This is a genomic window from Massilia arenae (assembly GCF_008014745.1).
Taxonomy (GTDB): domain Bacteria; phylum Pseudomonadota; class Gammaproteobacteria; order Burkholderiales; family Burkholderiaceae_D; genus Telluria; species Telluria arenae.
In genome coordinates this window covers 1-43,542 of sequence record NZ_VPFD01000037.1, presented here as the reverse complement: position 1 = coordinate 43,542, position 43,542 = coordinate 1, and the positions used below count along the sequence as shown (strand labels likewise).

The 43,542-nt window shown below is 63.9% G+C and carries 41 protein-coding genes; 5 read left to right on the top strand and 36 right to left on the bottom strand.

The window, feature by feature from the left end:
* Positions 1-130: 130 nt before the first annotated feature.
* The 7 genes from FVD38_RS24210 to rpsF form a co-directional block, all read right to left on the bottom strand.
* On the bottom strand, positions 131-1,141 hold the full coding sequence (locus FVD38_RS24210; protein WP_147937142.1) for an inorganic phosphate transporter: 1,011 nt from the start codon (positions 1,139-1,141) through the stop codon (positions 131-133).
* A 23-nt stretch (positions 1,142-1,164) separates the two neighbouring features.
* Positions 1,165-1,791, bottom strand: coding sequence for a DUF47 domain-containing protein (locus FVD38_RS24205; RefSeq protein ID WP_005666076.1), 627 nt, complete (start codon positions 1,789-1,791; stop codon positions 1,165-1,167).
* Positions 1,792-1,861: 70 nt separating this feature from the next.
* Positions 1,862-3,259, bottom strand: a complete 1,398-nt coding sequence (locus FVD38_RS24200; protein WP_370660656.1) for a replicative DNA helicase — start codon at positions 3,257-3,259, stop codon at positions 1,862-1,864.
* Between the two features lie 109 nt (positions 3,260-3,368).
* Complete coding sequence (gene rplI, locus FVD38_RS24195; protein ID WP_109346893.1) at positions 3,369-3,821, bottom strand: 50S ribosomal protein L9; 453 nt, start codon at positions 3,819-3,821, stop codon at positions 3,369-3,371.
* A 31-nt stretch (positions 3,822-3,852) separates the two neighbouring features.
* On the bottom strand, positions 3,853-4,143 hold the full coding sequence (gene rpsR, locus FVD38_RS24190) for a 30S ribosomal protein S18 (protein ID WP_005666071.1): 291 nt from the start codon (positions 4,141-4,143) through the stop codon (positions 3,853-3,855).
* Positions 4,144-4,172: 29 nt separating this feature from the next.
* Positions 4,173-4,463 (bottom strand): primosomal replication protein N, encoded by a 291-nt coding sequence (gene priB / locus FVD38_RS24185; protein WP_147937140.1) that lies wholly within the window; start codon positions 4,461-4,463, stop codon positions 4,173-4,175.
* A gap of 43 nt (positions 4,464-4,506) precedes the next feature.
* Positions 4,507-4,905, bottom strand: coding sequence for a 30S ribosomal protein S6 (rpsF, locus tag FVD38_RS24180; protein WP_123070735.1), 399 nt, complete (start codon positions 4,903-4,905; stop codon positions 4,507-4,509).
* A gap of 223 nt (positions 4,906-5,128) precedes the next feature.
* Between rpsF and FVD38_RS24175 the strand changes: the two genes are divergently transcribed.
* Both FVD38_RS24175 and lexA read left to right on the top strand, forming a co-directional pair.
* Positions 5,129-5,347 carry a hypothetical protein gene (locus FVD38_RS24175; RefSeq protein ID WP_147937139.1) on the top strand — a complete coding sequence of 73 codons (219 nt, stop codon included), beginning with the start codon at positions 5,129-5,131 and terminating at the stop codon, positions 5,345-5,347.
* A 185-nt stretch (positions 5,348-5,532) separates the two neighbouring features.
* The gene (lexA, locus tag FVD38_RS24170) at positions 5,533-6,162 is read left to right on the top strand and encodes a transcriptional repressor LexA (RefSeq protein ID WP_147937138.1); all 630 of its coding nucleotides are present in this window, start codon (positions 5,533-5,535) and stop codon (positions 6,160-6,162) included.
* A 170-nt stretch (positions 6,163-6,332) separates the two neighbouring features.
* Here lexA and FVD38_RS24165 read toward each other — a convergent pair whose 3' ends face one another.
* The 20 genes from FVD38_RS24165 to FVD38_RS24070 all read right to left on the bottom strand — a co-directional run bounded on the left by FVD38_RS24165 (position 6,333) and on the right by FVD38_RS24070 (position 28,985).
* Positions 6,333-7,049: a tetratricopeptide repeat protein gene (locus FVD38_RS24165; protein WP_147937137.1), complete on the bottom strand. Its 717-nt coding sequence runs from the start codon at positions 7,047-7,049 to the stop codon at positions 6,333-6,335.
* Positions 7,050-7,169: 120 nt separating this feature from the next.
* A complete protein-coding gene (locus tag FVD38_RS24160) occupies positions 7,170-8,411 on the bottom strand; it encodes a cystathionine gamma-synthase family protein (protein WP_147937136.1) in 1,242 nt (413 codons plus the stop codon).
* A gap of 14 nt (positions 8,412-8,425) precedes the next feature.
* A complete protein-coding gene (gene purF / locus FVD38_RS24155) occupies positions 8,426-9,952 on the bottom strand; it encodes an amidophosphoribosyltransferase (RefSeq protein WP_147937135.1) in 1,527 nt (508 codons plus the stop codon).
* A gap of 63 nt (positions 9,953-10,015) precedes the next feature.
* The gene (locus FVD38_RS24150) at positions 10,016-10,504 is read right to left on the bottom strand and encodes a CvpA family protein (RefSeq protein WP_147937134.1); all 489 of its coding nucleotides are present in this window, start codon (positions 10,502-10,504) and stop codon (positions 10,016-10,018) included.
* 15 nt (positions 10,505-10,519) lie between these two features.
* Positions 10,520-11,485 (bottom strand): SPOR domain-containing protein, encoded by a 966-nt coding sequence (locus FVD38_RS24145; RefSeq protein ID WP_147937133.1) that lies wholly within the window; start codon positions 11,483-11,485, stop codon positions 10,520-10,522.
* A gap of 27 nt (positions 11,486-11,512) precedes the next feature.
* Positions 11,513-12,811, bottom strand: a complete 1,299-nt coding sequence (gene folC, locus FVD38_RS24140; RefSeq protein WP_147937132.1) for a bifunctional tetrahydrofolate synthase/dihydrofolate synthase — start codon at positions 12,809-12,811, stop codon at positions 11,513-11,515.
* Positions 12,812-12,890: 79 nt separating this feature from the next.
* A complete protein-coding gene (accD, locus tag FVD38_RS24135; protein ID WP_147937131.1) occupies positions 12,891-13,763 on the bottom strand; it encodes an acetyl-CoA carboxylase, carboxyltransferase subunit beta in 873 nt (290 codons plus the stop codon).
* Between the two features lie 324 nt (positions 13,764-14,087).
* The gene (locus FVD38_RS24130; protein ID WP_147937130.1) at positions 14,088-14,360 is read right to left on the bottom strand and encodes a hypothetical protein; all 273 of its coding nucleotides are present in this window, start codon (positions 14,358-14,360) and stop codon (positions 14,088-14,090) included.
* 294 nt (positions 14,361-14,654) lie between these two features.
* A complete protein-coding gene (gene trpA, locus FVD38_RS24125; protein WP_147937129.1) occupies positions 14,655-15,455 on the bottom strand; it encodes a tryptophan synthase subunit alpha in 801 nt (266 codons plus the stop codon).
* Between the two features lie 79 nt (positions 15,456-15,534).
* Complete coding sequence (trpB, locus tag FVD38_RS24120; RefSeq protein WP_147937128.1) at positions 15,535-16,791, bottom strand: tryptophan synthase subunit beta; 1,257 nt, start codon at positions 16,789-16,791, stop codon at positions 15,535-15,537.
* On the bottom strand, positions 16,757-17,467 hold the full coding sequence (locus FVD38_RS24115) for a phosphoribosylanthranilate isomerase (RefSeq protein WP_147937127.1): 711 nt from the start codon (positions 17,465-17,467) through the stop codon (positions 16,757-16,759). The genes trpB and FVD38_RS24115 overlap by 35 nt, the downstream gene beginning before the upstream one ends.
* A gap of 19 nt (positions 17,468-17,486) precedes the next feature.
* Positions 17,487-18,287 carry a tRNA pseudouridine(38-40) synthase TruA gene (truA, locus tag FVD38_RS24110; protein ID WP_147937126.1) on the bottom strand — a complete coding sequence of 267 codons (801 nt, stop codon included), beginning with the start codon at positions 18,285-18,287 and terminating at the stop codon, positions 17,487-17,489.
* Positions 18,284-21,307: a motility hub landmark protein FimV gene (locus tag FVD38_RS24105; RefSeq protein WP_229493970.1), complete on the bottom strand. Its 3,024-nt coding sequence runs from the start codon at positions 21,305-21,307 to the stop codon at positions 18,284-18,286. The genes truA and FVD38_RS24105 overlap by 4 nt, the downstream gene beginning before the upstream one ends.
* Positions 21,308-21,529: 222 nt before the next feature.
* Entirely contained in the window at positions 21,530-22,657 is a 1,128-nt protein-coding gene (gene asd, locus FVD38_RS24100; RefSeq protein ID WP_147937144.1) for an aspartate-semialdehyde dehydrogenase, read from the bottom strand.
* Positions 22,658-22,683: 26 nt separating this feature from the next.
* Entirely contained in the window at positions 22,684-23,754 is a 1,071-nt protein-coding gene (gene leuB / locus FVD38_RS24095; RefSeq protein ID WP_147937124.1) for a 3-isopropylmalate dehydrogenase, read from the bottom strand.
* 18 nt (positions 23,755-23,772) lie between these two features.
* Positions 23,773-24,420 (bottom strand): 3-isopropylmalate dehydratase small subunit, encoded by a 648-nt coding sequence (gene leuD / locus FVD38_RS24090; RefSeq protein WP_147937123.1) that lies wholly within the window; start codon positions 24,418-24,420, stop codon positions 23,773-23,775.
* Between the two features lie 7 nt (positions 24,421-24,427).
* A complete protein-coding gene (locus tag FVD38_RS24085) occupies positions 24,428-24,550 on the bottom strand; it encodes an entericidin A/B family lipoprotein (protein ID WP_147937122.1) in 123 nt (40 codons plus the stop codon).
* Positions 24,551-24,593: 43 nt separating this feature from the next.
* Complete coding sequence (gene leuC, locus FVD38_RS24080; protein WP_147937121.1) at positions 24,594-25,994, bottom strand: 3-isopropylmalate dehydratase large subunit; 1,401 nt, start codon at positions 25,992-25,994, stop codon at positions 24,594-24,596.
* Positions 25,995-26,229: 235 nt separating this feature from the next.
* Entirely contained in the window at positions 26,230-28,116 is a 1,887-nt protein-coding gene (locus FVD38_RS24075) for a chemotaxis protein CheA (protein ID WP_147937120.1), read from the bottom strand.
* The gene (locus FVD38_RS24070) at positions 28,116-28,985 is read right to left on the bottom strand and encodes a protein phosphatase CheZ (RefSeq protein ID WP_147937119.1); all 870 of its coding nucleotides are present in this window, start codon (positions 28,983-28,985) and stop codon (positions 28,116-28,118) included. Before FVD38_RS24070 ends, FVD38_RS24075 begins: the two co-directional genes overlap by 1 nt.
* Before the next feature lie 388 nt (positions 28,986-29,373).
* Here FVD38_RS24070 and FVD38_RS24065 point away from each other — a divergent pair, with 388 nt between their 5' ends.
* From FVD38_RS24065 to FVD38_RS24055, 3 genes are all read left to right on the top strand, one after another.
* Positions 29,374-29,841, top strand: a complete 468-nt coding sequence (locus tag FVD38_RS24065; protein WP_147937118.1) for a universal stress protein — start codon at positions 29,374-29,376, stop codon at positions 29,839-29,841.
* Between the two features lie 91 nt (positions 29,842-29,932).
* Positions 29,933-30,577: a response regulator gene (locus FVD38_RS24060; protein WP_123071398.1), complete on the top strand. Its 645-nt coding sequence runs from the start codon at positions 29,933-29,935 to the stop codon at positions 30,575-30,577.
* A gap of 421 nt (positions 30,578-30,998) precedes the next feature.
* Complete coding sequence (locus FVD38_RS24055) at positions 30,999-31,793, top strand: Crp/Fnr family transcriptional regulator (protein ID WP_147937143.1); 795 nt, start codon at positions 30,999-31,001, stop codon at positions 31,791-31,793.
* 66 nt (positions 31,794-31,859) lie between these two features.
* Here FVD38_RS24055 and FVD38_RS24050 read toward each other — a convergent pair whose 3' ends face one another.
* The 9 genes from FVD38_RS24050 to FVD38_RS24010 form a co-directional block, all read right to left on the bottom strand.
* On the bottom strand, positions 31,860-32,615 hold the full coding sequence (locus FVD38_RS24050; RefSeq protein WP_147937117.1) for a hypothetical protein: 756 nt from the start codon (positions 32,613-32,615) through the stop codon (positions 31,860-31,862).
* A gap of 120 nt (positions 32,616-32,735) precedes the next feature.
* Positions 32,736-33,386 (bottom strand): ligase-associated DNA damage response endonuclease PdeM, encoded by a 651-nt coding sequence (gene pdeM, locus FVD38_RS24045; RefSeq protein WP_147937116.1) that lies wholly within the window; start codon positions 33,384-33,386, stop codon positions 32,736-32,738.
* Positions 33,383-35,854, bottom strand: a complete 2,472-nt coding sequence (locus tag FVD38_RS24040) for a ligase-associated DNA damage response DEXH box helicase (RefSeq protein ID WP_147937115.1) — start codon at positions 35,852-35,854, stop codon at positions 33,383-33,385. The genes pdeM and FVD38_RS24040 overlap by 4 nt, the downstream gene beginning before the upstream one ends.
* A complete protein-coding gene (locus FVD38_RS24035; protein WP_147937114.1) occupies positions 35,851-37,485 on the bottom strand; it encodes an ATP-dependent DNA ligase in 1,635 nt (544 codons plus the stop codon). The genes FVD38_RS24040 and FVD38_RS24035 overlap by 4 nt, the downstream gene beginning before the upstream one ends.
* Positions 37,478-38,515 carry a ligase-associated DNA damage response exonuclease gene (locus FVD38_RS24030; protein ID WP_147937113.1) on the bottom strand — a complete coding sequence of 346 codons (1,038 nt, stop codon included), beginning with the start codon at positions 38,513-38,515 and terminating at the stop codon, positions 37,478-37,480. Before FVD38_RS24030 ends, FVD38_RS24035 begins: the two co-directional genes overlap by 8 nt.
* Before the next feature lie 9 nt (positions 38,516-38,524).
* Positions 38,525-40,237, bottom strand: a complete 1,713-nt coding sequence (locus FVD38_RS24025) for a RecQ family ATP-dependent DNA helicase (RefSeq protein ID WP_147937112.1) — start codon at positions 40,235-40,237, stop codon at positions 38,525-38,527.
* Between the two features lie 459 nt (positions 40,238-40,696).
* On the bottom strand, positions 40,697-42,265 hold the full coding sequence (gene ahpF, locus FVD38_RS24020) for an alkyl hydroperoxide reductase subunit F (protein WP_147937111.1): 1,569 nt from the start codon (positions 42,263-42,265) through the stop codon (positions 40,697-40,699).
* Positions 42,266-42,372: 107 nt separating this feature from the next.
* The gene (ahpC, locus tag FVD38_RS24015) at positions 42,373-42,936 is read right to left on the bottom strand and encodes an alkyl hydroperoxide reductase subunit C (RefSeq protein WP_123071406.1); all 564 of its coding nucleotides are present in this window, start codon (positions 42,934-42,936) and stop codon (positions 42,373-42,375) included.
* A 237-nt stretch (positions 42,937-43,173) separates the two neighbouring features.
* The coding region (locus FVD38_RS24010) for a transposase (RefSeq protein WP_147937110.1) at positions 43,174-43,542 on the bottom strand (369 nt) is incomplete at its 5' end.

Genomic DNA, 43,542 nt, shown 5'->3' with positions numbered 1-43,542 from the left:
CCGGTCGAAAAATCGACCGGGCCGTAAAGGCCTTGCCTCAGCGCTACACCGTTCGTGTCCTGAAGCGGGACCTTAACTGAACGGCATTAGAGCCGCGTGGCTCCGTTTTTTTTGCGCTTGAAAGGCGCTGTTACATGATGTGGGTACCGATCCACCACGCCACTGCCGCCATGAAGGCCGACGCCGGAATGGTAAAGATCCAGGCCCAGACGATATTGCCCGCCACGCCCCAGCGCACCGCCGAGGCCTTTTGCGAGGCGCCCACCCCGACGATGGCGCCGGTGATGGTGTGGGTGGTCGACACCGGGATACCGAACGCGCTCGACATCAGGAGGGTCATGGCGCCGCCGGTCTCGGCGCAGAAGCCGCCCACCGGTTTGAGCTTGGTGATCTTCTGGCCCATGGTCTTGACGATGCGCCAGCCGCCGAACAGCGTACCGAAGGCGATCGCGGCATAGCACGAGATGATGACCCAGGCCGGTGGATGGGCGTCGGCGGCATTGACGTAGCCGGCCGCGATCAGCAGCATCCAGATGATACCCATGGTCTTTTGTGCGTCATTGCCGCCGTGGCCCAGCGAGTAGGCCGCGGCCGAGACCAGCTGCAGTTTACGGAACAGGCCGTCGACCTTGCGCGGGGTCGCCTTGACGAACACCCAGGCCACGATCAGCATGATGATCGACCCCAGCGCGAAGCCCAGCAGCGGCGCCACCACGATGAAGGCCACAGTCTTGAGCAGGCCGCCGGAGATCAGCGAACCGGTACCGGCTTTCGCGACCGCCGCGCCGACCAGGCCGCCGATCAGGGCGTGCGAGGACGAGGACGGGATGCCGTAGTACCAGGTGATCAGGTTCCAGGAAATCGCCCCGACCAGCGCGCCGAAGATGACATAGTGGTCGACGATGTTCGGGTCGATGGTGCCCTTGCCGATGGTTTGCGCCACCTTCATGTTGACCACGAAGATCGCGATGAAGTTGAAGAAGGCGGCCATCGCCACGGCGTGCTGCGGCTTCAGGACGCCGGTCGACACGACGGTGGCGATCGAGTTCGCCGAGTCGTGAAAGCCGTTCATGAAGTCGAAGATCAGCGCCAGGACGACCAGCATGCCCAGCACGTAAATGCTGATATGTAGAGTTTCCATAATCGTTACCGGTTCGAAGGCGCTTACGCGTTCTCGACGATGATGCCTTCGATGATGTTGGCCACGTCTTCGCAGCGGTCGGTAACGGTTTCCAGGATCTCGTAGATCGCTTTCATCTTGATCAGGTTGCGCACGTCCGGTTCGTCGCGGAACAGCTTGGACATGGCGGCGCGCATCACGTGGTCGGCGTCTGATTCGAAGCGGTCGATCTCTTCGCAGATGGCGACGATCTTCGGCGCATTGTCCATATCGTGCAGCATCGAGACGGCTTCCTGCACCTTCAGGCAGCACGACAGGCACAGCTCGGCCAGGCGCTTCGCTTCCGGCGTGACCGCATGCAGGTCGTACAGCGACACGGTCTGGGCCGCGTCTTCCATCATGTCCAGGATGTCGTCCATGCGCGTGATCAGCTTGTGGATGTCGTCGCGGTCGAGCGGGGTGATGAAGGTCTTGTGCAGGAGGTCGACCGTGGCGTAGGTGATCTTGTCGGCCTGCTTCTCGATGGTCTCGACCGCGTGGGTACGGGTTTCCAGGTCATCGAAGTTGGTCATCAGGCCAACCATCTCGTGCGCACCCTTCACGCACAAGGCCGCGTGTTGGTTGAACAGTTCAAAGAAATTGCCCTCTTTGGGCAGGAAACGTCCAAACATTATTTTTCTCCGTGGAGTTCTCTCGGGGTCATGCCGCCATCGTGGACAGATGGCGACATTGAATATCGGTTTAATCGCCCTGGTAAACGGCGAGGTTACCGCTGTAGTTGCCAAATTTGGTGTATTGGCCAATCCAGGTGAGGCGAATCGCCCCAATCGGACCGTTACGCTGCTTGCCGATAATGATTTCGGCAGTGCCCTTGTCGGGCGAATCCGGGTTATAGACTTCGTCGCGGTACAGGAAGATGATCACGTCCGCATCCTGTTCGATAGCGCCGGATTCGCGCAAGTCGGACATCACGGGACGTTTATTGGGGCGTTGTTCCAGCGAGCGGTTCAGCTGCGACAGCGCGATCACCGGACACTGCAGCTCTTTGGCCAGGCCTTTCAGCGAGCGCGAGATCTCGGAAATCTCGGACGCGCGGTTGTCGCCCGGCTTCGAACCCTGCATCAGCTGCAGGTAGTCGACGATGATGAGCCCGAGCTTGCCGCACTGGCGCGCCAGGCGGCGCGCGCGCGCGCGCATCTCGATCGGGTTCAGTGCGGGTGTTTCGTCGATGTACAGCTGGGCATCGTTCATCTTCTGGATGGCGTGCGTCAGGCGCGGCCAATCCTCGTCGTTCAGGCGGCCGGTACGCAGGCGGTGCTGGTCGAGCTGGCCGACCGAGCCGAGCATACGCATGGCCAGCTGGGTGCCGCCCATCTCCATCGAGAACACGGCGACCGGCAGGCCGGCCTCGATCGCGACGTTCTCGCCGATGTTCACCGAGAACGCGGTCTTGCCCATCGACGGACGGCCGGCGACGATGACCAGGTCGCCCGGCTGCAGCCCGGACGTCATGCGGTCGAGGTCGATGAAGCCGGTCGGCACGCCGGTGATTTCGCCCTGGTTCTCGCGCGAGTACAGTTCGTCGATGCGCTCGACCACCTGGGTCAGCAGCGGCTGCACCGCCAGCCAGCCCTGGGCGCCGCGGGCGCCCTGCTCGGCGATGGCGAAGATCCGCGATTCCGCCTCGTCGAGCATCTGCTTGACTTCCTTGCCCTGCGGATTGAAGGCATTGCCGGAAATCTCGTCGGCGACGGTGATCAGCTGGCGCAGGATGCCGCGGTCGCGCACGATCTCGGCGTAGCGGCGGATATTGGCGGCCGACGGCGTGTTCTGCGCCATCGCGTTCAGGTATTGCAGGCCACCCACCTCCTCGGCCTTGCCGAGCTGGTTGCAGGCTTCATAGACCGTGATCACGTCGGCGGGCTTGCCGGCGTTGATCAGGCGAACCATCTGTTCGAAGATGATGCGGTGATCGTAACGGTAGAAGTCTTCCGCATGCATGAAGTCGGCAATGCGGTCCCAGGCGGCATTATCGCGCAGCAGGCCGCCGATGACGGACTGCTCTGCTTCGATGGAATGCGGGGGGATGCGCAGGGCTTCGATCTGGGGGTCTGAGGGTGCTGCGTTCATGGGCGGCATTATACCTTCTCCTGTCACACGGCTGTCATAATTGGTGAGTTTCAAAAGCAAAAAAGCCGGGAGAACCCGGCTTTTTTGTGTACTGCTTTTACTTCAGTTCAGCATTCGCTCAGGCAGCTTCGCCCACGACAGCGATGGTGATTTCCGACACGACGTCGGTGTGCAGGGCGACGGCAACCGGGAATTCACCGGTGGTCTTCAGCGGGCCGGTCGGCAGGCGAACGGCAGCTTTTTCGACCGGGAAGCCTTGCTTGGTCAGCGCTTCAGCGATGTCGGCATTGGTGACCGAACCGAACAGACGGCCGTCGACGCCGGCCTTCTGGCCGATGGTGACGGTCAGGCCGCTCAGCTTGTCGCCTTGGGCTTGGGCGGCTGCCAGTTTCTCGGCGGCTGCTTTTTCCAGTTCGGCGCGCTTGGCTTCGAACTCGGCGACGGCGCCGGCGGTAGCGCGGCGGGCCATCTTTTGTGGGATCAGGAAGTTACGTGCGTAACCGTCCTTGACTTTGACGACGTCGCCCAGGTTGCCGACGTTGATGACTTTTTCCAACAGAATGATTTGCATGTTTTATCTCCAGGATAGCTGACGTAACCGATTAACCGTGGTGCAGGTCGGTGTACGGCAGCAGCGCCAGGTAGCGGGCGCGCTTGATGGCGGTGTCGACCTGGCGCTGGTAGTGCGCCTTGGTGCCGGTCAGACGTGCTGGCATGATCTTGCCGTTTTCCTGGACGAAGTCCTTCAGGGTGTCGACGTCTTTGTAGTCAACCTGTTCAACGCCAGCGGCGGTGAAGCGGCAGAACTTCTTGCGCTTGAACAGCGGGTTCTGCTGTTTGCGCTTGAGTTTTTCTTTAGCTTTGTTTTTGTCGAACTTTTTACCGAATGCCATTTGAGGCTCCTGTATATCTAAATTGCCGGTTAAACGGCACTGAAATCAATGATGTGAAACACCAGGGCTTTGCTGTTGCGATTTTTTCGTGCAAGGAATCCGTTGAAGCAGTAGCTGGCGCCGAGCTCGGCGCTACCGAACCTGCCCGAAATCTCGCCCGCGGCGAACGCGGGGACTTCGAACTCGACCAGGCGATCGATCCCCGCCTCTCGCTGATGCGAACTGTGCATCAGGACGGCTGAAACGATCGGCACGCCGGCCGGGGTGTAGCGCAGGACATCACGCTCGGCGATGGTCGCCACGAGCTGGAGCTGATTCACCCGGTTCTTACTAATTGCTTGTTACGAATTCCTGGAAAAAATCTTAGGCAGCGGCAGCGGCTGGAGCAGCTGCTGCTGGAGCAGCGGCTTCTGCACGGTGGCTCTTGGCTGCGTCTTCGCGCTGCACCGATTTCATCATCGGCGACGGTGCGGTTTCTGCTTTCTTCATCTTGACGGTCAGATGACGCAGAACGGCATCATTGAACTTGAATGCGGTTTCCAGCTCGACCAGGGTCTCGTTGTCGCATTCGATGTTCAGGCAGATGTAGTGCGCTTTTGGCAGCTTCTGGATCTGGTAAGCCATCTGGCGGCGGCCCCAGTCTTCCACGCGATGGATGTTACCGCCGCGGCTGGTCACCGTGGTCTTGTAACGCTCGATCATCGCCGGGACTTGCTCGCTCTGGTCCGGATGGACGATAAAAACGATTTCATAATGACGCATGCATTACTCCTTGAGGACGTTTTACATAAATGCCCACCTCGGCGTCAAGACGAGTGTGGGAAGGGAAAGCCCGCCAGTATAACCGGTGCACGGAGCTTGCGCAACTACCAGCTCTGCACTGCCGGCGCGGGGACCGGCAGGCCTATGATGGATGAACTCGCCCAGCCAGGCTGCGGCGGCCAAGTTGTCTCCTGAAATGCAGCGCAACCCGAGGATGTCATCAATGAAACGTCAATTCACTGCCCTTGCCTTGGTCGCCGGCCTCGCCGTCGCCACCGTCGCGATCGCCAAACCGCAATACGGCTACACCATCACGTATTACTCCGACGCCAGCTACTCCACCGTGGTCGGCGATGGCGAATTCACCTGCACCGGCAAATGGAAACTGTATAACGGCGTCAAGACCGACTTCTATCTCGAGTCCAACGAAATCGAGTGCTAACGCACTGACCATCGTCACCCACCGGTCGCCGCCCGGCGACCGGACTCCGGCCGGGCTTGCCGAATCGACGCAAATGCCTGAGCTTTAACGAATATTTCCTGCTTTTTTTTCGATTTCCCTTGCGCAGAGTAGAATACTGTACAAAAATACAGTCTACCTCTACAACCCGTTGCTGCAAGATATTTATGCTCAAGCTCACTGCAAGGCAAGAACAGATCCTTAACCTGATCAAGGAAGCGATCGAGAACACGGGTTTTCCTCCAACCCGGGCCGAAATCGCGGCCGAACTGGGCTTTCGCTCGGCCAATGCGGCCGAAGAACACCTGCAAGCCCTGGCGCGCAAGGGCGCGATCGAGATTTCGCCGGGCACCTCGCGCGGCATCCGCCTGGTCGGCGCCAGCGCCCCGCAGATCCCGATGCCGCCGCCGTCCCTGATGTCGCTGCCGCTGGTCGGCCGCGTCGCCGCCGGCAATCCCATCCTGGCGCAGGAACACGTCGAAGCGACCTATAACGTCGACACCGCGATGTTCGCGGCGCGGCCCGACTTTTTGCTCAAGGTAAAAGGCTGGTCGATGCGCGACGCCGGCATCATGGATGGCGACTTTTTGGCGGTCAAGAAAATCGACAGCGCCAAGAACGGCCAGATCGTCGTCGCCCGCCTGGGCGAAGAAGTCACCGTCAAGCGCTACCGCAAGACGGGCGACCTGGTCGAGCTGCTGCCCGAGAACCCCGACTTCAAGATCATCGAAGTCACGCCCGACGAAGAGTTCGCGCTCGAGGGGCTCGCGGTTGGGCTGATGCGTAGCTGGAACTGATTTTCTATAGAACTTAGCACCGCTAACACGTCATTACTGCCACTGGCAGTAATGACTCCCCGCGCAGGCGGGGACCCAAGTTTACATGAGTCGCCGCCGCAATTAGCGATCGTGGCGGCGCTGATGACTTGGGTTCCCGCCTTCGCGGGAACGACGTTTATGAGCAGTCTTTACTGCTTGGCCTTGTTGACCACCGAATTGTGCTGGTCCACGAACGCCTCGGTCGCGCTGCGCCATGCGGCGAAATCGGCCAATACCATCTTCGAATTGACCTTCGCTCCCTCGGCGATGTTCTGGCGCACCTGCTCCAGGTAGGCGGTCGAGGCTTCGGTTTCCTGCTTGTTCATCAGCTTGGCGATGTCGGCCGGGATGCGCTTGGTCAGCGGCGATTGTTCGTTAAGGTTGGTCACCATCTTGTTGTAGCAATCCTGCCAGCCGGTCACGGCCTTGTTGACGCGCTCGATCTCGTCGTTCACCTTCGACACCGCCGGGATCCGCGGCGACGGGCAGCGGTACTCGCCCGACTGCAGGTCGGCGCCATCGTAGCCCTTGATCCAGTAATCGATCTCGGCGCGGCGTTCGCCACGCTGCTGCATGATCACGAGCGAGTCGGCGGCGACCTTGTTGCCCTTGGCGGCCGACTTTTCAAACAATTCCTTCGCCTTGGCTTCGTCGACCGCGCCGGCCTCGCCATACCAGTACATCTGGCCCAGCTGCTGTTGGGCCTGCGGATTGCCGGCATTGGCCAGCTTGGTGTACAGCTTGAGCGCGCCCGCATAGTCTTTTTTCTCGAACAGGGCATTGGCGTCCTCGAGTTCGCCGGCGAACGCGGCGCCACTGAACGCGACGGATACCGCAAGGGACAGGCAGGACAGGAATTGTTTCATGGGCATACCGTAAGGCTTAGCTGGTAAAAGTCCATGATAGCCGTGTTTTACGGCTGGGCTCAACCGCAAAAATGACAGGGCCGGCATTTGCCGGCCCTGTGATGACAGTTTTACCCCGCTTTACGCATCCAGCGCCTGGCGGAAGTCGCCGACCAGGTCATCGGTGTCCTCGATGCCCACCGACACCCGGATCAAGCCTTCCGCGATGCCCATGCTGGCGCGCCGCTCGGGGCCCATCTCGAAGAAGATCGTGTGCGCCACCGGAATCACGAGCGTCCGGTTGTCGCCAAGGTTCGAGGCCGGGATCGCCAGTTTGAGGCGATTCAGGTAGTCGAACGGGTCGATGTCATCTTTCAGCTCGAAGCTCAGCAGCGAACCGCCGGAGCGGAACAACTCCTCGACGATCGCGTGCTGCGGGTGCGAAGCCAGACCCGGATAATGGACGGCAGCGACGCGTTCGTCGGCTTCGAGCATCGTCGCCAGCGCCAGCGCATTGGCGCAGGTACGCTCCATGCGCAGGGCCAGCGTCTCGGCGCCGACCGCGATGTGGTGCGCCGCTTCCGGCCCCAGCGCGGCGCCGAAGTCGCGCAGCGCCTTGGCCCGCAGCTGGGCCATGCCTTGCGCACCTGGCGCCTGCTTTCTGAAGTTCTGGGCGATGTTCGGATACGCGGCCCAGTCGAACAGGCCGGTATCGGTCAGCGCACCGCCCAGTGCGATGCCGTGGCCGCCGATCGACTTGGTCAGCGAATTGACCACCAGCCCGGCATGCACGTCTTTCGGACGGAACAGCCAGGGCGTGGTCATCGTGTTGTCGACCACGTACAGGATGCCGCGCGCACGGCACAGTTCGCCGATCCGGGCCAGGTCCGCCACTTGCGTGCGCGGATTGGCGATGGTCTCGACGAACACCAGGCGGGTGTTCGGCTGCAAGGCCGCTTCGACCTGGGCGACATCGGTGGCATCGACGAAAGCGACGTCGACGCCCTGCCCCGCCACCGTCTGCCACAGGCTGTTGGTGTTCCCGAACAGGAAGCTCGACGACACGATGTGGTCGCCGGTTTTCAATAACGCCTGGAACAGCGCGCCGATCGCCGCCATGCCGGTGCCGAAGCACAGGGTGGCGACGCCGTCTTCCATCTTGCTGATCTTGTCTTCCAGGGCCGACACCGTCGGGTTGCCCTGGCGGCCGTAGCGGAAGCCCGGCTCCTTGCCCTGGAATACCGACGCCAGCTGGCGCGCATCGGCATAGCCGAAGGCGACCGAGGTGTGCACCGGCTTGTGCAGCGAACCCTGCTCGATCGTCTTGCGGCGATCGTTGTGCAGGATGGTGGTGGTGAAGCCGTAGCGCTTGTTATCCGACATGGTCTTTCCTGGCCTTACTCGGCGGCCACCGGCGGGTTCAGGTTGAGCTGGGTACGCACCTTGTCCTCGTTGCCGTCCTTGCTCGACGGAGCGTGGCGCGCCGATTCCTGGCGATCCAGGTATTCCGGGGTCACGTCGCCGGTGACGTAGACGCCGTCGAAACACGATGCCTCGAAGTTTTTGATCTCAGGATTGACGTCCGAGATCGCGCGCTTGAGTGCGTCGACGTCCTGGTACACCACGCGGTCGGCCGTGATCTCGCGGCACACTTCTTCGGTCGTGCGGCCGTGGGCGATCAGCTCGTCGCGGGTCGGCATGTCGATGCCGTACACGTTCGGGTACAGCACCGGTGGCGCGGCCGAAGCGAAGAACACCTTGCGGGCGCCGGCTTCGCGCGCCATCTGCACGATTTCGCGGCTGGTGGTGCCGCGCACGATCGAATCGTCGACCAGCAGCACGTTCTTGTCCTTGAATTCGGAGCTGATCGCGTTCAGTTTCTGGCGCACTGATTTCTTGCGCATGCCCTGGCCCGGCATGATGAAGGTGCGGCCGATGTAGCGGTTCTTGATGAAGCCTTCGCGGTATTCGACGCCCAGTTTCAGGGCCAACTGGATCGCGGCCGGACGCGAAGAATCGGGGATCGGCATCACCACGTCGATCTCGTCGACCGGGATCTCCTTGCTGACCTTGTCGGCCAGGTATTCGCCCATGCGCAGGCGGGTGGCGTACACCGAGGCGCCGTCGATCACGGAGTCGGGACGGGCCAGGTAGACGAATTCGAAGGCGCACGGATTGAGCGATGGATTCTCGGCGCACTGGCGCTCGTGCAGCTGGTTGTTCTCGTCGATGAAGACCGCCTCGCCCGGCGCGATGTCGCGCACGAAACGGAAGCCCAGGCCTTCCAGGGCGACCGATTCGCTGGCCACCAGGTATTCATTGCCCTGCTCGGTCTCGTTGATGCCCAGGCACAGCGGGCGGATGCCGAACGGGTCGCGGAAAGCCAGCAGGCCGTGGCCGGCGATCTGCGCCACCACGGCGTAGGCGCCGCGCACGCGGCGGTGCACGGCGGCGACCGCCTTGAACACGGCGTCGGCGTCGAGCGAGTAGCCGTCGGCCGCTTCCTGGATTTCGTGCGCCAGCACATTGAGCAGCACTTCGGAGTCGGAATCGGTATTGATGTGGCGGCGGTCGTTGCGGAACAGCTCGTCCTTCAGCACTGCCTGGTTGGTCAGGTTGCCGTTGTGGGCCAGCGTGATGCCGAACGGTGCGTTGACGTAGAACGGCTGCGCCTCTTCTTCGCTCGACGAACCGGCAGTCGGGTAGCGGCAGTGGCCGATACCGGTATTGCCCTGCAGCGAACGCATATTACGGGTGCGGAACACGTCCCGGACCAGGCCATTGGCCTTGAACATCGAGAACATGCTGCTGTGATTGGTCGCGATACCCGCCGCGTCCTGGCCGCGGTGCTGCAGCAGCAGCAATGCGTCATACAGCAACTGGTTGACGGGAGAGTGAGAGACGACGCCGACGATGCCACACATGGTGTGCTCCTAAAAGCTTGAGTGCTTGATTACAGAAAAAGTTCTACGACTGAGGAATGCTGGTCAAAAATTCACGTGCTGCGCCATGGCAGCGGGCAGGAAGGGCTTGACGGTACGGGCGCCGGTCTCGGCGATCGGCGACAACAGGGCCTGTTGCCAGAATGCCTGCTTCGGAATGTCCGTCATCCCACACAATATGACGCCGGCCAGCACGATTACAATGCCGCGCGCCAATCCAAACAAGCCGCCAAGGCCGCGATCCGCCAGCGAGAGACCGGTGGCTTCCACCAGGGCTCCGATCGCCAGCGACAGCAGGCCCATCAGGATGCGCACGCCCAGGAACAGCGCGATGAAGGCCACGATCAGGCGCGCCGTGTCGCCGGGAATTACTTCCGGCAGCAAGGGCGCGAGCCCGGCGCCGTAGGCATTGGCCACCACGAAGGCGACGATCCAGCCCACCAGCGACAGGATTTCCTTGACCAGGCCGCGCAAGGTGCTGATGACGACCGAGGCGATCAGCACGAACAGCACCAGGTAATCGAAAATCGTCACGCTGTCAGGACAAGGTCAGAGCGGCACCATGGTGCCGGACAGGCCGATGCCGCCCAGCTTGGCGCGCGTTTTCTCGGCTTCTTCCTTGCTGAACGGACCGATCCTCACACGGATCAGTTCGCCCGACTTCTGGGTGAACGAGGCGATGCCGGCGCTGCGCAGGCGGTCCTGCAATTCCGTGACCTTTTCCTGGCTGCCCAGGGCGGCGACCTGCACCACGAAGCGCGGCGCCGGGCCTTGCGCCTTCTGTGGCTCGGCCGGCTTGCCTTCCAGGATGGCCATGGCGCGCGCGGCGTCGTCCTTCGGCGCGGGCTTGGCGACCTGCTCGGCCTTCGGATGCGTCTCGACCGGTTTTTTCGCGGGCTCGGGTTTCTTCTCGGGCGTCGGTTCCCGTTTGGGTTCCGGCTTGGGCTCGGGCTTGACCGGCTCGGGCTTCGGCTTGACCGGCTCGGGCTTCGGCTTGACGGGTTCGGGCTTCGGTTCCGGTTTTGGCGGCGCAGCCGGTTCCAGCATGCGCATCGGTGGCGGATCGCTGGCTGCGGGGGTCGTCACGGGAGCGCTGGCCGCGGGGCCGGCGGTCGCGGCGGCCGGTGGCGCCGGGGCCGGCTCGATGATCTCTTCGTCGCTGTCGACGCTGGCCATTGGCGCCACCTGCTCGGACGGCACGGGCAGCGGAGCCGCCTTTTCCTTGTCCGGGATGTGGATGGCGATGTCGGTGGCCAGCGGCTTGGGTTCGGAATCGAGCAGCATCGGCAGCGCGACGACAGCTGCCAGCACCAGCGCGATGGCGCCGACCAGGCGGCGGCGGGCGCGCTTCTTCTCGGGCAGGATCGGGTCGCCGCGGCTGCTGCGGCCGCCTGCGGAGCTTGCGCGCTTGGAACGGGCGCGCTCGGTATAGGCGGCATCGTCGTCCTTGACGAAGTGCCCACTGTCCTGGACAGTTTCTTGCTTGTTTTTATTGCCGAACGAGAACAAGCCCATGTGGTTCAGGTAATAGCGTGAAGAAGGTCAGTGAAGACTCGATTTACGGGCCGCCATGACGCCTGCAACCGTGTAGAAAGAGCCAAAGACCACAATTCTATCATTCTCCCCTGCCCGGCTCAGCGCATTCGCATAGGCCTCGGCTGGCGATGCGAAATTATTCACAGAAAAATCGTCGTCCTTGGCGCCGGCCGGCCGCAGTTCGCGCAGCTTGTCGGCCAGCGCTTCCGGCTCGGCCGAGCGCGGCGAATCGAGCCTGGTGACGCACCAGTGGTCGATCACACCGGCCATCGGTGCGATGACGGCGTCGATGTCCTTGTCTTCCATGATACCGAACACGGCATACGTAAAGCGGTGGAAGCCCATATTGCCCAGGTTCTGGGCCAGGGTGGCGGAGGCATGGGGATTGTGGGCGACGTCGAGCACCTGGGTCGGACGGCCCGGCAGCACCTGGAAACGGCCCGGCAGTTCGACCATGGCCAGGCCGGCGCGGGTTTCCTGGGCGCCGCACGGCAGCTGCATGCGCAACACCTCGAGCGCGGCCAGCGCGGCCGAGGCGTTGAGCAGCTGGTTGGCGCCGCGCAGGGCCGGATAGGCCAGCGAGTTGCGGCGCTGGCTGCGGCCGCCATAGCTCCACTGCTGCTGGTCGCCCTGGTAATTGAAGTCGCGGCCGAGCAACCACAGGTCGGCGCCGATCTGTTCGGCGTGGTCGATCAGCGATTGCGGCGGCACTGGGTCGCTGCAGATGGCCGGCTTGCCCGGGCGGAAGATGCCGGCCTTCTCGAAGCCGATTTTTTCCCGCGTATCGCCCAGGTAGGACGTATGGTCGATGTCGATGCTGGTGACGATGGACACGTCGGCGTCGATGACGTTGACCGCGTCCAGGCGTCCACCCAGGCCGACTTCGAGGATGGCGACGTCGACGCCGCTCTTCGAGATCAGGTGGGCGATGGCCAGGGTGGTGAATTCGAAATACGTCAGGTCGGTGCCTTCGCGGGCGGCTTCGACGTCGTTGAAGGCGCCCACGAGCGCTTCATCGGACGCCATCTCGCCATTGATGCGGGCGCGCTCGTTGAAGTCGAGGAAGTGCGGCTTGATGTAGAGGCCGACGCGGTAGCCGGACTGCAGCAGCACCGATTCGAGCATCGCGCAGGTGGAACCCTTGCCATTGGTGCCGGCGACCATGATCACCGGGCACTCGAAGGCCAGCCTCAAGCGTTCCTTGACGGCGCGCACGCGGTCGAGGCCCATGTCGATATGGGTTTCGGCATGGCGCGACTCGAGCAGGGCCAGCCAATCGGGCAAGGTAGTGGGAAGTGGGGGCATGGTGGATACGATCGATGTGCTCGGCTACCCTGGACGGGCGCACAAGCTGAAAGGGCGACCGAAGTCGCCCTTGTGTCTATCAGGCCAGGACTTCGGTCGCCTGGTTTTGCAGCAGGGCCAGCAGGCGCGCGATTTCTTCGCGCATCTTGCGGCGGTCGACGATCATGTCGACGGCGCCCTTGGTGACCAGGAACTCGGCGCGCTGGAAACCTTCCGGCAATTTCTCGCGCACGGTATTCTCGATCACGCGCGGGCCGGCGAAGCCGATCAGGGCCTTCGGTTCGGCGATGACGACGTCGCCCATGAAGGCGAATGAGGCCGAGACGCCGCCCATGGTCGGGTCGGTCAGCACGCTAATAAACGGCAGCTTTTTCTCGGACAGCTTGGTCAGCATGGCGGTGGTCTTGGCCATCTGCATCAGCGACAGCAGACCTTCCTGCATGCGGGCGCCGCCGGTGGCGGTGATGCAAATGAACGGCACCTTCTGCTCGAGCGCAATTTGCGCGCCGCGCACGAAGCGCTCACCAACGACGGAGCCCATCGAGCCGCCCATGAATTCGAATTCGAAAGCGGCGACGACGACTGGCAGGCTCATGATCGAACCGCCCTGCACAATCAGCGCATCGGTTTCGCCGGTGGCGTCCATGGCCGACTTCAGGCGATCCGGATACTTCTTGCTGTCCTTGAACTTCAGCGTATCGACCGGCAGGGTCTCCTGGCCGATATCGTAGCGGCCGCCTTCATCGAGCAGCGCGTCGAGGCGATCGCGGGCGCGGATGCGCATATGGTGGCTGCACTTCGGGCACACGTGCAGATTGGACTCGATGTCCGCGCGGTACAGCACCGACTCGCACGACGGGCACTTGACCCACAGGCCTTCCGGCATGGTCTTGCGGTTAGCGGCATCGGAGCGCTGGATCCGAGGGGGCAGCAACTTTTCCAACCAACTCATATTCTCTCCTTTGCGGCAAATCTTTCAGGTGGCGTAGTGTAGCCGCTCAGGCCCGGCTTGTCGAATCGTAGCAAGCTGCCAATTGCCTTTTTGACATCCCCACCCTCCCACCCGCGAAGTAGGGTCAGAGTCGAATTGTTTGACAACTTTCGGAGTTGCCCAATAAATCAACTCTGACCCTCGTCTTTCTTTTTCTAATACAAATTCCTTTCACATATATTAGGGACAGAGTCACGCCCTTCTAGACGTCAATCAATAACCCAACAATTAGGGTCAGAGTAGATTTATTGGCTAATATTCCTATAATAATGTGCCGCTTCTCGCTCAGGAGGTGATTTCCGCGGTCGTATATTCGAAGCCGCCAACCCGATTGGCCACGAGGTTATAGATCCACGCACATAACAGCCCACCGAGGTAGCTGAAGAACGCGTACACGAAAGGAAGCAGGATCAGGCCGCCAACGCCGATGCTGGCCTTCCCGGCAGCCATCGCCACCATGAGAACCAGCGCAACGATGGGCAGCGAGATGACGAAATAAATGCCGGCAATCATCTTAGCGCACTGGACAACGCCGACATGCTTGATGCGAATCTTCACTGATTCCTCCCAAAATCGAAAATGGAAGACACAATTTACCCGAGGCAACTTCTTGAAGAAGAGCGCAGGAGCAAACCTGGATTTGCGCGATGGCAACTAATAGCGGATGAGGAAAGGTGGCATACCCAAGCCGGCGAAAAGTTATCAAACAATTCGACTCTGACCCTAATTGTTGGGTAATGTCTGCTGTGAAAGCTCAAAGAGGGTCAGTGTCGAATTGAATGACAACATTGAGCCAAGAAATTGCTCAATAATTCGACTCTGACCCTAATTAGTGTGACCCTAATTAGTGGCTTAGCGGGCGTCGAGGGCGGTGCGGATGCTTGAGGTGAAGGTGCGGACGGCTTCGGCGGCCTCGCTGGCCGGGTGCGCTTCGATTTCCTGGATGATGCGGCTGCCGATCACGACTGCGTCCGCCACTTGTGCTACGGCCCTGGCGGTCGCGCCGTCGCGGATGCCGAAGCCGACGCCGATTGGCAGCTTCACGTGTTCGCGGATGGCGCTCACGCGGCGCGCCACGTCGTCGGTGTCGATTGCGCCGGAACCTGTTACGCCCTTCAGCGAGACGTAGTAGCTGAAGCCGCCGCCATGCTGGGCTACCTGCTTTACCCGTTCGGTGGTCGAGGTCGGGGCCAGCAGGAAGATCAGGTCGAGGCCGTTGTCGCGCATGGCGCTGGCAAAATCCTGGCATTCTTCCGGCGGATAGTCGACGACGATTGCGCCATCGGCGCCCGCCTCTTTCGCGCAGCGGATGAATTCACCCTGGCCGATGCGTTCGATCGGGTTGGCATAGCCCATCAGCACAACCGGGGTGCTGGCATTGGTCTGGCGGAATTCGCGCACGAAGGCGAAGACGTCCTTGAGGCCGATATTGAATTTGAGCGCGCGCTCGCAGGCGCGCTGGATCACCGGGCCTTCGGCCATCGGGTCCGAGAACGGCACGCCCAGTTCCAGGACGTCGGCGCCGCCCGCCACCAGGGCGTGCATCAGCGGGACGGTCAGTTCGGGGCCGGGATCGCCGGCGGTGATGAAGGTCACCAGGGCGGTCTTGTTCTGCGCCTTGAGTGCGGTAAACGTGGGTTCGATGCGGGACATGCTGTTTTCCTTTTTTTAAAAGTCACGGATGGTGCGGCGCTCCAGCCGATGTGCGGCTGGAGCCAGATGAACCCGGATTTCAGCCGAAATCCAGCCCCATCCGCTGCGCCACCGTGTGCATGTCCTTGTCGCCGCGGCCCGACAGGTTGACCAGGATGATCTTGTCCTTCGGCAGGGTCGCCGCCAGCTTCACGCCATAGGCGATCGCATGCGACGATTCCAGCGCCGGGATGATCCCCTCGATGCGGCAGCAGTCGTGGAAGGTCTGCAGCGCCTCTTCATCGGTGATCGACACGTATTGCGCGCGCGCCGAATCCTTCAACCAGGCGTGCTCCGGACCGACGCCCGGATAATCCAGGCCGGCCGACACCGAATGCGTCTCGATGATCTGCCCATTCGCGTCCTGCAGCAGATACGTGCGGTTGCCGTGCAGGACGCCCGGGATGCCGGCCGTCAGCGAGGCCGCGTGCTTGCCCGAATCGAGCCCCTCGCCGGCCGCCTCGACGCCGATCAGCTGCACGCCCGGCTCGCCGATATACGGGTAAAAAATGCCCATCGCGTTCGAGCCGCCGCCGATGCAGGCGACCACGTAGTCCGGCTGGCGTCCCGCCATGGCCGGCATCTGCACGCGGCATTCCTCGCCGATCACCGACTGGAAGTCGCGCACCATCATCGGATACGGGTGCGGGCCCGCCACCGTGCCGATGATGTAGAAGGTGTTTTCGATATTCGTGACCCAGTCGCGCATCGCCTCGTTGAGTGCGTCCTTCAGGGTCTTGGAGCCCGATTCCACCGGCACCACGGTCGCGCCCAGCAGCTTCATGCGGTACACGTTCTGCGCCTGGCGCTTGACGTCCTCGGCGCCCATGTACACCACGCACTCCAGGCCGAAGCGCGCGCAGATGGTGGCGGTGGCCACGCCGTGCTGGCCGGCGCCGGTCTCGGCGATGATGCGCTGCTTGCCCATGCGCCGCGCCAGCAGGGCCTGGCCGATCACGTTATTGATCTTGTGCGCGCCCGTGTGGTTCAGGTCTTCGCGCTTGAAATAGACCTGGGCGCCGCCGGCCATCTCGGACCAGCGCCGCGCGTGGTACACCGGCGACGGACGGCCGACGAAGTGGGCCAGCTCGTAGCGGAATTCCTCGAGAAATTCAGGGTCCTGCGCATACTTCGCATAGGCTTCGTTCAGCTCGGCCAGCGCGTGCGACAGGGTTTCGGCGACGAAGCTGCCGCCATACGGCCCGAAATGCCCCACCGCGTCGGGCAGGGCGTAATCCGGGGTCTTGAACAACGGCGCAGCACTAAGCTGGGCCGTGATGATGTCTTTCGTGGTCATGGTGCGACTCGCTATCGATGGTGGCATCGGCTGCCCGCACCGCCGCGACAAAGGCGGCGATCTTGCGGGCGTCCTTGATCCCCTTCGCTTCCTCGACACCACTGCTGATGTCGACGGCGAAGGGACGAACACGTTCGGTCGCCTCAAGGACGTTGTGTACGCTCAACCCACCACTCAAAACGACCCGAGGCGCGAGCTCTTTTGGAATTAGAGACCAATCGAAGACCTTTCCTGCGCCGCCGTAAGCGTCTACCCAGGTATCGAGCAACAGGCCCGAGAACCACGGACTGGCGGCGCGGTATGCAGATTCACATTCTAGCAAAGCCGCAGGCGGCGTGTCAGGCTTGATGCGGTAGGCGCGCACGAAAGGCCGCTGGACGGCGGCCGCGATGGCGGCGCACTCCTCTACCGTTTCGTCGCCATGGAACTGGATCAGCCCCAGCGGCATGCTGCCCGCCACCGCGCGCACCTCGTCCAGCGTCGGGTTCACGAACAGCGCCACGCTGCTCACGAACGGCGGCAGGAGCGCGCACAGCTCGGCCGCGCGCGCCGGCGTGACGTAGCGCGGGCTCTTCGGATAGAACACGAAGCCGAGCGCGTCGGCGCCCTGCTCGACCGCCGCGCGCAGGTCTTGTTCGCGGGTGATGCCGCAGATCTTGATACGGGTGCGTCGCATGGCTAGTCCTGGAAATCGATCACAGCCACGGCAGGGGCGCACTGGCCTCCTGCGGCAGCTTCCACTTCGGATCGTACTCGATCCTGGCGAAATACAGGCCGTCCGGCATGAAGGTCGGCGCGGCGACGTCGCGCGAACGGGCTTCGAGCACCTCGCGCATCCAGTCCGGCTCATGGCGTCCAGTGCCGATGTACACCAGCGAGCCGACGATATTGCGCACCATATGGTGCAGGAAGGCGCTGGCGCGCAGGGTGAACACGATGATGTCGCCATGGCGCGCGATGCTCAGCTCGTGCATCTCCTTCACCGGCGTATTGGCCTGGCAGCTGCTGGCGCGGAAGCTCGAAAAATCGTGGGTGCCGATCAGGTGCCGCGCGCCCTCTTGCATGCGCTCGACGTCGAGCGGACGGAATACCCACCCGGCCCGCTTGGCCAGCAGCGCCGAGGGATTCGGGTGGTTGTAGAGCACGTAGTGATAAGTGCGCGAACGGGCCGAGAAGCGGGCGTGGAATTCCTGCTCCCCCTCTTCTGCATCGACTGCGGCGGCCCAGCGCACCACGATCGACTCGGGCAGGAAGGCGTTCACGCCGCGCACCCAAGACTGGACCGGGCGATTCAGGTCGGTATCGAAATGGATGACCTGCTCGATGGCGTGCACGCCGGCGTCGGTGCGGCCGGCGCACGTCGTGCTCAAAGGGACGCAGGCGAACTTCTCCAGCGCGACCTCGAGACGGTCCTGGACGGTGTTTCGTTCCGGCTGTTTCTGGTAGCCGTTCCAACCGGTGCCGATGTACTGGACACCCAAAGCGATACGGGTCACGCCAGCAGTTCCCTCATCGCGCTGGCCTTGCCGACCTGCTCGCTATTGCCGCCCTTGATGACTTCGTCCAGCAGCTCGCGCGCGCCTTCCTTGTCGCCGATCTCCTGGTAGGCGATGGCGAGATCGAGCTTGGTCTCCATCTCCATGTGCTCGGGCGACATCTGGCCCGGCGCCTCGGCGGTCGCGCCGACCGCATCAAGTGGCTGCGCGGTAGCTGGCTCGGATGGCGGCAGGTCGAGGTCGAAGTCGGCCAGGTCGAACGATGGCGCGGCCTTGTCGTCGGCTGGCGCCGCATTGGGTTCGAAGGCCTCCCGTGCCGACACCTCCTGCGGCGCCGGCACCGGGGCCGGGGTCTCGGGCAAGTCGAAGGCGTCGAACGGATCGTCCACGCGCGCACCGAAGTCCTTCGGCTCGGCGCCGCCAGCCGCACGCGGCTCGTCCGGCGTGCCGAAGTCCATGCTGTCCAGGTCGAACAGCGGATCTTCCGATGCGCTTGCCGCGGCGGCAGGACGCGCCGGCGTCTCGTCGAACGCCGGCATCACAGGCGTGGTGGGCGCGGAGAAATCCATCGCATCGAGATCATGCAGCGGATCGGCCTGCGCCACGGTCGGCTGCGGGGTGCTGCCCGGCAGCGGCGGCAAGCCCTCGAAGTCCTTGGCCAGGCCGGCCATGTCGACCGGGGTCGCCTGCACCTGCGCCTGCGGCGACAGGTCGAGCGTAAAGTCGTCGTCATCATCGACCGTGGCGGCGGTCGCCGCCGGCTGGGCGGTCGCCGGGGTGTCGAAGTCCATGTCGAAATCGAGATCGTTGGCGTCCGCCGCGGCTTTGCCCTGCTCTGCCGCCGGCGCGCTGCCTGGCGGCGCGAACGGCGCCATGTCGAATTCCAGGTCCGGTACGGCGGTCGCATCCGGGTCAGGACGGCCAGCCGCAGGCGGCGCCGTGTCGGCATTCGTCACCGGCTCGAACGTCAGGCCGCCGAGGTCGAAGTCGAGCGTGTTGTCGTCGTTACGTGCCTCTGGGGTCGGTGCGGCCGTGCGGTCCTCGTCGTCCTTGGCCAGGGTCACCGCAGCAGCGCCGGCAGCGACGCCGGCTGCGGCACCGGCCGCCGCACCCGCGCCCATCGACGGCCCGCCACGGAAGGCGTCCTCGAACTGCTGCGACAGGATCGCCTGCTGGTTGCGTTCCTGCGGCGACGGCGCCGGGGTCGACGCCGGGGCGGCGTTCGCATACAGCGGATTGGTTGGGTCCAGGCTCAAGCCCAGCGCCGCGGCCTGGGCCCATTCGTCGCCCTGGCCGCCGGTGAAGGCATGCAGCTCGCGCGCCTGGGCTTCGAAGGCCCGCACGTCCTTGCGGGTGGCGTAGATCTCGAGCAGCTTGAGGCGCACCGGATGGCGTTCCGGATGAACGCGCAACGCTTCCTTCAGGATTTCCTCAGCCTGGGCGTCGCGGCCGTAGGCGATATAGACGTCGGCTTCGGCGACCGGATCGACCTCGTTGGTGTCGAGCTGGCTCGCCGATGGTGCGAAGCTGGAATTGAACACGCTGTTATTCGTGTCCACGCTCTGGCCGCCGGTTTCGGCGAACAGCGAGTGGGCGCTGGCGCCGGCTACGCCCAGCACCGACGGTTCGGCCGGCACCGGCTTGAGGTCGGCGTCCTTGCGCTTGCGGCGCTGGGAGATGCCCAGCGCGGCCAGCAGCAGCACCAGCGCGCCGGCGCCGATGTAGAGCATATTGTCCAGGATGGTGTCGACCAGGCTTTTCTCCGGCGGCGGGGCCGGCCGTGCCGGACGCGGGCGCGGCGCGGGCTTGGCCACCGGTTTCTCGGCGGCGGCCGTGGCAGCAGCGGCGGCGGCGGCTGCCTGCTCGGCCTCGGCGCCTGCGCGGCTCGGCACCGTCATCAGGTTTTCGAGTTCGTTGACGTTGCGTTCGAGTTCCTTCACGCGCGCCTCGGCCTGGGCCAGTTCGCGCTCCTTGGCCACCGTGTCCTCGACGCTGGCGGTGCCGTCGGCCGGCGCGCCGGCGGCGCCGGGCGTGGCCTTGGACAGCTGCAGCTTGTCCTGCGCTTCGCTGACGGCGGTCGGCTGCTGCTCGACGCGGGCGGTGACGCGGCCGCTGGCGCTCTGGCCGCCCTGCGGCGTGGCGCTCGGCGCACTGCTGGCCACCTGGCCGGCCAGCTTGTTGCGGTAGGCGTCGAAGTCGGCCGCATGGGCCACGACCACGCCGCGCGCCTCGCCCTGGCCGGCGCCGCCGCGGACCGAATCGGCATCCGGGATGCTCAGGATCTGGCCCGACTTCAGGCGGTTCATGTTGTTGCCGATGAAGGCGTCGGGATTCGCGCGGTATAGCGCAACCAGCATCATGTCGAGCGAGATGTCGGACGGCTTGACGTCGAGCGCGATCGCGCTGAGCGTATCGCCGCGGCGCACGCGGTAGCTGTCCTGCGCTTCGCGCGCCTGGGCTTCGCGCGCCTGGCGTTCAGCGCCACGGCGGGCGGCGGCGATGCGCGCCTCTTCCGCTGGCGCCGCAGTCGAAGCAGCTGGCGCGGCAGGCGTGGACGACGGGCGCGGCGCGGCCGGGCGGGTTTGCGGCGCCGCCGCCACCTGGGCCGGCTGGGTCGTGCGCAGTTCGGCCGGGTCGAGCAGGAAGGTGTATTCGCGCACCAGGCGACCGTTGTTCCAGGTGAGCTCCAGCAGCATGTCGACGAAGGGCTCATTGAGCGGCTGGGTCGAGCTGACCCGGATCACCTGGCGTCCGGCCCGCTCGTCGACCGCGAAGCGCAGCGACAGCAGGGCCGGGTTGAATTCGATGTTCGCGGCGCGGAAGGCTTCGGGCGAAGCCAGCTTGACCGCCATGCTTGCCGGGTCTTCGCCGGCGCCGGCCGTCAGCTCGATCTCGGCGCGCAGTGGCTGGCCAAGCGCCGACAGCACCGTCAATTTCCCCAACCCGGCTGCATGGGCGGCGGAAGTCAGGAACACTGCACTGGCCACGGCGGCGGTGATCGATTTCAGCGCGGTTGCCACGAGCGGAGATGGGTGCGAAGAATGCATAGTTAGCAGCGAAATGAGTTGGCCGAGGGAAAGGCGGTTTCCCGGAGTCTCAACATAACATCATGCTCTGGAGCACGCAAGGTCTCGACGCACCCGGACGACGGGAGTATGCACCTTCTTCAAAGCGAATGCCCCGTAGACGGGGCATTCATTATGCGGACTGCATGTCAGTTGCCACTGAGGCAACGAATCGGATTAACGCTCGAGCACGATGCGCAGCATGCGGCGCAGCGGCTCTGCCGCGCCCCACAGCAGCTGGTCGCCGACCGTGAAGGCCGACAGGTAATCGTCGCCCATCGACATCTTGCGCAGGCGGCCGACCGGGATGCCCAGGCCGCCCGTCACCGCTGCCGGCGACAGGTCGCGCATCGACGCTTCGCGGGTGTTCGGCACCACCTTCACCCATTGATTGTGCTTGGCGATGATGTCGTTGACCTCGTCCAGCGGCACATCGCGGGTGAGCTTGATGGTCAGCGCCTGCGAGTGGCAACGCATGGCGCCGATACGCACGCACAGGCCGTCCACTGGAATGGCTTTGCTGTCAAAGCCCGCGCCGCGGCCCAGGATCTTGTTGGTCTCGGCGCCTGCCTTCCATTCTTCTTTCGACTGGCCGTTGCCCAGGTCCTTGTCGATCCACGGGATCAGGTTGCCGGCCAGCGGCACGCCGAACTGCTTCGTTTCGTCGGCGGACAGGCCATGCTGGGTCGCCAGCACGGTGCGGTCGATCTCGAGGATGGCCGATGCCGGATCGTCGAGCAGCGATTTCACGGAGCTGTTGATGGTGCCGAACTGGGTCAGCAGTTCGCGCATGTGCTGGGCGCCGCCGCCCGATGCCGCCTGGTAGGTCATGGAGGTCATCCACTCGACCAGGCCGGCTTCGAACAGGCCGCCCAGGCCGATCAGCATGCACGACACGGTGCAGTTACCGCCGATGTAGTTCTTCACGCCTTTCGACAGCGCGGCGTCGATCACCGAACGGTTGACCGGGTCGAGCACGATGACGGCGTCATCGTTCATGCGCAGGGTCGACGCGGCGTCGATCCAGTAGCCGTTCCAGCCGGCCGCGCGCAGTTGCGGGAACACCTCGCTCGTGTAGTCGCCGCCCTGGCAGGAGATGATGATCTCGCATTTCGACAGTTCGGTAACATCTAGCGCGCTTTTCAGGGTGGTTTCGTTCTTCGCCATCGAAGGCGCGGCGCCGCCCGGATTCGAGGTGGTGAAGAACACCGGCTCGATGTGGTCGAAATCGCCTTCCTCTTGCATGCGCTGCATGAGGACCGAGCCGACCATGCCGCGCCAACCTACCAGACCAACTAATTTCATCATCTTCTCTCAGGGTTAACTAAACTTTATGCGAGCGCCGCGACCACCGCGTTGCCCATCTCTTCGGTGCCCACCTTGGTGGAACCTGCTTCGAAAATATCCGGCGTACGCAGCCCTTGCGCCAGCACGCGCTTGACGGCGTTCTCGATGCGGTCCGCCTGTTCGGTCAGGCCGAGCGAGAAGCGCAGCATCATCGCCGCCGACAGGATGGTCGCCAATGGATTGGCCACGCCCTGCCCCGCGATGTCGGGCGCCGAACCGTGCGACGGTTCGTAGAGGCCTTTATTGTTATCGTCGAGCGAGCTTGAGGGCAGCATGCCGATCGAACCGGTGAGCATGGCGGCGGCATCCGACAGGATATCGCCGAACATATTACCAGTAACGATCACGTCGAACTTCTTCGGCGCCCGCACCAGCTGCATGGCTGCGTTATCGACATACATGTGCTCGAGTGCGACGTCCTGGTATTCCTTGTGCACGTCGGTGACGATATCGCGCCAGAACTGGAAGGTTTCCAGCACATTGGCCTTGTCGACGCTGGTCACGCGCTTGTCACGCTTGCGAGCAGCCTGGAAGGCGACGTGGGCGATGCGGCGGATCTCGCCTTCGGCATAGCGCATGGTGTCGAAGCCTTCGCGCTGGCCCTTGAACGGACCGTCCGGGCACTCGCGCACGCCGCGCGGCTTGCCGAAATAAATGTCGCCCGTCAGTTCGCGGATGATCAGGATGTCGAGGCCCGAGACGACTTCGGGCTTGAGCGTCGAGGCGCCGGCCAGCTCGGGATACAGGATCGCCGGACGCAGGTTGGCGAACAGGTTCAACTCGCGGCGCAGGCCGAGAATGGCCTGTTCCGGACGCAGCGCGCGCTCGAGCGTGTCGTACTTGTAGTCGCCGACGGCGCCGAACAGCACCGCATCGGCTTCCTTCGCCAGTTTTAGGGTCCCTTCCGGCAGCGGATGGCCGTGGGCCGCATAGCCGGCGCCGCCGACTTCCGCGCTTTCCATCTCAAACGATTCGCCGAGGGCGTTCAATACCTTCACTGCTTGCGCGGTGATCTCCGGGCCGATGCCGTCACCCGGCAGGATCGCGATTTTCATTGAAGCTGCTTTCTATGTTCAGATGGTGTTGCCGAGCCACGGCTGGGCCGCGACGTGGCGTTGCTCGAAGGCGCGGATCTCGTCCGCGTGACGCAGGGTCAGGCCGATGTCGTCCAGGCCGTTGAGCAGACAGTATTTGCGGAAATCGTCGATGTCGAAGCCGTACGACAGGCTGCCGTCCTGGGTGCCGATGCGCTTGTTCTCGAGGTCGATCACGAGCTGGAAGCCCGGGTTGGCTTCGACCGCCTGGAACAGCATTTCGACTTCTTCTTCGGACAGCGCGATCGGCAGCAGGCCGATCTTGAAGCAGTTATTGAAGAAGATATCGGCGAAGCTCGGCGCAACCACGGCGCGGAAACCGTACTGTTGCAACGCCCACGGCGCGTGCTCGCGCGAGGAGCCGCAGCCGAAGTTCTTGCGAGTGAGCAGGATCGAGGCGCCGGCATAGCGCGGCTGGTTCAGCACGAAGTCCGGATTGAGCGGACGCGTGCTGCAATCCTGGCCCGGCTCGCCGTGATCCAGGTAGCGCCATTCGTCGAACAGGTTCGGGCCGAAGCCGGTGCGGCGGATCGATTTGAGGAACTGCTTCGGGATGATGGCGTCGGTGTCGACGTTGTTGCGGTCGAGCGGCGCCACCAGGCCCTGGTGTACGGTGAATGCATCCATCTGATCTTTACCTTCCGCCGGCGCTGGTGACGACCTGCCCCACTTTCGACACATCGCGGCCAATGCCCGAGATGGTGTTGCAGCCGGCCAGCAGAACGGTGATGAGGGACAGTGCGAGTGCTTTTTTCATGATCTTCCTGTTACCTAATATACGGTCGTGTCCTGTTAACGCATCAGAGCGCACGTACGTCGACAAAGCGGCCCGCGATCCCCGCCGCCGCCGCCATCGCCGGCGACACCAGGTGGGTGCGTCCGCCCTGGCCCTGGCGGCCTTCGAAGTTGCGGTTCGAGGTCGAGGCGCAGCGCTCGCCCGGCTCCAGCCGGTCGGCGTTCATCGCCAGGCACATCGAGCAGCCCGGCTCGCGCCATTCGAAGCCGGCATCGACGAAGATGCGGTCCAGCCCTTCGCGCTCGGCCTGTTCCTTGACCAGGCCCGAACCCGGCACCACCATGGCCAGCTTGACGTTGGCGGCGCGATGCCGGCCACGCACCACCTCGGCGGCGGCGCGCAGGTCTTCGATGCGCGAGTTGGTGCACGAGCCGATGAACACCTTGTCGATGGCGATTTCGTCGATCGGGGTATTCGGCGCCAGGTCCATATAGGCCAGCGCCTTTTCGATGGCGCCGCGGCGCACCGGGTCGGCTTCGTTCCGTGGATCGGGCACGCGGCCGTCGATCGCGGTCACCATCTCCGGCGAGGTGCCCCAGGTGACTTGCGGCTGGATGTCTTTCGCGTCGAGTTCGACCACGGTGTCGAAGGCCGCGCCGTCATCCGTGTGCAGGGTGCGCCAGTAGGCGACGGCCTGTTCCCACTGCTCGCCCTTGGGCGACAGCGGACGGTCCTTGACGTAGGCGATCGTGGTGTCGTCGACCGCCACCATGCCGGCGCGCGCGCCCGCTTCGATCGCCATATTACAGACCGTCATGCGGCCTTCCATCGACAGCGCGCGGATGGTCGAGCCACCGAATTCGATGGCGTAACCGGTGCCGCCGGCGGTGCCGATCCGGCCGATCACGGCCAGCACGATGTCCTTGGCGGTCACGCCGGGGTTCAGCGCGCCCTCGACCTTGACCAGCATCGATTTCGACTTCTTGGCCAGCAGGGTTTGCGTGGCCAGTACGTGCTCGACTTCCGAAGTGCCGATGCCGTGCGCCAGACAGCCGAAGGCGCCGTGGGTCGAGGTGTGCGAATCGCCGCAGACGACGGTCATGCCCGGCAGGGTCGCGCCCTGCTCAGGCCCGATCACGTGCACGATGCCCTGGCGCTTGTCGTTCATGTCGAAATAGGTCAGGCCGAAGGCCTTGGTGTTGGCGTCGAGCGTCTCGACCTGCAGGCGCGAGGTCGGGTCGGCGATGCCTTGCGCGCGGTCGGTGGTCGGCACGTTGTGGTCGGCCACGGCCAGGTTCGCGGACACGCGCCATAGTCCACGGCCCGCCTCGCGCAGGCCGTCGAAGGCTTGCGGGCTGGTGACTTCGTGCACCAGGTGGCGGTCGATATAGAGGACTGTGGTGCCATCGGCGTCGGCACGCACGACATGGGAATCCCAGAGTTTGTCGTAGAGCGTTTTTTGCATGGTCGATCCAGTGTTGCGGTGAGATGGTGCACGGTCCGTCGAGACCGGGTTTTCGATTATGCCATAATTGTGCAGTGCCGCACCAAGCCGGGGCGGCGCACGTTTATGCCAACGACCTTACCACGCAGCAAATAATATTTGCAAGGGGTTTGCTGGATGCAAATAAAAAAAGCCTGTGTCACAAACACAGGCTTTTGTCTGCGCTTTTGGCGCAAGCGGCGAAAAGCGTCGCTTTTTATGCAGCCAGGCGCACGCTGCTCCTGCATCCATCCATCAGGAACGACAGGCCAACGACCAGCACCAGTTCGCCCTCGGCCGAACGCGCGGTGCCGGTGATGCCTTCGACCGTCAGCGCGGTCATCGGCTTGATCACCAGGTCGGCCGTGCCGTCCACCGCTTCCATCGCGAGGATGTAAGGCTGCGGCGCGTTGATGACGATGCCGACCTTCTCCGAAGCAGCCTCGTAGCCCAGCGCCAGCGCCAGCGAACGCACCGGCAGCGGGCGGCCCTGGTCTTTCAGCACCGGGGCGCCGCCGACGCAGGCGAAATCGTCCGGCAGCTCGACCACGCGCTCGACGACGGCCATCGGCAGCGCCAGTTGCGCACCCGAGGTCGACACCAGCATGGTCGGCACGATCGACAGCTCGATCGGCAGGCGGATCGCGAAGCGCGTGCCCTTGCCCAGCGAGGATTCGATGCGGATTGCGCCGCGGTTCTTCTCGACCGCCGTTTTCACGACGTCCATGCCGACGCCGCGGCCCGACACCGAGGAAGCCACTTCCTTGGTCGAGAAGCCCGGCAGGAACACCAGCTGATACGCGTCTTCGTCGCTCTGGGCGCCGTTCTCGCCGATCAGGCCCTTGTCGACCGCCTTCTTGCGCAGGACGACCGGGTCCATGCCCTTGCCGTCGTCCTGCAGCACGATCATGACGCTGTTCGCTTCCTGCCAGGCTTTCAGCAGAATGTACGCCTTGGCCGGCTTGCCGGCGGCGACGCGCGCTTCGGGCGCCTCGATACCGTGGTCCAGGGCGTTCCTCAGCATGTGCACCAGCGGATCGTAGAGGCTGTCCACCACCACGCGGTCGACTTCGGTCTCGGCGCCTTCGATGGTCAGCTCGACGTCCTTGCCGAGGTCTTTCGCCAGTTCGCGCACCAGGCGCGGGAATTTCTGGAACAGGCGGCCCACCGGCTGCATCCGGGTCGCGAGCGTGGCGCGCTGCAGCTCGGCCGAGTAGCGCGAAGCGCGCTCCAGGGTCTCGGTGAGCGTGGCGATCAGCACCGCGGCCTGGCCTTCGAACTTGAACTGCTGCAGGCGTTCCAGCAGCACCGCGGCCTGGTTGGCGGCCTGCACCGATTCGCCGGCCACTTCGAGCAGCGCGTCGAGCTTGACGGCGTCGATACGGATGCTTTCGTCCTTGGCCGGTGCGGCGGCGGCAGGCTTGTTGTCGTTGCGGCGTTCGACGCCATCCCAGTTCTTTCCGCCGGCGGCAGGTGCGGCGGGCGCAGCGGCAGCCGGTACGGGCGCCACTGCCACGGCTGCGACGGCGACCGGCGCAGCAGCAGCAACATCGGCGTTGGCGCCGATGGCGTTCGCCGCCGGCACCACGGCGTTGTACATGCCGGTCCAATCGAGGCCATCGGCATCGGCCGCAGCCGGGGCCACAACCACGGCCGCTGCGGTCGTCGCGACCGGGGCGGGAGCGGCCGGCGCGGCGGCGGCAGGCGCCGGCGCATTGTCCTTGCCTTCGATCGCGTCCATCAGGATGCGCTCGAGGTCGCCCGGCATCTGCGCCAGGCCTTCCGGCGGCGTGCCGTTGTTCAGGTCACCGAGCTGGTCGGCCACGAAGCCGGACGCCTGCAGCGCCGCCTCGATCGCGAGCGGCGTGACCGGCGCGGCGCCGGTGCGCAGCGCATCGAACAGGTTTTCGGTCAGGTGGCAGGCCGCCACCAGCGCGGGCAGGCCCATGAAACCGGCGCCGCCCTTGATCGTATGGAACGACCGGAACACCGCATTGAGCGTTTCCTTGTTATCGGGGTCGCGTTCGAGGCGCAGCAGGTGCTCTTCTACGTTTACCGCCAGATCCATCGCCTCGACGACGAAATCCTTCAGCATATCGTCCATTAGAATCCCAGATCGGCAAGAAGATCGTCAACATTGTCCTGGTTCAGCGCCGCATCCGGCACCGATGGGCCCTGCATCAGTTGCACGGGCGCAGGCTGCTCCTGTTCTTTCTTGGCCAGCTTTTCCTTGACGTCAGGAGGCGCGTTGTCGCGCAGCAGCTGGGCCAGCTCGCTCTCGACGGTCTGCGTGATCTTGACGACTTTCTTGATCAGCTGGCCGGTGATGTCCTGGAAGTCCTGGGCCATCATGATCTCGAGCAGACGTGCACGCTCGGCTTCGGTCGCTTCATTGACGCGCGCCGCGAACTGGCGCGAATCGCCGGCCAGGGCCTTGAATTCGTCCAGGCTCATCCTGCCTTCGAACAGGTCGGCCCAGCGGGTTTCCATGTCCTTGGCCTGCTTTTGCAGCTGGTCTTGCGCCGGCATGCCCTCGTCCAGCGTGTTGAGCACCTTGTTGGCTGCCTGTTCGGTCAGGGTGGCGACGTATTCCAGGCGGTCCTGGGCGTCGACGATCTGCGACGAGGCCTCGGTCAGCGCCTTGTCGTAGCCCAGCTCGCGCAGCGAGTCGTGCAGCAGGCGGACGATGCCGCCCAGGCGTTCGAACATGCCGCCTTCGTGGCCTTCCTCGGCCGGTGCGGCTGCGGACGCCGCCGGCGCGACAGTGGCGACGACAGCGGTGGCGGCCACGGCGGCGACGGCCGGAGCGGCGGTGGCGGATACCTGGTCGAACAAGGATTCCAGGTCGTCCTCGTCGTTGCTGGCGGCGGCCGGGGCCGGCTCGGTCGCTGCGGAGGGGCCGGGCGGTGCGCTGGTGCGCTGCGCCGCCACTTCCTCGAATAGTGCGTCGAAATCGTCAGCGGCGTCGGTCATAATCCCTGCTTCTCCATAATGTATAAATGAGCATTCAGCTCTGCAATCCGGGGGTTCTGCTGCATCCACCGGGCCATTTCGGCCGGTTAAGTTTCGGTGGAGTAATTAAAGCGAGTGTAGCAGCGTGGTTGCCGCAGGTAAATCTCAGAGAGGGCAATGCAACAAAATGGACAAGGAAACTTAATTCCGCGACAATTAAAACCGGGTGTTCCTGATGCTTTTTATAAGCTCGGTGTTGTATTTTGTAATCGCAGCTCAGTTTTGAAGGGGTAGTGTCGCATCGCGGCAGCTTGCGTTCATTTGATAGAACTCAACTGTTTGCGTCTCAGAAATCGCCATCCTGCACTGAGTCGTCTGAATGTGCGTGGCCACGGAGGAGGAACCAAGCATGTACCGCAAGATCCTGATCACCACCGACGGTTCGGCCGTGTCGCAGCATACCGCCTGCGCCGGCGTCAAATTCGCGCAGCAGATGGGCGCCGAGGTGCTGGCCCTGTTCGTCGCCCCCGAGTACCAGTATCCCGTGTACGTCGAAATCATCCCGCCCGCCTACCCCAGCGAAGAGGAATACATCGCCCAAATGCGGCGCATGGGCGAGGAATACATGGGCAAGATCACCCGCTCCTGCGCCAGCGCTCTCCTCCAGTGCCAGTGCATGACGGCGTTTTCCGATTCGGCGGCGCTCAAGATCGTCGACGTCGCCGAGCGGGAAGGCTGCGACCTGATCTTCATGGGCTCGCACGGCCGCAGCGGCTGGAACCAGCTGCTGCTGGGCAGCGTTACTAACAAGGTGTTGTCGCACACGACCAAGCCCGTGCTGGTGCACCGCCTGATCGCCGAACCAGCGGCTTCCTGACCCCGCCACTCACGCGTTCATGTATTTACAGTTACAATTGTTTTTTTGCTGATCCAGGGTAGGAAACCGCTTCAGGTTCAAGGAATCGATAATGGTAAGAATCGTCATCGCCGATGACCACACAATCATGCGCGAGGGCCTCAAGCGCATCCTGGACGGCGCCGAGGAAGTCGACATCGTGGGCGAAGCCACCAATGGCTTCGAAGTCTTGTCGCTGGTACGCCAGGGCGGCTTCGACCTGCTGCTGCTCGACCTGTCCATGCCCGGCCGCAGCGGCGTCGACCTGATCCGGCAGGTGCGCAGCGAAGCGCCCAAGCTGGCCATCCTGATCCTCACCATGCACGAGGAAGAGCAGTACGCGGTGCGCGCGATCCGGGCCGGCGCCCAGGGCTATCTGACCAAGGAGAGCGCGGGCACGCAGCTGGTGGGGGCGATCCGCAAGGTGGCTTCGGGGCGTCCCTACATCAGTACCGAAGTGGCCGAACAATTGGCGCTGAACATCATGGCGCCTAGTGAACAATTGTTGCACAAGCAGTTGTCAGACCGCGAGTTCGAGGTGTTTTCGCACCTGGTCAGCGGCAAATCGATCACCGAGATCGCCAACGGCCTGCACCTGTCGGTGAAAACCGTCAGCACCCACAAGACCCGCATCATGCAGAAAATGGGCATGAGCTCGCTGTCCGAGATGGTGCAATATGCCGTCGCACACCGCCTGTTATCGCCGCTGAAGGCTTGATGCACTGATTTTCTTTGACCGCCGCGCGTGGTTTTCGTGCGGCGCACGCCCCATTTCCCCGGCCGGCTCCGCCACCGCGTCACACTCCGCCTGTTTCCGTTCTGCCACCTTCCGCCATTCGGGCGGCGTTCTTGGTGGTAGGAGTTTTCCTACGACTGCACCATCTGTCCTACCTACATATTCAGGCAACGCTGATATTCGTGCCGGACTCGTGTTGGCATACTGAATTCAGCGTTTCGACTTGCTTGCGATCCAAGTCACGGCGTCAGCCATATAAAACCATGGCATGGCAGACGCGCTACCGCACGCTGCCGTGCCGCCGGGATCGCGTGAAACCTGAGTTCCCTTACCGGAGATGAGCATGCAGTCCCAGCCACCGTCAGATCAACGCAACGTTACCCAGCCTACCCTGCATTCCCCGATGGAAGCGGGACGGCAGCGCCAGGGCCGCCTCTGGTCCAACCTGAAAGAAGTGTGCGACCTGCTCCGTATTCCAGCCAGCGTGTCGGTGAGCTCCGAAGAATTGCTGTTCCAGCACGTGCAGTTCAAGACGGGCCAGCGCGTGCACACGATCGGCCAGGCCTTCGACACCCTGTACATCGTCAACTCGGGCTTCCTCAAGACGGTGCTGATCGACGAATTCGGCAACGAGCAGGTGCTGAGCTTCCCCATGAAGGGCGATATGCTCGGCGTCGACGGCATCCACACCCGCCACTACGCCTCCGAGGCCGTGGCCCTGTCCGACTGCGACCTGATCCTGCTGCCGTTCAAGAAACTGACCGCACTGGGTCGCGTCCACAGCGAACTCGAGAACATGATGTATGGCGTGATGAGCCGCGAACTGGTGCGCGAGCAGACCATGATCGGCATGCTCGGCGCCCTGTCGGCCGAGGCGCGCGTGGCCCGTTTCCTGGTCTCGCTGGCCGACCGCTTTGCCGCGATGGGTTATTCCAGCAAGCTGTTCAACCTGCGCATGACGCGCCACGAGATCGGCAGCTACCTCGGCCTCACGCTCGAAACCGTCAGCCGTACCTTGTCGGCCTTCAACGAAATCGGCCTGATTACCGTCGACCAGCGCACCATCGGCATCAAGGATGCCGAAGCGCTCAAGACCCTGCGCCGCCTGCCGCCCTCGCGTTCGCGCACCAAGGGCGCCGCCAAACAGAAAGCCGAACTCGACCAGCCTGGCGATGACCAGGTGCTGGCAACGGCCTGAACTCCCCGGCGTTACGCCAACGACGATGCCCGCTTGCAAAGGCGGGCATCGTCGTTGGCGCTTGCCTTATTCCTTATCCAGGGACAGTACGCCGTCGTTGACACGCACCCGGTCGCCCTTGCGGTAGCCGGGATGGTTGTCGTACTCGATCGCCTGGGTCGCTTCGGTCGTATCGAAGCGCACCGTCACCCGATACCGCTGAGCGGCCTGCACGTCGCTGGCCAGCGGTCGCGCCGCCCCGGTTGCCTCACGCACGATCTCGATTTTCTCGACAACTGCGCAGCTGGTGCAATAACGCGCCACACGTGGCCGCTCGGTCGTGCGCGGCGGTGGCGGCGGCGCGGCGCCCGGGGCCGCACTGACGACACCGGCATCCTTCGACGCCAGTTGTCGCACCGGCTCTTGCGACTGCGCCTGCGTGCCAGCACCGCTCACCAGGCCGTCGCGCAGCACGGTGGTGGCGACCTGGCTGCCCAGCCGCATTTCGGCGGTCACCGGGCTGCCGGGCTGGAAGCGGTCGTGGTTGCCGATCACATAGCTGCCGCTGTAACGGCCGGGGTCGGTTTCCTGCATCTGGACGCCGCGGGTGGCGCCGTCGATGGTCACGTTCACCGTGGCGTTCTGGGTCCCATATACGTGGAAGTGCAAGGCGGCGCCCTGCTCCAGGCGCGGTACTTTTTCGACGTGGAAGCCTTCGATGGCGGGCGTCACGGTGCGGCTCTGCGGCGAGGTCTGCGCCAGGGCCGTGCTGCTCGTCGCCAGCAGCATGCCGGCCGGCGCCAGGGCAGCCACCAGGGAACACATCAGGATGCGTTTTTTCATGGCAATCTCCCAATATCCTAGAAATTAGCGGGACGGCATGACACCGCCTTCGATCCAGGAAGACAATACCCCGGCGAAAAAGCAAGGTCCGTACGCTTTCGAACCAATGGCAGGCATGGGCTAGCAGACGGCGTGGACGGCGTCGCCCGAGGTCACATAGATATGGTCGCCCGGCCCCGGCTTGACTGCGTGGCCGCCGGTAAACGCGCCGAACGACGGCAGGATCAATCCCTGCTCGCCGACGACGAAGCACGGCAGGCGCAGCGCGTCGAAGCGCGTCGCCAACACATAGACCGGGTGCACGTGGCCGGCCAGGCCATAGCCCGCGGCGTCGACGCCGGGATGGTGGCAAAAGGCAAACGGCCCGATCGCATGCGGCTCGTCCACCAGCGCCATCCCCAGCGCCTCCGCCGGGTCGCCCGCGTGCAGGTCGTGGTTGCCGCGCACCAACATCAAGGCCAGACCGGGATGGCGCCCGCGCCAGGCCAGCATCGCCAGCTGGGTCGAGCTGGCGTGGGCGGCACGCGCATGCAAAAAGTCTCCCAGGAAGGCCACCTGGCGCACGTCGTGCGCGGCTACCAGGGCATCGAGGCCGGCCAGGTTTTCCGAGGTCGTGCCGCGCGGCACCGGCACCCCGAGCGCGCGGAAGGCGGCCGCCTTGCCGAAATGGATGTCGGCGATGATCAGCATCCGTTCGCGCGGCCAATAGAGGGCCTTTTCCGGCAACAGCAGGAGCGATTCGCCGGCCACCTCCACCATGACGCCGCTCATGCCGCCGCCTTCTCGAGCTCGCGCAGCATGCGCGCCACCCGGTCGTTGAGTTTCTCGGTGCTGACCTTTTCGCGGAAACGTTCGACCATCAGGGCAAACCCGAATGGCGTCGCCCGTTTTACTTCGCGATAGGCGACGCGACGCGCGTGCAGCTCGGTCAGCGTGTCGCGCAGGCGCGTCAGCTCGAGCTCCTGCTCCATCACCTCGCGCTCGGCCTGGGTCAGGAGCAGGTTGCCGGCGTCGTGCTTGCGAAACACCTCGAAGAACAGCGAGGACGAGGCCTGCAGCTGGCGGTTCGACTTCGGCTGGCCCGGATAGCCCAAGAACACCAGGCCGGCGATGCGCGCCACTTCGCGAAAGCGCTGCTGCGACAGCTGGGTCGCATTGAGGCTGTCGATCACGTCTTCCAGCAGGCGGTCGGTATCGAACAGGTCCACGCCGGCGCCGGTCGGCGCGTCGAATATGCGCGCCCAGTCCACTGGCTCGGGCGCCATCAGCTCGAAGCCGTAGTCGTTGATGGCGATCGAAAACGTGATCGGCTGCACGCGGCCGACGCGAAAGGCGATCAGGGACGCCAGGCCCATGTGCACCGAGCGGCCGGCGAATGGATACACGAACAGGTGGTAACCCTCGCGGCTCTTCATCGACTCGAGCACCAGTACCTCGCTCGTCGGCAGCGCCGACCAGCGCTGCTGGATCGCGATCAAAGGTTCGATGGCGCGCATCTCGGGGCCGTCGAACACGCCCTGGTCGGCCAGGCGCAGCTCCTCCAATGCGGCGTGGGCCAGCTCGTTCGACATCGGCATCTTGGCGCCCTGCCAACGCGCGATCGCGCCGCGGGTGCCGGTGGCGCGTTTCACGAAGGCGGTCAGCTCGTGCACGCGCACGAACTCCAGGATGCGTCCGCCGAACAGGAAGCGGTCGCCGGGCTTCAGGCGCGAGATGAAGGATTCTTCCACGCTCCCGATCCTGCCGCCACTCATGTACTTCACCTGAATCGTGGCGTCGGACATGATGGTGCCGATACCCATCCGGTGGCGGCGGCCGATGGCGCTGTCGGGCACGCGGTAGACGCCCTCCTCGTCCGGCAGCACGCGCCGGTATTCGGGATACACGGTCAGGCTCTGGCCGCCGCGCGCGACGAAGTCGAGCGCCCACTGCCATTCTTCCTGCGTCAGATGGCGATAGGACCAGGCCTGCCGCACTTCCTCATACAGCTCTTCGGAACGAAAGCCCCCGCCCAGCGCCACCGTCACCAGGTGCTGCACCAGCACGTCGAACGGTTTGTTCGGCACGTAGCGGCCTTCGATGCGGCGCGCCGCCACCGCCTTTTTCGCGCCGGCCGCTTCCAGCAGTTCCAGGCTATTGGTCGGCACCAGGGTCACGCGCGAGACCCTGCCCGGCGCATGGCCGCTGCGGCCGGCGCGCTGCAGCAGGCGCGCCACGCCCTTGGCGCTGCCGATCTGCAGCACGCGCTCGACCGGCAAGAAGTCCACGCCAAGATCGAGGCTGGCGGTGCAGATCACCGCCTTCAATATACCGCTCTTGAGACCCAGCTCGACCCACTCGCGCACCTCGCGGTCGAGCGAACCGTGGTGCAGCGCGATCACGCCGGCCCAGTCGGGCCGCGCCTCGAGGATGTTCTGGTACCAGATCTCGGCCTGCGAGCGGGTGTTGGTGAACACCAGGGTCGCCTCGTGTCCTTCGATCTCCTTGATCACCGGCTGCAGCATCTGCAGGCCCAGGTGGCCGCCCCAGGGAAAGCGCGAAACGTTCTCGGGGATCAGGCTGTCGACCACGATTTTCTTGCGCGTGTCGCCTTCGACCAGCACGCCCTTATCCGCGCCCTCCTCGCCTCCCAGCAGCACCTGGCGCGCCATGTCGAGATTGCCCATCGTGGCCGACACACCCCACACCAGCAATTCGGGACGCCAGCGCCGCAATCTCGCCAGCGCCAGCTGCACCTGCACGCCGCGCTTGCTGCCCATCAGTTCATGCCACTCGTCGACGATGATCATGTCGAGATGGCGGAACTGTTCATGGGCGGCGGCATTGCTGATCATGAGCGTCAGGCTCTCGGGCGTCGTCACCAGCGCCGCGGGCATGCTGCGCGCCTGGCGCGCCCGCTCGGCCGGCTTGGTGTCGCCGGTGCGGGCGCCGATGCGCCATTCGGGCAGCAGCTCGGCGGTGGAATCTTCCAACGCACGCTGGGTGTCGGCCGCCAGCGCGCGCATCGGCGTGATCCACAGCACGCGCAGGCCCGCCTTGGCCCTTCCCGTCTCCAGGCCGGCGCGCTGCAGGGCCGCGAACCAGACCGCGAAGGTCTTGCCGGCGCCGGTATTCGCATGCAGCAGGCCCGATTCCCCCTTCAGCGCGGCCTTCCACACCGCACGCTGGAACGGGAACGCGGTCCAGCCGCGGCTGGACAACCATGCGTCGATGCGGGTGCTTACCGGATTACGACTCATGCGGTGGCCGCCTCCAGCAAGCCCTTGAGCGTGTCGAGCGTATCGGCTTCCTCCACCGGCTTGTCGGTGCGCCGGCGCAGGATGCGCGGAAAGCGCACCGCGATCCCCGCCTTGTGACGCGGCGACAGCGCAATGCCCTCGAAGCCGATCTCGAACACCATGGTCGGCTTCACCGAACGCACCGGTCCGAATTTCTCGATGGTCGTGCGCCGGATGGCGTTGTCGACCTGGGCGATCTCGGCGTCGGTCAGGCCGGAATAGGCTTTCGCGAACGGCACCAGCTTTCGCTCGGCGCCTTCGCCATCCCAGACTGCAAAGGTGTAGTCGGTGTAGAGCGAGGCGCGCCGGCCGCTGCCCGGCTGGGCATACAGCAGCACGGCGTCGATGGCGTAAGGGTCGATCTTCCACTTCCACCAGGTACCCACGTCCTTGGTGCGGCCAACGCCATACTGCGCCGTGCGGCTCTTGAGCATCATGCCCTCCACGCCGCGGGCGCGCGATCCGGCGCGCAGCGTCGCCAGCGCTTCCCAGCTGTCGGCATGGACCAGCGGCGACAGGCGCAGCTGCGGCTGCTCCAGCTTGGCCACTTCCACTTCGAGCAGCGCACGCCGCTCGTGCTGCGGCAGGCCGCGCAGGTCGACGCCGTCGAGCTCCAGCAGGTCGTAGCAGCACAGCACGGCCGGCAGCTCGCCCAGCAGCTTGGCTGACAGGGTCTTGCGGCCGATGCGCTTTTGCAGGTCGGCGAAAGGAGAAGGCAGGTCGGAATCCGGCTGCCAGATCAGCACCTCGCCATCGAGCACCATCCCGTCCGGCAGGCGCGCCGCCGCCAGCTCGGGAAAGCGCTCGGTGATCAGATCTTCGCCGCGCGACCACAGGAAGCTCTGGCCGTCGCGCCGCACCAGTTGCGCGCGGATGCCGTCGTACTTCCACTCCACCAGCCAGTCATCCAGCTCGCCCAGGGTGGCCGGGTCGCCATTGAGCTGATGCGACAGGAAGAAAGGGTAAGGTTGGCCGCCGCGCAGCTTGTGTTCTTCGTCCGATTGCTCGGCGATCAGCTGCAGGAAGCCTGCTGCCGTCGGTTTCACGCGGCCATCGGTCCAGCCCATCAGGCGCTGGGCGATCAATTTGCTGTCGACCGCGGCGATCGCGGCCAACGCACGCGTCACCAGCAGTTTCGAGACGCCGACCCGGAAGCCCCCGCCGATCAGCTTCACCAGCAGGAAGCGCTCGCGCCAATCCAGCTCGTTCCAGTACGTGAACAAGGCTTCGCGGATGCGACCGGGATCTGCGCCGCGCAAGGGGCCAATGCGTTCTTCCATCCATTCGGCCAGCCCGACGTCGGAGCGTTGGGTGGGCGGCGGCAGGATGTGGGCGATGGTCTCGGCGAAGTCGCCCACGGCATGATAGGACTCGTCGAACAGCCATTCGTCCAGTGCCGCGTACTCGATGGCGAACTGGCGCAGCAGCTTGGTCGGCACCGCCTGGCGCGGCTTGCCGCCGGCCAGGAAGTAGACTGCCCAGGCGGCGTTCTCGGGCGCGGCATTGGCGAAGTAGCCCTGCAGCGCGTCGAGCTTGCGGGTGGTCGACGTGGTTTCGTCGAGGTCGGCGTACAGGCGGGCGAATTCACGCATCGGCTTCTTTCGAGGCCGCCGCGCCGGCCGGCGGCGTCGATTCGTCTTCTTCCTCGTCGCCGTATTCGGTCTCGAAGCCCGATGCGTCCAGCCCGTTCTGGCACAGCCAGCGCACCAGGGTCGGAATGGAGCCGTGGGTAACGATCACGCGCTGGGCCTCGGTCGCCTTGATGGCGCTCATCAGGCCCGGCCAGTCGGCGTGGTCGGACAGCACGAAGCCGCGATCGACGCCGCGCCGGCGCCGTGCGCCGCGCAGCAGCATCCAGCCGCTGGCGAAGGAATCGCTGTAGTCGCCGAAGCGCTTCATCCACGTCGAGCCGCTGGCGGACGGCGGCGCCACCACCAGCGCGCGGCGCAGGGCCGCCTTCTCGATATCGGTGACCAGCACCGTCGGCGGAATGTCGACGCCTTCCGCGCGGTAGGCGCGGTTGAGCGGCTCGACCGAACCGTGACAGACAATCGGGCCGATCGATGGATCGAGCCCGGCCAGGATGCGCTGCGCCTTGCCGAAGGAGTAGGCGAACACCACGCTGCAGCGACCCTCTTCCGCATTCTTGCGCCACCAGGCATTGATCTCTTCCATCAGCTGGGCTTCCGGCTGCCAGCGGTAGATCGGCAGGCCGAAGGTCGATTCGGTGATGAAGGTGTCGCAGCGCACCGGCTCGAACGGCGCGCAGGTTTTATCCGGTTCGACCTTGTAGTCGCCCGATGCGACCCACACTTCGCCGCCGCATTCCATGCGCACCTGGCTTGATCCCAGCACATGGCCGGCCGGGTGCAGCGAGATCGTCACGCCGTTGTGGACGATCTTCTCACCATACTCGAGCGCATCGACCGAGATATCGCCCAGCCGCGACTTGAGCACGCCGATGCCGGGCGTCGCCGCCAGGTAGTGGCCGTGGCCGACGCGCGCGTGGTCGCCATGGGCATGCGTGATGACGGCGCGCGCGACCGGCCGCCATGGGTCGATGTAGAAATCCCCCGGCACGCAGTACAGCCCCTCCTTGCGAACGACGACCATGTCTCCCATCAGCATCCCTTACGTGGCTACCTGATCGAGGAAATCGGCCATGAAGCTGCGGCTTTCGCCATCCGCGAAGTCGACCGTCACCTGCTCGCCGGCGATGGCGATCACTACCCCTTCGCCATACTTGGCCGACCTGGCGCACGCGCCGACCTCGAACTTCGGCTTTGGCGCTTCTTCAGCCGGCTCGCGGTCGAATTCGTCGTCGCGGATCACGATGTCTTCGGAGAGGCTCAGCGCCGGCGGGTTCAGGCAGTTGTCGCACTTGCAGCAGCTTTCAAAACCGGGCGCCTGGTCGCCAAAGTAATCGAGCAGCAGCTTCCAGCGGCAAAAGCCGCTGACGGCATAGCCGACCATCTGCTCCAGCGCGTCCTTGTCGCGTTCCTGCTTCTGCACATAGACCTGGGCCAGGCGCGCGTACACGCCGGGACGCGGCTCGGCCGCGCTGGGCAGGTAGTCCAGCTTGCGGTTCTGGCGCACCAGCTTGGCGTCCTTGAGCAGCTTGAGGCAGACCTTGATATTGGCGTCGGCGATGTCTTCCAGCGCGTCCTCGAGGCGGCGGCCGGTGACGGCGCCCTCCTCGGCCAGGGTGCGCACGGTTTCGTGCACCAACTGCAGTTCTTGCGCATCGGGGTAGTGCTTGACCAGGAAGAACTGCTGGATGCGCTTGTCGTCTTGCAGGAACAGCAGCGTGCATTCGGCGTCCAGGCCGTCGCGGCCGGCGCGGCCCGATTCCTGGTAATAGGATTCGAGGTTGGCCGGAATCTGCAGGTGGACCACGAAGCGGGTATCGCTCTTGTCGATGCCCATGCCGAAGGCATTGGTGGCCACCATCACGCGCCGCTCGCCTTCCATGAACAGGTCCTGGTTCATTTTGCGCTCGGCGGACGGCAGCTTGCCGTGGTACAGGGTGACAGATTCGCCGGCTTCCTCGAGCACGGCCAGCATCTCCTCGGCCACCTTGACGGTGGCGGCATACACGATGCCCACGCCCGGTGTCTCCTGCACCAGGCGCAGCGCCTCCTGGTATTTCTCCTTGGCGCTGGTGACTTGCCGCACGCGGTAATGCAGATTGGGCCGGTAAATGCCGGTATTGATCACATTGAGCTTGCGGCCCAACTGCTTGCCGATGTCGGCGATCACCTCGTCGGTGGCAGTGGCCGTCAGCGCCAGCACTGGCGGGCGACCGATCGCCTCGATCGCGGCGGCCAGGCCGATATAGGCCGGGCGGAAATCGTGGCCCCATTGCGAGATGCAGTGCGCCTCGTCGATCACGACGATGTCGAGCGTGACCTTGCGCAGCACGGCGATGAATTCGGGCGAGACCAGGCGTTCCGGGGTGCAGAACACGATCTCGCACGATTCGCTGGCGATCGCTTCGAGGGCGGCGTGTTCTTCTTCGGCGCACAGGCTGCTGTTGACCTGGACCGAGCGGATACCGATCTCTTCCAGCTTCTCGAGCTGGTCTTTCATGAGGGAGATTAATGGAGAAACAACCACAGTTATCCCCTCCAGCATCTTGGCCGGGATCTGGTAGCACAGCGACTTGCCGCCGCCGGTGGGCATGATGGCCAGGGTGTCCTTGCCGTCGAGTACGCTGTCGATCACGCGCTGCTGGCCTTCGCGCAGCTGCGCGATGCCGAACACGGCGTCCAGGAGGCGTCGGATGGTATTGCGGCGCACGGCGAGCAGGCCGCGGTGCATGAGGGTGGGGTCGTGTCGGGTCATGATGACGCCGACTTTATTAGTACGGCGACAACTCGACTATAGGACGCCACCTACTTCAGGCGTAGGAGGTCAACTTTTGGCGGGGTCGTCACGTTATAGGCGGGGTGCTACGTCTACTTGTGTCAATTGTGCGACACAAATTCTCGACAAGGTTTAGTCCTACAACTAGACGGATATTTGACCGATGCCGGGTGTCCAGCTAGACATTTACTATTGTGACCATCAATCACAGCCCCGCCATCTTCAGGAGAACCATCATGTCCCGCCGCCCTATGACCTGGACCGCAGTCCACCTGGCCCTTGCCAGCGCGGCCACCTGGTTTCTCCTGGAGTCCGGCGCGCTGTCGTCGGCGTTGCTGTTCTCGTTCCACTGATTCCACTCCATAAAAAAACGCCGCCTTCCAGTGGAAGACGGCGTTCATTTTCTTGACCTAGCGGGCCGCGTGGCCCGCTCAGTCATCAAGCAGCTTTCTGCTCTTCCTCTTCCACCGGCAGGCGGATCAGGTGATCGAAGGCGGCCAGCGATGCCTTGGCGCCCTCGCCCACTGCGATCACGATCTGCTTGAACGGCACCGTGGTGACGTCGCCGGCGGCGAACACGCCTGGCAGCGACGTGTGGCCGCGGGCATCGACTTCGATCTCGCCGTGCGCCGACAGGTCGATCGTGCCCTTGAGCCATTCGGCGTTCGGCACCAGGCCGATCTGCACGAACACGCCTTCCAGCTCCAGCTTGTGCAGTTCGCCGGTGGTGCGGTCCTTGTAGCTCAGGCCGTTGACGATCTTGCCGTCGCCGTGGATCTCGGTGGTCTGGGCCGACTTGATCACCTTGACGTTCGGCAGCGAGTACAGCTTGCGTTGCAGGACCGCATCGGCGCGCAGCTCATTGCCGTATTCGATCAGGGTCACTTCCTTGACGATGCCCGCCAGGTCGATCGCCGCTTCGACGCCGGAGTTGCCGCCGCCGATCACCGACACGCGCTTGCCCTTGAACAGCGGGCCGTCGCAGTGCGGGCAGTATGCCACGCCGTGGTTCTTGTACTCTTTCTCGCCCGGCACGTTGATCTCGCGCCAGCGGGCGCCGGTGGCGATAATCACCGACTTCGACTTGAGCACCGCGCCGGTCTCGGTATGCACCTCGATCAGCTTGCCGCCCACCAGCTTGCTGGCGCGCTGGGTGTTCATGATGTCGACGTCATATTCCTTGACGTGTTCTTCCAGGGCGACGGCGAACTTCGGACCGTCGGTGGCCTTGAGCGACACGAAGTTCTCGATCGCGAGGGTGTCCAGCACCTGGCCGCCGAAGCGGTCGGCCAGCACGCCGGTACGGATGCCCTTGCGAGCGGCGTAGATCGCGGCTGCCGCGCCAGCGGGGCCGCCGCCGACGATCAGCACGTCGAACGGGTCTTTCTGGCTCAGTTCGGCAGCTTTGCGCTCACCGCCCTTGACGTCGATCTTCGACAGGATCTCTTCGACGTTGGTGCGGCCCTGGCCGAAATGCTGGCCGTTCAGGAACATCATCGGCACGGCCAGGATCTGCTTGTCTTCCACTTCTTTCTTGAAGACGCCGCCATCGATCGTCACGACCTTGATGCGCGGGTTGATGACCGACATCGTGTTCAGTGCCTGCACGACTTCCGGGCAGTTATGGCACGACAGCGAGATGTAGGTCTCGAAAACGTAGTCGCCGTCCAGGGCTGCGATCTGGTCGATGACGGATTGTTCCAGCTTGATGGTGTGGCCGCCGACGTGCAGCAGGGCCAGCACCAGCGAGGTGAATTCGTGGCCCAGCGGGATGCCGGCGAAACGCACACCGATATCGGTGCCGACGCGGTTGATCGCGAACGAAGGGGTGCGCTCGTTGGCTTCCTGACGAACGGTAATCTTGTCGGACAGGGCTGCGATCTCATTGAGCAGCTCGTCCATTTCGCGCGATTTCGGCGAATCATCCAGTGCTGCAACCAGCTCGATCGGCTGCACCACTTTTTCCAGATAGGCTTGCAACTGTTTCTTGAGGGTTGCGTCCAGCATGATGTTTTTCCTTTGATTCTATTTGACTTAACTTCTATACAGGCCGGGCGTGAAACGGGCCGCCGCAGCGGCCCGTTCGCGGGTGCTACTTGACTACTGCTTACTGCTTAGATCTTGCCGACCAGGTCCAGCGACGGGGTCAGGGTTTCTGCGCCTTCGGTCCACTTGGCTGGGCAGACTTCGCCTGGGTGCGAAGCGACGTACTGGGCTGCCTTGACTTTGCGCATCAATTCCGAAGCGTCGCGGCCGATGCCGTTGTCGTGCACTTCCATGATCTTGATCTGGCCTTCTGGATTGATCACGAAGGTACCGCGCAGTGCCATGCCTTCTTCTTCGATCATGACTTCGAAGTTACGCGACAGGACGCCGGTTGGGTCGCCGATCAGTGGGTAGTTCACTTTCTTGATCGCTTCCGAGGTGTCGTGCCATGCCTTGTGGGCGAAGTGGCTGTCGGTCGACACGCCGTACACATTGACGCCCAGCTTTTCGAATTCCGGCTGGAATGCGGCCAGATCTTCCAGTTCGGTCGGGCAGACGAAGGTAAAGTCGGCCGGGTAGAACATCACCACCGACCAGGTACCCTTGAAGTTCTCTTCGGTCAGGTCGATGAACTTGCCGTTGTGGTAAGCGGTGGCTTTGAACGGCTTGATCTGGGTGTTGATGAGGGACATGTAATCTCCTGTTTGGGGGTTGGATGAAACGTATGACAAGCAGTTTACCGCCCTGCCCGCCGTTTGTGAAATTGATTGATTCGATATTCTTGATTGATTTTAGCTATCAGTCAAGTACAACTCTGCCGTCCTGGGCAAAGGAGGGTCTCGAACAAACCCGGACAGTGTGTCGCAAATGGCAAGCGGGTGCAACCGCCGTCTCGCTAGCCCCTCCAGGCAATAGCCCAACAATTAGGGTCAGATACCGTCTTGGATTGCAAGATTTTTGTGAAGGTAATTGGCGTCAAACGGCTTGCCGGTTCGAATGACGCCATAGATCAGGTGTGCCAGCTTATGTGTGACGGCGCTGATCACCGCTCGCTTGGCCATGCCGTTCGCTAGAAGGCGTTCGGCAAATTGACGAAGGATAGGGTTGTGGCGGCGTGCGACCATGCTCGGCATGAATAGCGCTGCCCGTAGCGATGTGTTGCCCGTCTTGCTCACCATCGTTCGGCCTTTGAGCGACGTGCCTGATGCTCTCTGTTTTGGGGTAAGCCCCAGAAAAGCGGCGAAGGCTTTCGCATTCTTGAAGCGTCGGATGTCACCAAGGTGGCCCAGTACTCGGGC

What these genes read in the sequence shown, in the direction of transcription:
- FVD38_RS24210 (WP_147937142.1), bottom strand. Translation starts at nt 1,141, where the DNA reads ATGGAAACTCTACATATCAGCATTTACGTGCTGGGCATGCTGGTCGTC.
- FVD38_RS24205 (WP_005666076.1), bottom strand. Translation starts at nt 1,791, where the DNA reads ATGTTTGGACGTTTCCTGCCCAAAGAGGGCAATTTCTTTGAACTGTTC.
- FVD38_RS24200 (WP_370660656.1), bottom strand. Translation starts at nt 3,259, where the DNA reads ATGCCGCCCATGAACGCAGCACCCTCAGACCCCCAGATCGAAGCCCTG.
- rplI (WP_109346893.1), bottom strand. Translation starts at nt 3,821, where the DNA reads ATGCAAATCATTCTGTTGGAAAAAGTCATCAACGTCGGCAACCTGGGC.
- rpsR (WP_005666071.1), bottom strand. Translation starts at nt 4,143, where the DNA reads ATGGCATTCGGTAAAAAGTTCGACAAAAACAAAGCTAAAGAAAAACTC.
- rpsF (WP_123070735.1), bottom strand. Translation starts at nt 4,905, where the DNA reads ATGCGTCATTATGAAATCGTTTTTATCGTCCATCCGGACCAGAGCGAG.
- FVD38_RS24175 (WP_147937139.1), top strand. Translation starts at nt 5,129, where the DNA reads ATGAAACGTCAATTCACTGCCCTTGCCTTGGTCGCCGGCCTCGCCGTC.
- lexA (WP_147937138.1), top strand. Translation starts at nt 5,533, where the DNA reads ATGCTCAAGCTCACTGCAAGGCAAGAACAGATCCTTAACCTGATCAAG.
- FVD38_RS24165 (WP_147937137.1), bottom strand. Translation starts at nt 7,049, where the DNA reads ATGAAACAATTCCTGTCCTGCCTGTCCCTTGCGGTATCCGTCGCGTTC.
- FVD38_RS24160 (WP_147937136.1), bottom strand. Translation starts at nt 8,411, where the DNA reads ATGTCGGATAACAAGCGCTACGGCTTCACCACCACCATCCTGCACAAC.
- purF (WP_147937135.1), bottom strand. Translation starts at nt 9,952, where the DNA reads ATGTGTGGCATCGTCGGCGTCGTCTCTCACTCTCCCGTCAACCAGTTG.
- FVD38_RS24145 (WP_147937133.1), bottom strand. Translation starts at nt 11,485, where the DNA reads ATGGGCTTGTTCTCGTTCGGCAATAAAAACAAGCAAGAAACTGTCCAG.
- folC (WP_147937132.1), bottom strand. Translation starts at nt 12,811, where the DNA reads ATGCCCCCACTTCCCACTACCTTGCCCGATTGGCTGGCCCTGCTCGAG.
- accD (WP_147937131.1), bottom strand. Translation starts at nt 13,763, where the DNA reads ATGAGTTGGTTGGAAAAGTTGCTGCCCCCTCGGATCCAGCGCTCCGAT.
- trpA (WP_147937129.1), bottom strand. Translation starts at nt 15,455, where the DNA reads ATGTCCCGCATCGAACCCACGTTTACCGCACTCAAGGCGCAGAACAAG.
- trpB (WP_147937128.1), bottom strand. Translation starts at nt 16,791, where the DNA reads ATGACCACGAAAGACATCATCACGGCCCAGCTTAGTGCTGCGCCGTTG.
- FVD38_RS24115 (WP_147937127.1), bottom strand. Translation starts at nt 17,467, where the DNA reads ATGCGACGCACCCGTATCAAGATCTGCGGCATCACCCGCGAACAAGAC.
- asd (WP_147937144.1), bottom strand. Translation starts at nt 22,657, where the DNA reads ATGAAATTAGTTGGTCTGGTAGGTTGGCGCGGCATGGTCGGCTCGGTC.
- leuB (WP_147937124.1), bottom strand. Translation starts at nt 23,754, where the DNA reads ATGAAAATCGCGATCCTGCCGGGTGACGGCATCGGCCCGGAGATCACC.
- leuD (WP_147937123.1), bottom strand. Translation starts at nt 24,420, where the DNA reads ATGGATGCATTCACCGTACACCAGGGCCTGGTGGCGCCGCTCGACCGC.
- FVD38_RS24085 (WP_147937122.1), bottom strand. Translation starts at nt 24,550, where the DNA reads ATGAAAAAAGCACTCGCACTGTCCCTCATCACCGTTCTGCTGGCCGGC.
- leuC (WP_147937121.1), bottom strand. Translation starts at nt 25,994, where the DNA reads ATGCAAAAAACGCTCTACGACAAACTCTGGGATTCCCATGTCGTGCGT.
- FVD38_RS24075 (WP_147937120.1), bottom strand. Translation starts at nt 28,116, where the DNA reads ATGGACGATATGCTGAAGGATTTCGTCGTCGAGGCGATGGATCTGGCG.
- FVD38_RS24070 (WP_147937119.1), bottom strand. Translation starts at nt 28,985, where the DNA reads ATGACCGACGCCGCTGACGATTTCGACGCACTATTCGAGGAAGTGGCG.
- FVD38_RS24065 (WP_147937118.1), top strand. Translation starts at nt 29,374, where the DNA reads ATGTACCGCAAGATCCTGATCACCACCGACGGTTCGGCCGTGTCGCAG.
- FVD38_RS24060 (WP_123071398.1), top strand. Translation starts at nt 29,933, where the DNA reads ATGGTAAGAATCGTCATCGCCGATGACCACACAATCATGCGCGAGGGC.
- FVD38_RS24055 (WP_147937143.1), top strand. Translation starts at nt 30,999, where the DNA reads ATGGAAGCGGGACGGCAGCGCCAGGGCCGCCTCTGGTCCAACCTGAAA.
- FVD38_RS24050 (WP_147937117.1), bottom strand. Translation starts at nt 32,615, where the DNA reads ATGAAAAAACGCATCCTGATGTGTTCCCTGGTGGCTGCCCTGGCGCCG.
- pdeM (WP_147937116.1), bottom strand. Translation starts at nt 33,386, where the DNA reads ATGAGCGGCGTCATGGTGGAGGTGGCCGGCGAATCGCTCCTGCTGTTG.
- FVD38_RS24040 (WP_147937115.1), bottom strand. Translation starts at nt 35,854, where the DNA reads ATGAGTCGTAATCCGGTAAGCACCCGCATCGACGCATGGTTGTCCAGC.
- FVD38_RS24035 (WP_147937114.1), bottom strand. Translation starts at nt 37,485, where the DNA reads ATGCGTGAATTCGCCCGCCTGTACGCCGACCTCGACGAAACCACGTCG.
- FVD38_RS24030 (WP_147937113.1), bottom strand. Translation starts at nt 38,515, where the DNA reads ATGGGAGACATGGTCGTCGTTCGCAAGGAGGGGCTGTACTGCGTGCCG.
- FVD38_RS24025 (WP_147937112.1), bottom strand. Translation starts at nt 40,237, where the DNA reads ATGACCCGACACGACCCCACCCTCATGCACCGCGGCCTGCTCGCCGTG.
- ahpF (WP_147937111.1), bottom strand. Translation starts at nt 42,265, where the DNA reads ATGCTGGACGCAACCCTCAAGAAACAGTTGCAAGCCTATCTGGAAAAA.
- ahpC (WP_123071406.1), bottom strand. Translation starts at nt 42,936, where the DNA reads ATGTCCCTCATCAACACCCAGATCAAGCCGTTCAAAGCCACCGCTTAC.